The following is a 56,539-nucleotide window of genomic DNA, read 5'->3' on the forward strand; positions in this document are numbered from 1 at the left end:
CGATCTTCAACGCCCGTGCCGTGACCCTCTACCTCTGGCACGAGATCGCACTGATCCTGGCCGTCCCGCTGATCGACCAGTTCTGGAACGTGCCGGCCTTCGAGACGTATCTGCCGCTGGAGAGCCAGTGGTTCATGTTCGGCATCGGCTGGATCCTCATCGCCGTGTTCATCCTGCTCTGCGGCTGGGTGGAGGACGTGGCGGCGAAGAAGAAGCCGAGGCTCCTGCCCTGAGGGGCGTTGCGAGAGCCGCCCTCGCGGCGGCGTTCCGACCGGCGTACGGGCCGGGTGCTGGAGAGAGACGCGGACTGTCACGACGGGTTGGGTGTCTGACCTGTACGTTTCCTGTCTGCGCGCCCCTGCGACACTCAACTTCGCCGCGTATTTGCCGGAAGGGGTCGTTCCGCACGTCCAACGCCCGAGGCGAGAGCAGTATGCCAAGAGGGCTGCAACACCCCGCGGATGGGTGTTGCAGCCCTCTGGACCGGACACCCCGGACACTGTCCCTTTAGGGCTGTCCGATGCATTCACCCAGGTCAGGGCGGCAAGCGGACAGTCAGATACATGGACGCTGCTCTGGAGGCCGATGGTTGTGTCGATGGCTACTGAACGGGGGTAGGCCAGCCATGTGGCCCGCAGGTGATCGAATTTGGGTTACGCCTGTCGGGGAACCACATGCCAGGCATCGGTCCAGTCCTTCTGGCGGCACTCCAAGACCCTCTCTCGCTCCCGAGCCCGCGCAACTGCCCGCATATACGGCTTGTGCGCTGTCATTCCGAGTGTTACCGCTGCACCTATGAGAGCGGCAGCGATCATTAGCAGGGGCAGGGCGTACAGCGCAATCCATGTCGCCATAGCAGCTAGCCCGACCGCGAGTAGGTAGAGCAAACCCGATGTCGCTTTCAGCAGCGCATCAACCCGCCGCTCAGCGTAATGGCGGTCTAGTTCTGCCTGAGGTGGTGGCGGCATGTTGTTGGTGGGCAGCGTAGGGTCGGCCATGTGCGGTTCTCCTTAGCGTGACCGCACGAGAGGGCTTCGGGCGACGGAACCTTGGCAGTGACTGCGCTCGAAGCCCTTCGTGCTGCTGGCCCCCGGAGAGCTCTTGTTGTCCGACACGGGCACCGCAGTTGGCGGTAAGCGGTCGGCCATGTGAGCGATGAGCTCCAGGAGGCATCTTCAAGTCATCAGCCTGAGGTGACCCCAGTTCTCTCGATGTCAGCAAATGGCTGACGCCGGTCAGGCACCCTGCTGCTATGAGCCCATCAACCTACGAAGAGCGGATGCGGAACCTGCTCGTATACCGGTCTTCGGCCGCACTGTCCCTTGCCGACGCGCTCAGAAACCTTGCTGACCCTCTGTCAGAAACTGCGAGCGACCCGAAGTTCTGGCCAGGCATTCGCACAACGGTCAATGATCTGGAAGCGTCGAACTGTGCAGTGTTCAGACAGGGGGGCATGTCCTGGGACGCTCTCGCAAGCTTCTACAGCGTGTCGAAGCAGTCGCTGCATCGTCGGCTCTCCGCTAGAGCTGATGTAGCGGTAGTGAACGCTCAGAGATTTGCAGAGATCTACGAGTCGGATCTGCGGCTCGGGGCAAGGCTTCTTGCGCGCCCTGCCCCGACAGCCGAAGACATGTTGGATGCCGCTGGATTTCTAGCTCCAGTATGGGATCGTCGGCGCCATACACCCCTTTGGTGGTGGGATGACAGCGACTATGAATAGATCTCAATCGATGACGTAGCCCCGGGTGTTGCAGCCCTCTGGATCGGACACACCAGGCACTGTCCCTTTGTGGGTGTCCGGTCCATCCATGCAGTTCTGAGCCCTAACCAGACAGTCGCCCACGTGGGACACAGTGTGGTGCCCTCGCTGCGCGGTGTGCTGTGCCGTGGTTACCGTCTTGCTGCACGCTTACGTGTCCGTCAGCAAATCCTGAAACTGAGGGCAGTCGATCGCGTGCCACTCCGGCACGAGAATCTCATCAGCGTTCGTGACGACCTCCGCCCAGATCTCGTACGGCGTGCCGAGAGGGCTGCGGCACTCGGGGGCAGCTCTCTGGACCGGACGCATCCCAGATCTTGGACGCTCCGTGATTTTGCCTCTAGGGCGGCAGTGGTCGCTATTCGGCATGCGCGGATGACGCCGATATTCCTTCTGACTTCGGGTTGCTGGCCGGTACGCTCACCGGATATGACCAGTGCGCCGCGCCCACGCTTCTCCGTCCGTGCGGGCCTCGTCGACCGTGTCGACGAAGGCCCCTTCGCGGATGTGCCTCCCCACCTTGCCTCACCCCTGCAGGAGTGGGTGCGGGAAACGCTGTCCCCCCGCGGATACCCGGATGAGGAGGCCGCACGGGTGCTATGCCTGCGTTTGCGCCTCACGGTGACAGCCAACCGAACCTACAGTCATACCGAGGCGCTTACATCGGTGCGGGGGGCGGCTCTCCTCGATGTGGTAGACGCGTTGCTGGCCTACCACGCGCAGAAGTGGCCAGCCAATGGTTCCAAGAGGGACTACACCATGGCGGTGACCCTGAGCCAGATCCTCGATGAAGGTGGTTCTGCGTACAGGATTAGCGAAGACCTCGATGGTCTGGAAGAACGTGTAACCGCTGCGGTCCGTGATGCCGTCCGTCAGACACTTGTCGACGCAGCGGCCAGGACCTCCGCTGGATCTGCCGCCGACCACCTTGCGAGCGCATGGAGTGCTGCGTACGGCCGGCTCCCGGATCCGGAGCGGGCGTACGGCGAGGCGATCAAGGCGGTCGAGTCTGCCGCGCACGTCGTCATCGAGCCGAACAACACGAAGGCGACGCTGGGGACCATGCTCGGAGTCCTGCGTAACGCTCCTGCGAAGTTCACCACCGCGCTCTTTACCCCGGCAGGGAAGGACCCGATCAGCCTGGTGGAAGCGATGATGCGGGCCTTGTGGGAGGGGCAGACCTCACGGCATGGCGCACAGACCGGCACTGTGCCCGAGACTCTTGAGGCCGCGCGGGCCGGTGTTCACCTTGCCGCCACGCTCGTGCAGTGGTTCACATCCGGCGTGGTGACTCGCAAGCCGTGAGGCCATCGAGCAAGGCCGCGGCTGCTGGAATACCGGCGGGCGACCTCCATCAACTCGACTTCCCGGGTGTGTCTCACAGGACCTGGGCGAGAGCAGCATGCCGAGAAGGCTGCAACACCCAGCGCCTTTTGCTGCAGCCCAATGGACCGGACACACCGGACACTGGCTCTTTGAGGGTGTCCGGTCCGTTTACGCAGGCTAGGGCTTTAGTCGGACAGTCGGACACACCGCGAGGCCGTTCGACGCTTGCACGTGCATGCGCCACGCTGGTTGCCGTGGCGCTCGCAGGCTCACGCGGCGGGTGCTCAGGCATCGGTATCAGCGGGTAGTCTCGTCGTCCGCGGCTGGAACAGAGCCCATGGGATACCTATCGCGGATCAACTCCACAAGATCACGTTGCACTTGGCTTAAGGAGCGGAAAGCCTCAGTGGTTTCGGCCAGTGCTGCTAGCAACGTCTCCCGGTCGCGTGTCTTCGCGACTTCAGCACGGTTCTGCTCGACCCACTCCTTGCGTCGCAACACCGATTTCTCGAAAGACGAAAGCAGGTCAGGGCAGTAAATCTGCATCATGCTGCGCAGACTTCGCCGCTTGGCTTGCAGGCGTTTCTGACGGCGCCAGCGCTGAGTCAGTGGAGCAGGCTGCTCGAAGCGGTTGCGAAGTTCCTTAGTGATCTCCTCGACGTACCCGGATCGGCCGTGCGTGACACGCCACCCAGTAGTCATGTTCGACAAACTTGCAAGAACCCTTATTTCTTGCCGGTTTGGCTCGCCTTCCCTGAGGCGAGCCATCAAGTAGTCCATGGTATGGACAGTTGCGGTGCACCAATCATTTAAGATCGCGTGCAGCTCCATGAGCGCTTCGTGGAACGTGGGCCACTCGGGGTCTTTGGCACCTTGGTTCTTGAGCCCCTTTGCTACGGCGCTAGCGGTACGTGCGACGACGGTCGCTTCTGGACCTGGCAGCATGGCCCCCCCGGGGCTCTGTAGGTAGGGCAAGTGTGCCTAGCGCCTGTTCCGGGCGCCAGATGGTGACTACGTCTTTGCTTGGCTGCAATACTCGGTCAGCCTTGCCGGCCGCTACTTCCGTCCGTGGCGCCTTGCGGGCGGCGAGTCCGTCATGGTCCGACGGTGCCATGCCGACTGGTGGTCAGGAACTGCGCTTCCCGTGCAGGGGGAGGCGATCCTGCGGCTCGGATTCCTACTGGCTTCACGGGACCCGATCGGCCGTCGACGCGCGAGCGTAGCGAGCGCCAAGGGGCGTGCGGCCGCAGGCCGCTCCATTAGCCCTGGAGAGTGGCCGTTGGCGTCAAGCTGCGGAGGTCGCAGGTGATGCGTAGCAGACAGCATCTGTACGACCCCCGTCGCCGTAGGCGTGAGTCGTTAGCCCTAGCTTTTGCCAGCCAAGACGCTCGTATAGCCGGATGGCGGCCGTGTCCTTCGCCATGACGTCGAGGACGAGACGAGTCCCTTTCTGTTCGGCATATTCGGTGGCGGCGCGAACAAGTCGCTCGCCAATCGCACTTTTGCGTGCGCCACGGATCACGAAGAGCCTGGCCATTACGGCGGTTTTCTCCTCGATCCCCTGCCCATGCTTGAGCCAGAGTGACACCGCCTCTTCGCCATTTGAACGGCTAACGGCGACGTGTCCAACGACGCTCCCTTCAAGTTCCGCGATCCAGGCTTGAATTAGGCCTGGAGGCGTGAGCCATACCTCCGGGTGGTCCACCCCCTCTACGGGGTAACCATCTGTGGCGTGAACTTCCACAAGCGCTGCTGCCGCCTCGGGGATGTCGAGATCTCGGCGTGGGCGGATGATTGGAGCACTGGTGCTGAAGTTTTTCTGATTCATTTTCCCTCCTTATTCAACCGGTGCGTTGTAGTTCAGACCGTTCATGTCAGCGCGCATGACGAATCGCGTCACCTCGAACGGTTCACCCTCTCGGTCAAGGCTCGTGTGGAGGACATCAAGGACGGGAACGCCACGCGGCAGTTGGAGGTACTGAACCTCTTCCGGTGTAGGCATCCGCGCCGTTACCTCGTCATTGATCCGGACGACAGTGTGTCCTTTCTCTTCGAGGACACCATGGATTCCAAATTTGTGCGGAACCACTTCCTCAAGGAGTCCCGTTCCTTGTGCGAGGATCCATGGGATCCATGTCGTGACCCGATACACAGGGTCTTCGTCGGCCCAGAAGACATTTTCTCGCCGCAGTACCGACTTTGTCTTTTCCGAGATCTTTAGCCGCTCTGCCAACTCTTTGTCTGGCTTCGTGCGATCGATGCTAAGCACTTGAAAACGGCCGGTCTTCCCTTGCTTGGCGCATTCGAGGAGGAAGGGAGACAGTCCCGACTCGCGGTACTTGGGAGAGTACCTATCGCTACCGAGGCGCAGTAGAGGCTTATTTTCCCGGACGAATACGCCTCGCCCCCACTCGGACGTGACGATCCCCTGTTGCCCAAGCAGTTTCAGGGCTTCGTCGACGGTATTCCGTGCGACTCCGTACAGCTTGGCTAGGTCCCGCTGTGAAGGAAGTTTGCTGCCCTGTGGGTACTTGCCGCTCTCGATCCCATCACGCAGATCTGCCGCGATTCTCCGGCTCGCCGGTACTTCCCTGCCTTGTGGGTCATTTGTCATCGATCGTCCCCTTCGTGCCCTGTCTGGCACCCCCAGCTTACGACCTGGCTCAAGCCAGTTGCTGAACAGGGGTTGACGCCAACTGGCTTGCGCCAGTAGAACTGGCTCAAGCCAGTAACTGGTGCAAGCCAGTTGAGGCTTCCGGGCGGTCGTCGTCTCGCCAAAGGCCTGCGGCCACTCCGGCTTCCTGTCCCTCCGATTCAGGAGAGCAACTTGCGCACCTACATCGGCCACCAACAGGCCATCTCTGCCGAGGACTTCGCAGAACTGGCGCTCGGCACCCCGGTTGAGCTGTGGCTCGGGGTGGAAGGCGAGACGGACGAAGAGCGCGCGGCCCGCGAGGATGCGGCCCGCGACATCCTCGCCGCCCCCGAGTACTGCGACCTGCCCGACCTCGTGAGCCGGGTCGCCGCCGAGGCGATCGAGGCCTACGCGCCGGAGCTGTTCAACGTCATCAAGCTGCCGCGCCCCGCGCGGCGCCGCACCTCCCGGAAGGGGGCTGCGGCATGAGCACCGCAACCGAGACGATGCGGCCGCAGGTGCCGCCGCTGACCAAGCCGGAGCTGTGGCTGTTGGGCGCGGTCGCCGTGCTCGCCGCCGGGGTCGGCGGGCTGGGTCTGGCTTCCTCGTTCGAGGCGGTGTCGGACGCCGGTGCCCGCTGGGGGTTCGCTTCTCCGTGGATGCTGCCGGTCGGTATCGACGTGGCCATTCCGGTGTTCACCGCGGCGTTCCTGCTGCTGATCCGCACGGACATGCCGCTGGGCTGGGTGCGGTTCGTGCCATGGGCGTTGACCGGGGTGACGTGCTGGCTGAACATCGCGGCCGGGCACTCGCTGTCCGCCAAGCTGGCGCACGGCACGATGCCGCTGCTGTGGGTGGTTCTGTCGGAGGTGGCCGCGCACGTCTACGCCTCCCGGATCGGTGCCGTGACCGGGCGCCGGATGGAGAAGATCCGGCGCTCTCGCTGGCTGCTCGCCCCGCTGTCCACGTTCGCCCTGTGGCGGCGCATGACGTTGTGGGAGATCACCTCCTACTCGGATGCGCTTGGTAGGGAGCGGGAGCGGCAGTTGGCCCGCGCGGAGCTGCGCGAGCGGTTCGGTCGGCGGTGGCGTTCCAAGACGCCGCGCCCCGAGCGCGTGCTGTTGAAGCTGGGTGAGCTGGCTCCGGCCGGTGACGACCTGCCGCCGGTGCCGCGGCAGAACCCGAAGTCGGAGCCGAAGGCGGCCAAGCCTGCGCGCAGGCGCACCGCCAAGCCCAAGGCCAAGTCCGCCAAGGCGCCGCGGACTCCCGCAGCGCTGCTTGCCGAAGCCCGCGAGGTCACGGCTGGGTGGGCGGATGACGCGATCAACGCTGAAGCGATCCGCACCACGCTGCACTGCTCGGCCGCGAACTCCCGCGTCCTGCGTGACCTGCTGTTGAGTGAGCGCGCGGACGGCCGGCGCCTGCACCCCATCGACGGCGAGAGCGGCGAGGGAGCGGCGGCATGAGCACAGTTGCCACAGCCCTGCTGTCTGCGCTGCCCCTGATGGCTGGTTGGGCGGTCCATGTGTGGTGGCTGCGCGCTCGCCTGCACACGGCACGGCGTGACCCGCTCACCGGCTTACGCACCCGCGACGGGTTCACCCGCCGAGCCACCGCCCTCCTCAAGGACCCGCGCGCGGTCGTCGTGCTGGCCGACGTCGACAGGTTCAAGCAGATCAATGACATTCACGGGCACGCTGCCGGGGACGCGCTGTTGAAGGCGACGGCGGACCGGCTCGCCCGCCACGTCGGTGCCTCCGGCGTGGTGGGACGGCTCGGGGGCGATGAGTTCGCCGCCGTCGTCATCGACGACCACGGCACTGCCGGTGACCTGCTCGCGGTCCTGCACGGGGTACTCGCCCGGCCGGTCGACGGCCAGGACGCGGCCGTGCACACCACGGTCTCGCTCGGCTGGGTCCGCGCCGCGGACTTCCCCGCCGATGACCTGTCGGGTCTGTTGCGGCGGGCGGATGAGGCGATGTACGCGGCCAAGCAGGGTCGTGCAGGACTGCGACGCGCGGGACTGGGACGGCTGTTCGCGACCGTCACCGGCAGGCGTGCCGGCCGAATCGGCGCCCGCACCGCGGCGCCGGTTGTCGAGGTGGCGGCCTGATGTCTGCCGTCTACGGCAAGTGCTTCGACCCGACCGGTGCCCGCTACGGCGTGCCCACTTACCCGTGGCGTCTGGCCCCGGACGGTTACGCCACGCGTCGCCAACTCCGCGTCAAGGGGCTGCGGCCCGGTGGCCAGCCGATCGCCGCTCAGCTCATGCGGGTCAACCGGCGGCGCGGCAACGTCCGCGTTGCCTACCTCTACCGCGAGGACCTGGCCAAGCCGGTGCGGCCGATGACGTCGCGTAAGTGGGGTGCGCTCGCGCTGGCGATGCTCGCTCGCCGCACCTGCCCTAGCTGCCGGATCGATGTCGGCTACTGCATCCCCCGCTCGTACGGCATCTGCGGTCTGTGCATCGCCCTGGAAGAACAGCGCGCCGCCTGAGCAGGCAGAAGCCCCGGCAGCCATGCCGCGAGGGCGCCGGATCGAATCCGGCCCGGGGCACGCACGAACCGCACAACACGGGCCCGACCGTTCACCTCCTACAGCGTCGGCCGGGCCCGCCATCCCTCACACCAGAAGTGGAAGGAACCTCAGTGAAACACCCCGACGACGACAACGAACTGTTCAACCGGCTGGAAGCCGAGTTGGCCGACTCCACCGCCCCGTCCGGGGGCGAGGTGGTCGACCTCGGCAAGGCCCGCACCGCGCGCGACGGGTCGCCCGACTCGACTGCCGACCCGTCGGCCGACTCCCGGCCGTCGAAGTCGGCCGACCCGGAGCCGACCGAGTCGCCCGACGCACGGCCGACCCTGGTCGACAGTGCCGTGCCGACCGTGTCCGGCCCCGGCGTCATCGACCGCATCAAGAACAGCAAGCGACTGGATGTCTTCCCGGCGTGGCTGAAGTCGGCCGCGGAGTTCAAGGAAGCACTCGGCTGGCTCGCCGGGCACGCCTGGCACACCGTCGCCTTCCACGCGGTCCGCGTACCGGTCGTCTACCTGCCCAAGCTCATCTGGCGCGCACCGCGTGGCGCGCTCAACACCCTCGGCAGGGTCGGCCGTTGGGCCGTGGACGGCGAGGGCGAGGCACTGCGTCAGTACACGGCCACGAACGAGCAGGTGGATGAGTACCTGAAGCTGTCCCGGCAGCGCGACCGGCGGGTGCGGCTGCGGATGGTCCTCACCGTCATCGGCGCCGTGTTCGCCCTGGGGGTCGGCCTGTTCCTGGTCTACGGGGCGCAGCCGATGACCCAGCTCATCGCCGCCGTCGTGGCCGTGCTCGGCTTCGGCCTGGCCGGAGCGCCGGCCGATGCGCCGCTGGCCACCCGCGCGGTCATCAAGACCGAGGTGCAGAAGCTGACCAGCGACATCGTCATGAAGGCCATGGCCTCCATCGGCATCGGTCAGATCGCGTCCGCGGTCGCCAAGGGCCAGGACGGCATCAAGTTCGTCGCCCCCATCACTCGCGAAGGTCCCGGCTGGCGCGCGGACATCGACCTGCCGCTCGGGGTGACGGTCGCCGACGTGGCCGACCGCCGCGCCCGGCTTGCCTCCGGCCTGCGCCGCCCGCTGGGCTGCGTGTGGCCGGACGCAGACCCCAACGAGCACGAGGGACGGCTCATCCTGTGGGTGGGGGACCGGGACTTGTCCAAGACCGGCATCGTCAAGTGGCAGCTCGCCAATGCCCGCCGACACGACGTCTTCAAGCGGATCCCGTTCGGACTGGACCCGCGGGGGCGCGCTCAGTCGGTGCCGCTGATCCAGCACAACATCCTGATCGGCTCGCAGCCCGGACAGGGCAAGACCGCCTCCGTGCGGGTGCTGGCCTGCGGCGCGGCACTGGATCCGTCGGTGGAACTGTGGCTGCACGAGAACAAGGGCACCGGTGACCTGGACTCCCTCGAATGCGTCAGCCACCGGTTCGTCTCCGGCATCGACGACGACTCCATCAAGTACGCGGCCGACTCCCTCACGCTGCTGCGCGAGGAGGTCATGCGGCGCGCGGGCGTGATCAAGAAGCTGCCGCGGGACCTGTGCCCGGACAAGCGCATCACCCGCTCCATCGCCGACAAGCGCTCACTGAAGCTGTGGCCGCTGCTCGCCGTGTTCGACGAGTGCCAGAACCTGTTCGCCCACTCCAAATACGGCAAACAGGCAGGTGAGGACGCCGAGTTCATCATCAAGCTGGGCCGTGCCCTCGGGGTGATCCTGGTCCTGGCCACGCAGCGCCCGGACAAGGATTCGCTGCCGACCGGGATCAGCGGCAACGTCTCCATCCGCTTCTGCCTCCGCGTCGCCGGGCAGGTCGAGAACGACATGATCCTCGGCACGTCGGCGTACAAGAACGGCGTGCGCGCCACCGCCTTCCGCCCGGAGATCGACGCGGGCAACGGCTACCTCGGAGGCGCCAACCCGCTGCCGACCGTGGTGCGCACCGCCTACCTGGACGACCCGGCCACCAACGCCATCGCCCAGCGCGCTCATGCGCTGCGCAAGGCCGAGGGCACCCTGTCCGGGCACGCCCTCGGGGAAGAAGCCGAGTCCACGTCCGGGCCGTCGTACGACCTGCTCGCCGATGTCGCCGCAGTCGTTCCCGCCTCCGAGAAGCGGGTGTGGAACGAGCGGATCGCCGCCCGGCTCGCGGAACTGCGGCCGGAGGTCTACGGCGGCTGGAAGGGCGAGAACGTCACCTCCGCCCTGAAGCCGCACGGCATCAAGACCGTCGGCGTAGCCGGAACGACGGACGACGGAGAGCGCACCACGCGCCGCGGCATCGTCCGTGATGACCTCACGAAGGTGATTGCGGAGCGTGACGAAAATCGGGGCGCCGCCTAGCCCTGGAGACCCGCTACCGGTAGCGGGGGCACCTGCTACCGGTAGCACCCCCGCTAGCACCCCAAACAGCACCCCATCTGCGATCTAGCGGATAGCACCCCACCTGCGAAAACCCCGGAAACCCCGAGGAAGGGGCCCTGATGACCCCCATAGCCCTTGCTACCGCCTTCCTGCTCACCGTCACGCTGTGTTACGCAGCTGTGTGTGCGGGAAGCCCGTTCGGCACCTGCCGCAAGTGCAACGGCTTCGGCTTCGCCACCACCACCGACCGCAAGGGACGCCCCAAGCGCGGCAAGCGCTGCCGCCAATGCAAGGGCCGCGGCAAGCGCGTCCGCATCGGCCGCTGGCTCTTCAACCGCGCCCAGCGGATCTACCGCGAAGGCACCCGCTGACCCGAAAGGAGGTCACCGGCATGGCCGTGACCGTCTCCCTCGCCCTGCTCTTCGGCTTCGTGCTGTTCATGCTGCTGCGCTCCAAGACCCTCGGAGCGGGCTCCGCGTTCGTCGCCGTGATGTTCGGCTTCTACCTCGCCTCCACCGGCGCCGCCTCCACCGTCAACGAACTCATGAGCGCCGTGGTCACCGCGCTCCCGAACTTGTAGGAGCCAGCCGTGAACGAACAGATCGTGGCGCGCCACTGGCTCGCCCTCATCGCCCCCAAGGCCGCGCCCGCACTGGCCACGTCGACCGTGCTGATCGTGGCCCGGATCTGGAACGCCAACGGCGCCGAACACAGCGTCGGCAACGCCGTGTTGATGACCGCGCTGTCCCTCGCCGCTGCGGCGGCCGGCGCGTGCGCGAGCGTCGGCCGCGCCGGAGACCCCGTCATCGCCGGAACCGCGTTCGCCGCCTCCGGCGGGCTCGCCCTGGCGGGCGTGGCTGGATACGCCGACGGGCTCTCCCTGCCGCTGCTGCTCTGGGTGCTCGCCACCGCCGTCGCCTACGGGCTCGCCGCCCGGTACTGGCGCGACGACCGTCGCACGCGCGTGGCGTACGAGCGGCACGTGAGCGACCGACGGGAGGAACGCGCCCACATCGAGCGCGTCGAGACGATCCGCGGCACCACGCAGATCGAGGTGGCCCGCACCGGCGCCGCCTACGCCGAACAGCTCGCCGCCGCGCTCACCGCCCGCGCGATGCTGCCCGGCTTCGACCCCAAGACCCTGGAAACCGCAGGCCTTCCGGAGCTGCCGACGCGCAACCGCGACGCATGAACGGGGACGCGGTGCGGCTGCTGGTCTGGCGCGACGCACTGCACTTCGACCGCTTCGAAGATCTGCCCTGCGCCCTGTGCGGCAAGCCAACCCCGATGCGCTCCCACACGGACGAACCCGTCCACAAGGTGTGCGCAGAGCAGTGGAACCACACCCACTCCGGCGCGCTCCGGCACGTAGCCGGAACACGTGATCTTGGCACCCGCCGCTTCCACGACGACGTACCCACCGCGAGCAAGCAGACCGCAGTACGGCACCTGTCTCAGCGGCCCACACCCGAATCTCTGAACCTCCAACTCCCCATCACTGAGAGGAAGTCCGCATGAGCGCCATCCTGTGGCCCACCACCGCGCGCATCTCTATCGCGCTGGACACCGCCAACGGCACCGGCGAGCACGAGACCGCCATGCGCCTACTGAAGGTGGTTGAGGAGGCGGGCGAAGCCTCTGCCGCCTACATCGGCTTGACCGGCCAGAACCCCCGCAAGGGCATCACCCACACGCCGCGCGACGTGGCCGACGAACTGTGCGACGTCATCATCGCCGCCGCCGTCGCCCTGCACGCCTTCAGCGCCGCCCCGCCCGCCGTCCTGGACGCCAAGCTGCACGCCGCAGCACGGCGCCTGCACACCAACGACCTGCCCCGCTAACCCACACCGAAAGCGAGTGATCCCCATGTCCGTGGGAGAGACCCCCATCACCATCGTCGGCAACCTTGCCGGAGACCCTGAACTTCGCTACACCCCCAGCGGCGCCGCCATGGCGAAGTTCTCCGTCGCCGCCACCCCGCGCAGCTACGACAAGACCACCAATCAGTGGCAGGACGGCACCGCGATGTTCCTGCGCTGCACCGCATGGCGCGACCTCGCCAACCACGTTGCCGAGAGCCTGACCAAGGGCATGCGCGTGGTCGTCACCGGCCGTCTGCGGCAGCACAACTGGAAGACCGACCAGGGCGAGAACCGCTCGATGCTCGCCCTGGAAGTCGACGACATCGGTCCCTCGCTGCGCTTCGCCACCGCCAAGGTCGACCGCGTCCAGCGCAACGGCAGCGGTGCCGCCTCCGGCCCGGCCACCGACGCATGGAACACCGCGGCCCCGGCCGGAGCCGGGGCCGCTGGGGAGTCGCAGTACCGCGAAGAGCCGCCGTTCTAGATGCGCCCGGGGTGGGTGCCGTCTCGCCAAAGCCTGCACCCACCCCGGTTCTCCGTGTCCCTCCAAAGAAACAGGAGAGCTACCAGCATGACGCAACCGCACTCCTCCAACCAGCTGGCCTCAGCGCTTGACGCAGCGTCGCGGGACTGGCAGGTCTTCCCCCTCATCCCCTGCGACAAGCGTCCGGCCGTGCGTGACTGGGAGGCTCGCGCCACCGCCGACCGCGAGCGCATCACGCGCTGTTGGACGCGCGCCCCCTACAACGTCGCCACTGCCACCGGCCCTTCCGGCCTGGTCGTCGTCGACCTCGACACCCCCAAGGGCCCGGACGACACCCCGCCGGCCGAATGGGCCGAGCACGGCGTCACCGACGGAGCCGACGTGCTCGCCGTGCTCTGCGAGCGCCACGGCCAGCCCTTCCCCACCGACACGTACACGGTCCGTACGTGGAGCGGCGGCAGGCACCTCTACTTCGCTGCACCCGAGGGTGAGCCCTTGCGCAACACCGCCGGGGACAGCGCCCGCGGGCTGGGCTGGAAGGTCGACACCCGCGCGGCAGGAGGCTACGTCGTCGCCCCGGGCAGCATCGTCAACGGCCACCGGTACGCGACCGTCCATGACATGCCGGTGGCCCCTCTGCCGGACTGGCTGACGAACCTGCTGCGCCCGGCACCGCTGCCCCCGCAGCGCCCGGTCACGGTCCCGCTGACGATCCGCGACCGGCGAGGCAAGTTCCTGAACGCGGCAGTCAACGGCGAGTTGGCGCGCGTCACTGGCTCCGGCGAGCACCAGCACAACAACGCGCTCTACATCGCGTCCGTTGCCCTCGGTCAGCTGGTCGCCGGGGGAGAGCTGGACGCGTACGAGGTGACCGAGAAGCTTGCCGAGGCAGCGCTGAGCGTCGGCCAGGGCGAGCGCGAGGCACGGCGCACCATCGCCTCTGGCCTACGGGCCGGAGCCAACCGCCCCCGAAGGGTCGCGGCATGAGCACCAACCCCATCCCCCCGCTCCACCTGTACTCCGTGCCCAGCGACCCCCAACCGGCCGTGGAGGCGCCGCCGAAGCGGGAGCGCCCGCGCACCGCGTGGACCGCTGATCAGCTCATGGCCGCGGACTTTCCGGAGCCGAAGTGGGCGGTGCCCGGCATCCTCGCCGAGGGCGTCAGCCTGCTCGCCGGACCGCCTAAAGTCGGCAAGTCCTGGCTGTCCCTCGGACTTGCCCTTGCGGTCGCGTCCGGGGGCTACGCCTTCGACTCCCTGCCGGTCGACGGCGGCCCGGTGCTGTACCTCGCCTTGGAGGACACCCCGCGCCGCCTCCAGACCCGCATGGGCAAGATGCTCGGAGGACAGGCGGCCCCGGCCGGGCTGACCCTGGTCACCGAATGCCCGCCGTTTCCCCAGGGCGGCAGCGATGCCATCTCCGGATGGCTCGACCGTAACTCCGACGCCCGCATGGTCGTCGTCGACGTGTTCGCCAAGATGCGCGGTCCCGCTCCGCAAGGCGTGTCCGCGTACGACGCGGACTACGTGGCCGTCACCTATGCCAAGCGGATTGCTGATCACTACGGCATCGCCGTGGTGCTCGTCCACCACGTCCGCAAGATGGCTTCGGAGGACTTTCTGACGGAGGTCTCCGGCACCAATGGCATTGCCGGAGCCGCGGACGCCACGCTCGTACTGAAACGGGCGCGCGGCCAGGCGGACGGCATCCTGCACGTCACCGGACGTGACGTCGACGAAGCCGAGTACGCCCTGAAGTTCCAAGCCGCCTCCGGCGCCTGGCACATGCTCGATGGGCCGGTCACCGACCACACCATCGGCGACACCCGCGCGGCGATCCTCCGGCATGTCCGGGAGAACCCTGGCGTGCGTCCGCGGGACGTCGTTGCCTCACTGCCGGACGTCGACGCGGACACCGTCCGCCGCTACTGCTCTCGCATGGCTGAGGCGGGACAGCTCACCAAGGACGCCGCGGGCCGCTACTACCCGGACACCCCCCACCCGGAGGTGTCCCAGGTGTCCGACTGTCCGGTTACCTCCACTGACCTGCCCGAAGGGACCGGACACCCCGGAACCCCCAGTGTCCGACTGTCCGACGCCAACCCCGAGAGGACTGCGCAGTGACGACGGCCCTGCCGAGGTCGCGAGACGACAAGCTCACTCCCGCCGAGATCTGCAAGGACCTGAAGATCTCGCGCTCTACCTTCTACGACTGGCGCGCGAAGGGGCGCGCCCCGCGCTGCATCAAGCTGCCCAACGGTGACCTCCGCATCCGCCGCAGCGACTACGAACACTGGCTGGATGATCGGGAGGACTGCGCCTGATGGACACCACGTACAACGTCAAGATCTGGAACATCAGGGTCTATCGGGGCAAGCGCAAGACGACGTATCACGTGCGCTGGGCACTGGACGGCAGGGAATGGGGCGCACCCTTTGACACACGAGCGCTCGCCGATGCTTTCCGCTCTGGGCTGGTCAGTGCCACAAGTCGCGGCGAGGCATTCAGCCTCATCACGGGGCGCCCCGTCTCGCACCAATCGGGAGCGAGCGCGGTGAACTGGTACGGCTTCGCCGTCCAGTTCGTTGATGCGCAATGGCGGCAGACCGCGGCCAACAGCCGTAGGAACACCGCGAAGACTCTGACGGCGGTGACCGTCGCGTTGCTGCGAACGCCACCCACTGTCTCCAGGCCAGTTGACGTGCGCACCGCGTTGAGGGAGTTCGCGTTCAACACGATGCGTAGGGAGGAGGCTCCACCCGAGGTGGTCATCATCCTGAAGTGGGTGGAACGCAACACTCTGTCTATGGCTGCTTGGGAGGACCCGGGCAAGCTTGATGAAGTCCTGCGCGCCTTGGGCACCAAGCTGGACGGCACGCGGGCCGCTGCCAGTTCAGTCAAGCGCAACCGGCGAAACCTGAACGTGGCCATGGAGTACGCGGTGAAGCACCGGGTTCTGCGTGCGAACCCTCTACCGAAAGGTAGAGGGGCGGTGCCCAAGACGTCGTCTGCCGTAGACAAGCGCGCTCTCCTCAACCCAGCGCAGGCCGCCCACCTTCTGGGCTGGATCCGCCGGCGCCCTCGTGGCGGCAAGCGGCTGCACGCGTTCTTCGCCACGATGTACTACGCCGGTCCACGCCCAGAAGAAGTGGTGGCGATGCGCGTCGCAGACGTCCGTCTGCCCGACGAAGGCGCCACCGACCAATGGTGCGAGCTGTTGTTCCACACAGCGCAGCCGGAGGTCGGGAAAAACTGGACCGACGACGGGGCGATACACGAAGAGCGTGGTTTGAAGGGGCGCGCTGCGGATGACACTCGTGGCGTTCCCGGTCATCCCTCGCTGACGCGGATCCTCCGCGACCACATCGAAGCGGAGAGCCTTAAGCCGGGCGACATCCTGTTCCAGGGCGAGAAGGGGGACCTCCTCGCGAGCCGCGTCATCCGCCGAGCGTGGCGCAGTGCCCGTCAAGAGGTTCTCGCCCCGCACGAGTTCGAGTCTCCGACAGGAAAGCGCGTGTACGACCTGCGCCACACCCGTCTGACCAAGTGGCTCAACGACGGGATCCCGGCGGCACAGGTCGCCGAGTGGGCAGGCAACAGCGTGCCGATCCTCCTGGCCACCTACGCCCGCTGCGTGTCCGGCCAGCTCCCGGATCTCAAGAGGAGGATGGAGGCAGGGGAGGACCTCCCCGACCTGCCTGAGGCAGGCTGAGCGGCTCCGGGAAACTTCGCCACGTATTTGCCGTAGCCACCCGCAGGAACCCGGTGACAGCCGGACAGTGCCGGACCTTCCCTATGGTCTATGGGGGTGGGTCCGGCGCTTTTCTGCGTAGCCAGGAAACAGGCTCTGACCAGCGCAAAGGCTTGCCTCATGGGAGGGCTCTCAACGAGTGTTCTCGGTAGTGCCCGAAAGTGCGGCCGGGTGCTGGAGAGTCACCCGGCCCGTACTGCCACAATGGGGGTGTGACCCGCGCATCCCTGAACAAGCAGCCGCACGAAGTCGCCTCGATGTTCGACGACGTGGCGGAACGCTACGACCTGACGAACGACGTGCTGTCGCTCGGCCAGGACCGGGTGTGGCGCAAGGAGGTCGCGAAGGCGGTCGCCGCGCGGCCCGCGCAGAAGATCCTCGACCTGGCGGCGGGCACGGCCACGTCCTCGCTGCCGTTCGCGCGCACGGGTGCGTACGTCGTCCCCTGCGACTTCTCCCTCGGGATGCTCAGGGTCGGCAAGAAGAACCACCCCTGGCTGCCGCTCACCGCGGGCGACGCCACGAAGCTGCCGTTCAAGGACGACACGTTCGACGCGGTGACGATCTCCTTCGGCCTGCGGAACGTACAGGACACGGACACCGCGCTGCGCGAGCTGTACCGGGTGACCAAGCCCGGCGGACGCGTCGTGATCTGCGAGTTCTCGCACCCGACCTGGGCGCCGTTCCGCACGGTCTACACCGAGTACCTGATGCGCGCCCTCCCGCCGGTGGCCCGCGCGGTCTCCTCCAACCCCGACGCGTACGTCTACCTCGCCGAGTCCATCCGCGACTGGCCCGACCAGCCCGCCCTCGCCGACCGCCTCACCAAGGCAGGTTGGTCAAAGGTCGCCTGGCGCAACCTGACGGGCGGGGTAGTGGCCCTGCACAGGGGCTACAAGCAGACTCCGTAACCGGCTTGGTAGGGGCGCGAAGAGCTTTTAGGGCGCGGGGACGGCGCAATCTTTTGTCTTCCAGGGGCGCGAGAAGCTTTAGGGGCGCGGGGAACGGCGCAAACTTTGTCTTCCAGGGGCACGGAAAGCTTTTAGGGGCGCGGGGAACTGCGCGACCAGCCCCCACCGGCTCGCACATACCCACAACCTGAGGTCCCCTGCCCTCCTGGCGGAGCCGAATCGCTACCGCAGCACGGCAAACGGATCCCCCGGCTCATCAAGCTCCCGGTACAACCCCCCGGGCGGCGACCCACCCCGCCGAGGCTCCCGCACACCGGCCCCGCCCCCACCCTCACCCTCCCCGAAGTCGAACCACACAGTGACGACCGCACCCCGAGGCACCTCGGAACCGGGCAACGGATACTGCCGTACGACGTAATCGACAACGGTCAGATGGAAGTCGGGCCGATCCGGCGCGGCGAGCCGCACCCCTCGCGCCTCGGCCGTCTCGCGCGCGTCCACGGCCATCAGACCGACGAGCCGCGGCACGCGCACTTCGGGTGTCTTGCGTGGTATGCGCACAGACGTCACCCCCAGCGGTACCGGCAGAGTAAGCCCTGCCGAGCCGTGCCGGAAGGTGTCGGAAGCCCGGCCGAAAGCCCCCGGAATTCCCCGGAAACCCGGTGGGAACCCGGCGGGAGCCTGGCCGGAAACCGTCAGAGCGCCAACCGGTAGCAGTGCCCCAACTGGTCCGACGTCTCCGTCGTGAACGTCTCGGCCAGTTCCATCCCGAGGCGTCTGGTCACCGCGATCGAGCGTTCGTTGCGGGAGTTCACCATGGCCACCACGCTGGGTACGCCCGTCGCCCGCACCCGTTCCAGCGTGATCCGCGCGGCCGTCGTGACGTACCCCTTGCCCCAGTGCCTGCGCCCGAGTCGCCAGCCGATCTCGATCTCACCCTTCGGCCCCCAGTCGCGCGGCCACGGCTGGGCGCCGGTGAAGCCCATGACCTGCCCCTCCCCGTCGAGCATGGTCCACAGGCAGAAGCCGTACTCGGCGTCGTGCCGGCGCTGCCGGGCGGTCAGTTCCTCGTAGAAGGACAGCTCGGCCGGTTTTCCGCCGTGGAACTCCATCACGTCCGGGTCGTCGAAGACCCGGTGCCAGGCATACGCGTCCTCGTCGGTCGGGACGCGCAGGTGTACCACGGGGAGAGCTCGGTTCACGGGGCAGCCCTTCAGCCAGGTGATCAGTACCGCTGCATAGACTGCCCATGTCCCGTGCCCCTCAGCACGCGGATTTCGAGACTTCGCACTTCGAGACCTAGAGCCTTCGAGACTTGGGGAGAACCCGCCGTGACCGAGTCCCAGCCCCTCTCCGAACACACCGCCGATGTGATCGTCGTCGGGGCCGGGCCAGCCGGTTCCACCACCGCCTACTACTTGGCCAAGGCCGGACTGGACGTCCTGCTCCTCGAAAAGACCGCGTTCCCGCGGGAGAAGGTGTGCGGTGACGGGCTGACGCCGCGCGCCACCAAACAGCTCGTCTCCATGGGAATCGACATCTCGGAGGAGGCGGGCTGGCTCCGGAACAAGGGGCTCCGCATCATCGGCGGCGGCGTCCGCCTCCAGCTGGACTGGCCGGATCTCGCCGCCTACCCCGACTACGGACTCGTACGGAAGCGGGACGACTTCGACGAGCAGTTGGCCCGGCAGGCGCAGAAGGCGGGCGCGCGGCTGCACGAGCGCTGCAACGTCGGCGCTCCGATCATCGACGACCGCACGGGCCGGATCACCGGAGTGCACGCGAAGCTCGGCGACGCCGACTCCAAGGAGAAGCGCGAGGTCACCTTCCACGCGCCCCTCGTGGTCGCCGCCGACGGCAACTCGACCCGGCTGTCGCTCGCGATGGGCCTGCACCGCCGCGAGGACCGTCCGATGGGCGTCGCGGTCCGTACGTACTTCACGTCCCCGCGCCACGACGACGACTACCTGGAGTCGTGGCTGGAGCTCTGGGACAAGCGAGGCCCGGGCGAGGACCGGCTGCTGCCCGGCTACGGCTGGATCTTCGGCATGGGCGACGGTACGTCGAACGTCGGCCTGGGCGTCCTCAACACCACGTCCTCCTTCAAGGAACTGGACTGGCGCGAGGTCCTGAAGGCCTGGTGTGCCTCGATGCCCGAGGACTGGGGCTACACCCCGGAGAACATGACGATCCCGATCCGGGGCGCCGCTCTCCCGATGGCCTTCAACCGCCAGCCCCACTACACGAAGGGCCTGTTGCTCGTCGGCGACGCGGGCGGCATGGTGAACCCCTTCAACGGCGAGGGCATCGCGTACGCCATGGAGTCCGGGCAGATCGCCGCCGACGTCATCGTCCAGGCGCACGCCCGCGCGACCCCCGCCCAGCGCGAACTCGCCCTCCAGCGCTACCCGAAGGTCCTCAAGGACACCTACGGCGGCTACTACACGCTCGGCCGCGCCTTCGTGAAGCTCATCGGCAACCCGAAGGTCATGAAGATCGCCACGCAGCGGGGTCTCACGCACCCCATTCTGATGAAGTTCACGCTGAAGATGCTCGCCAACCTGACCGACCCGACGGGCGGCGACGCGATGGACCGCATCATCAACGGTCTCTCGAAGGTGGCCCCGAGGGCGTGACCCACCGGCCGGGTCGTACCGCCGCGCCCCGAAGGGGCGCGGGGAACCGCGCGATCAGCCACGACGGCGCCGCAGACGACAGCCGGCCTTCTTCGGCGCTTCCGGCGGGGCCGGCCGCCCGCTGGGGCCGACGAGGCCCCTGAGGCGCGCCTGAGGGCCGCTTCCCCTCCTCGGGGAAGCGGCCCTCACGTTGCGCGGCCGAGAGCCGGAGAGGCCCTGCCAGTGGCCTGGAGAGCCCGGCCGGAGGTCAGAGCACGCGTACCGCGCCGCTCGCCGGGTAGCCCGACAGGTCCTGGATGACGACACCCTTCGAGGGGTTCGCGGCGTCCAGGTACTGGCCGTTACCGATGTAGACACCCACGTGGTACGCCGAGCCCGCGCCACCCCAGTAGAGGATGTCGCCGACCTGGACGTTGGACAGCGAGACCGGGGTGCCGGCCACGGACTGGTCCTGGGAGACGCGCGGCAGGTCCACGCCGACCTGCTTGTACGCGGCCTGCACCAGGCTGGAGCAGTCCCATGCGTCCGGGCCGCTGGCGCCCATGACGTAGGCGTCACCGAGCTGCGCCTTGAGGAAGTTGATGACCGTGCCGACGCTGCCGCTCGCGGGGGCGGGGACGTCACTGTCGGCCGACGTCGAGGTGAGCGTGGTCCGCTCGGAGGACCGGGTGGCGCGCTCGGCGGCGGCCTTGCGGGCGTCCTCGGCCTTCTGCTTGGCCTCCGCCTTCTTCTTGGCGTCGGCGAGGTCCGCCTTGGCCTGCTTGGCGGCCTTGGCGGCGGCCGCGTCGCGCTCGGCCCGAAGCTGGTAGTCGGCCGCGGCCTGCTGGGTGACCTCCGCGGACTCCGCGACCTGGGCGGTCATGTCGGCCGTGAGGGTGGGCAGCTCGATGGTCTGGGTCACCGGCTCGGCAGCGTTCGCCGATCCGGCCGCACCGGCCACTGCCAGGGTGCTGAGGACGCCACCGGCAACTCCGGCGCGCATCGCGAGCGCCGAGCTGCTGCGAGGCCGGGGTTTCCGGTGGCTGCGTATGTGAGCGGTGTGGGACATAGGGACAACCGGTATCAGGGGCTCCTCCATACCTTCAAGAAACGTGTGGTGCGCCACAGTTGTTCAATGGGCCGCCCGAATCCCGGGCGTGGCGTTCCTTATTGACGCCGTAACGGGCATTGCGGACACTGCCCGCGAAGCCTGTGATCACGGCCTTTCCGCGTTACGTCCGAATTGCCCGCGACCTACCACTCGTTGGAGCGGTTGGCCAAGCCCGGTTGTTTCCCGGCTGTTACCAATGTGACGCAGGTCACGGAACGGCTGGTCCTGCGGCGGTGTCACGCGTGTGAGGCGGGGGAGCCGTGAAGGTCGGGCCGACGGACGCGTTCCGCTCGTGAACGGATGCACGCGCCCGGGTCGTCCACACCGGGCACCGCAACTCCCCCCGAAGTGTGAACGAGTTCCTCTATCAAGCACCGATGTCCAACGCCAATTTGCCTTGGATCTCGCGGCCTTGATAGTGCGTCGAAGCCTGGACCAGCGACGACGGGCGAAAATGTCACCTCTGGTGATCACTCGGACGCTTCTCGTACGAAGATCGGCACTGATCCGACTTCATGATCCTTCGCCGGGTGGTGGAGATCACAAAGACGTTGTCGTACCCCGTGTCGCAGATCACAGACCCGCAGGCATAAGATGCGGGGCAGTTGGGCTTGTGACCTGCTTCACATGTACACGATCTTCGTGGAGCCGCACGGAGCTCGTGGGCCTCATGAGGTTCATGGGGCACGCGGGGCAGGGAACAACGTCTGATGCAACCGCCAGCAGTCAATGCCGACTGAGAGGAGCGAGGAGCGGTGAACGCGTATGCGCCCATCCTCGTACTGGGAGCCCTCGGAGCAGGCTTTGCGATCTTCTCCGTGGTCATGGCCACGCTTATCGGTCCAAAGCGCTACAACCGGGCCAAGCTCGAAGCCTACGAGTGCGGTATCGAGCCGACCCCCACGCCGGCCGGCGGCGGGCGGTTCCCCATCAAGTACTACCTGACGGCGATGCTCTTCATCATTTTCGATATCGAGATCGTCTTCCTCTATCCCTGGGCCGTCACGTTCGACGCACTCGGGGTTTTCGGGCTCGTGGAGATGTTGCTCTTCGTGCTCACCGTCTTCGTCGCGTACGCGTACGTGTGGCGGCGAGGCGGCCTGGAATGGGACTGAAACCCGCATGGGACTGAACCCCGCAAGGGACTGAGCCCCGTATAGGGGACAGAGGAGCCACTGAGCATGGGACTCGAAGAAAAGCTGCCGAGCGGCTTCCTGCTGACCACCGTCGAGCAGGCCGCGGGATGGGTGCGCAAGTCGTCCGTCTTCCCCGCCACCTTCGGCCTCGCCTGCTGCGCCATCGAGATGATGACGACGGGCGCGGGCCGCTACGACCTGGCGCGCTTCGGCATGGAGGTCTTCCGCGGCTCGCCGCGCCAGGCCGACCTGATGATCGTCGCCGGACGCGTCAGCCAGAAGATGGCGCCGGTCCTGAGGCAGGTCTACGACCAGATGCCGAACCCCAAGTGGGTGATCTCCATGGGGGTTTGCGCCTCGTCGGGCGGCATGTTCAACAACTACGCGATCGTGCAGGGCGTCGACCACATCGTCCCTGTCGACATCTATCTGCCCGGCTGTCCGCCACGGCCCGAGATGCTGATGGACGCGATTCTCAAGCTCCACCAGAAGATCCAGTCCTCGAAGCTCGGCGTGAACGCCGAGGAGGCGGCCCGCGAGGCGGAGGAAGCGGCGCTCAAGGCGCTCCCCACCATCGAGATGAAGGGCCTGCTGCGGTGAGCGACGCGAACGGCAACGGGGTGAACCCCGAGAAGGACCTCGGCGCCTCCAACCTCCCGGGCCAGCGCGGCGAGGGCGGCGAGGAGATCCGTGTCCAGCGCGGCATGTTCGGCGCCGACAACGGCGGGGACACCTCCGGCTACGGCGGCCTGGTCCGCTCGATCCGGCTGCCCGGACCGGCCTCCCGCCCCTACGGCGGCTGGTTCGACGAGGTCGCCGACGAGCTCGAAGGAGCCCTGGAGGAACAGGGTCTCGTTCCCGAGAACGCGATCGAGAAGACGATCGTCGACCGCGACGAGATGACCTTCCACATCGACCGCGAGCACCTGCTCCAGGTCGCCCAGACCCTGCGCGACGACCCGGCCCTGCGCTTCGAACTCTGCACCGGCGTGAGCGGAGTCCACTACCCGCAGGACAAGGGCCGCGAGCTGCACGCCGTCTACCACCTGCGCTCGATCACCCACAACCGGCTGATCCGCCTGGAGGTCAGCGCCCCGGACAGCGAGCCGCGCATCCCGTCCCTGGTCTCGGTCTATCCGACCAACGACTGGCACGAGCGCGAGACGTACGACTTCTTCGGCATCGTCTTCGAGGGCCACCCGGCACTCACGCGGATCATGATGCCGGACGACTGGCAGGGCTTTCCGCAGCGCAAGGACTATCCCCTCGGCGGCATCCCCGTCGAGTACAAGGGCGCCCAGATCCCGGCTCCGGACCAGCGGAGGTCGTACTCATGAGCACGTCGCACGCATCTGCACGCGAGACGACCGAAGGCACCGTCTACACGGTCACCGGCGGCGACTGGGACGAGGTCGTCCAGACCGCGGCCAAGGCCGACGACGAGCGCATCGTCGTCAACATGGGCCCCCAGCACCCGTCCACGCACGGCGTGCTCCGGCTCATCCTGGAGATCGAGGGCGAGACGGTCACCGAGGCCCGCTGCGGCATCGGCTATCTGCACACCGGCATCGAGAAGAACCTCGAATTCCGTACGTGGACACAGGGCACGACCTTCGTGACGCGCATGGACTACCTGACGTCGTTCTTCAACGAGACCGCGTACTGCCTGGCCGTCGAGAAGCTCCTCGGCATCGAGGACCAGATCCCGGACCGCGCGACGATCATCCGGGTGCTCCTGATGGAGCTGAACCGGCTCTCCTCGCACCTGGTGTGCATCGCCACCGGCGGCATGGAACTCGGCGCCACCACGATCATGATCTACGGCTTCCGTGATCGTGAACTCATTCTCGACATCTACGAGCTGATCACCGGCCTGCGCATGAACCACGCGTACATCCGGCCCGGCGGCCTCGCCCAGGACCTGCCGCCCGGCGCGGTGGACCAGATCCGCGAGTTCGTGAAGAAGATGCAGAAGAACCTTCCCGAGTACGACAAGCTCGCCACCGGGAACCCCATCTTCAAGGCCCGTATGCAGGACATCGGCCATCTCGACCTGGCCGGCTGCATGGCACTCGGCGCCACGGGCCCGATCCTCCGCTCGGCCGGCCTGCCGCACGACCTGCGCAAGGCGCAGCCGTACTGCGGCTACGAGACGTACGACTTCGACGTCCCGACCACCGACACCTGCGACGCGTACGGGCGCTTCCTGATCCGTCTGGAGGAGATGCGCCAGTCGCTGCGGATCGTCGAGCAGTGCCTGGACCGGCTGCAGCCCGGTCCGGTCATGGTCACCGACAAGAAGATCGCCTGGCCCGCACAGCTCGCGCTCGGCCCCGACGGACTCGGCAACTCGCTCGACCACATCAAGAAGATCATGGGCACCTCCATGGAGGCCCTGATCCACCACTTCAAGCTGGTGACCGAGGGGTTCCGCGTGCCGCCGGGCCAGGCGTACGCGGCCGTCGAGTCGCCCAAGGGCGAACTCGGGGTGCACGCCGTGTCCGACGGAGGCACCCGCCCCTACCGGGTCCACTACCGGGACCCGTCCTTCACCAATCTGCAGGCCATGGCGGCGATGTGCGAGGGCGGCCAGGTCGCCGACGTCATCGTCGCCGTCGCGTCCATCGACCCCGTGATGGGAGGCGTCGACCGGTGACCACGACCCCCGAGGGCGTCAGCCTGGGCATGCCCCAACTGCCCGCGCCCGACTACCCGGACGACGTTCGAGCCAGGCTGGAGGCGGACGCGCGCGAGATCATCGCCCGCTACCCGGACTCCCGGTCCGCCCTCCTGCCGTTGCTGCATCTCGTGCAGTCGGAGGAGGGCCATGTCACGCGCACCGGGCAGCGGTTCTGCGCGGAGATGCTCGACCTGACCACGGCCGAGGTCACCGCCGTCGCGACCTTCTACTCCATGTACCGGCGCAAGCCGAGCGGTGACTACCAGGTGGGCGTCTGCACCAACACCCTGTGCGCGGTCATGGGCGGCGACGCGATCTTCGAGTCCCTCCAGGACCACCTCGGCGTCGGCAACGGCGAGACCACCGACGACGGCAAGGTCACCCTGGAGCACATCGAGTGCAACGCGGCCTGCGACTTCGCGCCGGTCGTGATGGTCAACTGGGAGTTCTTCGACAACCAGACCGTGGCGAGCGCGAAGCGTCTCGTCGACGACCTGCGCGCGGGAACACAGGTCGAGCCGACGCGCGGTGCCCCCCTGTGCACGTTCAAGGACACCGCCCGCATCCTGGCGGGCTTCCCCGACGAGCGCGAGGGCGCGGTCGAGGCGAGCGGCGGCGCGGGCCCCGCCTCGCTGATCGGTCTCCGGCTGGCCAAGGGGGAGACGGGCCCCGCGCGCGTGGTGCACCCGCGAGGGTCCGGCGCTCCCCAGGACGAGGCGCCGCACGGCACGTCGCCGGCCGAGCACCTCAGTTCGCACGACGCACCGCAGGACACGTCGGCCTCCGACCCGTCCCACCCGGCCGGGCCCACTGCCGAGGAGGGGGAGTGATGACCTTGTCCACTCAATACGGGGGCACCTCTCAGCCGGAGACCGGCGGAGAGACCAGCCCCGAGAAGCTGCTCTCACCGGTGCTGTCCGCCTTCTGGGACGAGGACAAGTCCTGGTCGCTGGACGTGTACCGGAGGCACGACGGGTACGAGGGCCTGCGCAAGGCGCTCGCGATGTCACCGGACGACCTCATCGCGTATGTGAAGGACTCCGGTCTGCGCGGCCGTGGCGGCGCGGGATTCCCCACCGGAATGAAGTGGCAGTTCATTCCCCAGGGTGATGGAAAGCCTCACTATCTAGTTGTCAACGCCGACGAATCGGAACCGGGCACCTGCAAGGACATCCCGCTTCTCTTCGCGAACCCGCACAGCCTCATTGAGGGCATTGTCATCGCCTGTTATGCGATCCGGTCGTCGCATGCCTTCATTTATCTGCGTGGTGAAGTCGTCCCCGTGCTCAGGCGGTTGCACGAGGCCGTACGCGAGGCCTATGCGGCGGGTTACCTGGGCGAGAACGTGCTGGGCAGTGGGCTCGATCTCCAGCTCACCGTGCACGCGGGCGCGGGCGCGTACATCTGCGGTGAGGAGACCGCGCTGCTCGACTCGCTCGAAGGCCGCCGTGGACAGCCGCGACTTCGTCCCCCTTTCCCCGCCGTCGCGGGCCTCTATGCCTGTCCGACTGTTGTGAACAACGTCGAGTCCATCGCGTCGGTTCCCGCGATTCTCCACAAGGGCAAGGAATGGTTCCGGTCGATGGGAAGCGAGAAGTCCCCGGGCTTCACGCTCTACTCCCTGAGCGGCCATGTCACCAATCCCGGCCAGTACGAGGCCCCGCTCGGCATCACACTCCGTCAGCTCCTCGACATGAGCGGCGGCATCCGGCAGGGACACCGCCTCAAGTTCTGGACGCCGGGCGGCTCCTCGACCCCGATGTTCACCGACGAGCACCTCGACGTCCCTCTCGACTACGAAGGAGTGGGCGCCGCGGGTTCCATGCTCGGCACAAAAGCACTCCAGTGCTTCGACGAGACGACCTGTGTCGTCCGGGCCGTCACCCGGTGGACCGAGTTCTACGCCCACGAGTCCTGCGGCAAGTGCACCCCCTGCCGCGAAGGGACGTACTGGCTCGTGCAGTTGCTGCGCGACATCGAGGCCGGCAAGGGCGTCATGTCCGACCTCGACAAGCTGAACGACATCGCCGACAACATCAACGGCAAGTCCTTCTGCGCCCTCGGCGACGGCGCCGCCTCGCCGATCTTCTCCTCGCTCAAGTACTTCCGCGCGGAGTACGAGGAGCACATCAACGGCCGGGGCTGCCCCTTCGACCCCGCCAAGTCGACGGCCTGGGCCGACAAGGAAAAGCACACGGAGGTGAACGCATGACGGTAACCACGAGCGCTCCCTCCGGAGGCGGGGAGGCTGCGGTTCCGCCGGAGGATCTCGTCGCGCTGACCATCGACGGCGTCGAGATCAGCGTGCCCAAGGGCACCCTGGTCATCCGCGCGGCCGAACAGCTCGGCATCGAGATCCCCCGCTTCTGCGACCATCCGCTCCTCGACCCGGCCGGTGCCTGCCGTCAGTGCATCGTCGAGGTCGAGGGCCAGCGCAAGCCCATGGCGTCCTGCACGATCACCTGCACCGACGGGATGGTCGTCAAGACCCATCTCACCTCTCCTGTCGCCGAGAAGGCCCAGAAGGGTGTGATGGAGCTCCTGCTCATCAACCACCCGCTGGACTGCCCGGTCTGCGACAAGGGCGGCGAGTGCCCCCTGCAGAACCAGGCCATGTCGCACGGCCACTCCGAGTCCCGCTTCGAGGGCAAGAAGCGCACGTACGAGAAGCCCGTCCCGATCTCCACCCAGGTGCTGCTCGACCGCGAACGCTGCGTGCTGTGCGCCCGCTGCACCCGGTTCTCCAACCAGATCGCGGGCGACCCGATGATCGAGCTGATCGAGCGGGGCGCGCTCCAGCAGGTCGGCACCGGCGAGGGCGACCCCTTCGAGTCGTACTTCTCCGGGAACACCATCCAGATCTGCCCGGTCGGCGCGCTGACCTCGGCGGCGTATCGCTTCCGCTCCCGGCCGTTCGACCTCGTCTCGTCGCACTCGGTGTGCGAGCACTGCTCCGGCGGCTGCGCGACCCGCACCGACCACCGGCGCGGCAAGGTCATGCGGCGCCTCGCCTCCCCGGACCCCCAGGTCAACGAGGAGTGGCTCTGCGACAAGGGGCGGTTCGGCTTCCGGTACGCCCAGCAGCGGGACCGGCTCCAGACCCCCCTGGTGCGCGGCGAGTCCGGTGAGCTGGAGCCCGCTTCCTGGCCGGAGGCCCTGGAGGCCGCCGCCCAGGGGCTCCTTGCCGCCCGCTCCCGGGCCGCCGTTCTCACCGGCGGCCGGCTGACCGTCGAGGACGCCTACGCCTACAGCAAGTTCGCGCGCGTGGCCCTCGACACCAACGACATCGACTTCCGCGCGCGCGTGCACAGCGGCGAGGAGGCCGACTTCCTGGCCTCCCGGGTCGCCGGACGCGGACGTGACCTCGACGGTACGGGCGTCACGTACACCGCACTGGAGAAGGCACCCGCCGTCCTGCTCGCCGGATTCGAGTCCGAGGAGGAGGCGCCCGGTGTCTTCCTGAGGCTGCGCAAGGCCTGGCGGGGACACGGGCAGAAGACCTTCTCGCTGGCCACACACGCGACCCGCGGCCTGGAGAAGGCGGGCGGCACACTGCTGCCGGCCGCCCCCGGCACCGAGACCGAGTGGCTGGACGCGCTCGCCTCCGGGTCCGGCCTGGAGGTCGACGGAGCGAAGGCCGCCGAGGCACTGCGCACCGAGGGCGCCGTGATCGTCGTCGGCGAGCGGCTGGCCGCCGTGGCGGGCGGGCTCACCGCCGCCGTACGGGCCTCCACCGCGACCGGCGCCCAGCTGGTGTGGATCCCGCGCCGGGCCGGGGAGCGCGGCGCGATCGAGGCGGGGGCACTGCCCTCGCTGCTGCCCGGCGGACGCCCGGCCACCGACCCGCGCGCGCGGGACGAGGTCACCCTCGCCTGGGGCATCGCGGCACTGCCGCACCGCCACGGCCGTGACACCGGACAGATCGTCGAGGCCGCCGCCACCGGTGAGCTCTCCGCGCTCGTCGTCGCGGGTGTGGAGGTCGCCGACCTTCCCGATCCGGCACGCGCGCGTGAAGCACTTTCCGCGGTGGGCTTCCTGGTGTCGCTGGAACTGCGCCCCAGTGAGGTCACCGAGCAGGCGGACGTCGTCTTCCCCGTGGCCGCGGTCGCCGAGAAGGCGGGCACCTTCCTCAACTGGGAGGGCCGCGCACGCCTCTTCGAGTCCGCGCTCAAGCCCGAGCAGCTGACCCGCCGGGTGTCGCCCACCGACGGGCGCGTGCTGCAGATGCTGGCCGACGCCATGGACGTACACCTGGGACTGCCCGACCTGCGCACCGCGCGCGTGGAGCTGGACAGGCTCGGCACCTGGGACGGGGCGCGCGCCACCGAACCCCTGGAGACCGCGGCCGTTCTGCCGAGGCCCGCCGCCGGGGAGGCCGTGCTCGCCGGACACCGGCTGCTGCTCGACCAGGGCCGTCTGCAGGAGGGCGACACGGCGCTCGCCGGGACACGGCATGCCGCACACGCGCGCGTGTCGGCCGCCACGGCCGCCGAGGCGGGTGTCAAGAACGGCGACCTGCTCGCCGTGACCGGCCCCTCCGGAGTGGTCGAACTCCCGCTGCAGATCACCGAGATGCCCGACCGTGTGGTCTGGCTCCCGCTGAACTCCGCCGGGGGAGGCGTCGCCTCGGACACGGGCGCGCTGCCCGGCGCACTCGTCCGCATCGGCCCGGCGACGCTCGCCGCCGAGACCCCCAAGGAGGTGGAGGCATGACCGGAAACCTCGCCGCGCCCGTGTACCTGGCCGCGGAGGACCTCTCCATGTTCGGCCGCGACCCCTGGTGGCTCGTCGTCATCAAGGCGGTCTTCTGCTTCGCCTTCCTGATGATCACCGTGCTGTTCTCCATCGTGTGGGAGCGCAAGGTCGTCGCCTGGATGCAGCTGCGCATCGGCCCCAACCGGCACGGCCCCTGGGGCATGCTCCAGTCGCTCGCCGACGGCATCAAACTGATGCTCAAGGAAGACCTGATCGTCAAGCGCGCCGACAAGGTCGTCTACATCCTCGCGCCGATCGTGGCCGCGATCCCGGCCTTCATGGCGATCGCGGTGATCCCCTTCGGACCGGCCGGCAACGAGATCTCGATCCTCGGCCACCGCACCACGATGCAGCTCACCGACCTGCCGATCGCGATGCTCTACATCCTCGCGGTCGCCTCGGTCGGCATCTACGGCATCGTGCTCGCGGGCTGGTCCTCCGGGTCGACGTATCCGCTCCTCGGCGGTCTGCGCTCCTGCGCGCAGATGATCTCGTACGAGATCGCCATGGGCGCCGCGTTCGCGTCGGTGTTCCTGTACTCCGGCTCGATGTCGACCTCGGAGATCGTCGCCCAGCAGCAGGACCGCTGGTACATCATCCTGCTGCCGGTGTCGTTCCTGATCTACATCGTGACGATGGTCGGCGAGACCAACCGCGCCCCCTTCGACATGCCGGAGTCCGAGGGCGACCTGGTCGGCGGCTTCAACACCGAGTACTCGTCCATCAAGTTCGCGCTGTTCATGCTCGCCGAGTACGTGAACATGGTGACCGTCTCGGCGGTCTCCGTGACGCTCTTCCTGGGCGGCTGGCGGGCCCCCTGGCCGGTCAGCACCTTCTGGGAGGGCGCGAACCACGGCTGGTGGCCGATGCTCTGGTTCGTCATCAAGGTGCAACTGCTGTTGTTCTTCTTCATCTGGCTGCGCGGCACGCTGCCCCGCGTCCGCTACGACCAGCTGATGAAGCTCGGCTGGAAGGTCCTCATCCCGGTCTCCGTGGTCTGGCTGATGTGCGTCGCGACCGTACGGACCCTGCGCAACGAGAACTACGACTTCGCCGACATCGCCCTGTACGTGGCGGGCGCGGTCCTTGTCCTGCTGTTGCTCTCCTTCATCGCCGACATGTACCGCGACCGGAAGGACGCCCAGGAGACGCCGGACGAACCCGTCGCCTTCGACCCGATGGCGGGCGGATTCCCCGTACCGCCGCTGCCCGGACAGGAGCTGCCGCCGGTGCCCCGGCGACGCCCGCGCCGGGAGCGGGAGTTGATTGTCAGTGGTGGCGTGAATACTGACAGTGACGGAATCGATGGACCTCGTGACGGAAAGGAGGCGTCCGATGGCTGATGAGCAGAAGGAGACCAAACCCGGTTTCCAGAACCCCGTCGCAGGCTTCGGCGTGACCTTCAAGGCCATGTTCAAGAAGCGGCTGACCGAGCAGTATCCGGAGCAGCAGAAGACCACCGCCCCGCGGTTCCACGGCCGGCACCAGCTCAACCGCCATCCGGACGGTCTGGAGAAGTGCGTCGGCTGCGAGCTGTGCGCCTGGGCGTGTCCCGCGGACGCCATCTATGTGGAGGGCGCGGACAACACCGAGGAGGAGCGCTACTCCCCGGGCGAGCGGTACGGCCGCGTCTACCAGATCAACTACGCCCGCTGCATCCTGTGCGGCCTGTGCATCGAGGCGTGCCCCACGCGCGCGCTGACGATGACCAACGAGTTCGAGCTGGCCGACTCCAGCCGCGCCAACCTCATCTACACCAAGGAGCAGCTGCTCGCCGGTCTCGAGGAGGGCATGGTCGAGTCACCGCACTCGATCTTCCCGGGCATGGACGAGGGCGACTACTACCGGGGCCTGGTCACGGAGGCCGCGCCCGGCACGGTTCCCCAGGTGGCGGTCTCCAAGGGAGAGAAGCCCGAGGAAGAGGGGGCGGACGCATGAGCGCGCAACTCGCCGCCCACGCCAACTCCCTCGCGGCCTACTCGACGTCCACGGGCGAGGCCTTCCAGTTCTGGATCCTCGGCACCGTCGCCGTGATCGGCGCCCTGTGCACCGTCTTCATGAAGAAGGCCGTGCACAGCGCGCTCTGCCTCGCCGGGACCATGATCGTCCTGGCGGTGTTCTACCTCGCCAACGGCGCGTACTTCCTGGGCATCGTCCAGGTCGTCGTCTACACCGGCGCGATCATGATGCTGTTCCTCTTCGTGGTCATGCTCGTCGGTGTCACCGCGGCCGACTCCCTGAAGGAGACCATCAAGGGGCAGCGCTGGCTGGCCCTCCTGTGCGGCCTCGGCTTCGGCATCCTGCTCTGCGCGGGCATCGGGAACGCCTCGCTGTCGGAGTTCAACGGTCTGACCCAGGCCAACTCCGGTGGCAACGTGGAGGGTCTGGCGGCCCTCATCTTCACGAAGTACGTGTTCGCCTTCGAGATCACCGGCGCCCTGCTCATCACGGCCGCCGTCGGCGCCATGGTGCTCACCCACCGCGAGCGCACCGAGCGTGCCAAGACCCAGCGCGAGCTGGCCGGGGAGCGCGTGCGGGCGAACAAGCAGCTCCCGCCGCTGCCGGCCCCCGGCGTCTACGCCCGGCACAACGCGGTGGACATCGCCGGCCTCCTGCCGGACGGCACCCCGTCCGAGCTCACCGTCATCAAGACACTGCGTGACCGCGGCCAGATCCGCGATGTGTCGGACGAGGCGATCAAGGACCTCAAGGCGCTGGAGCAGCGCTCCGAGGAGCGGCTCGGCCGCGAAGAGCGGGAAGAGGAGGCCGCGAAGTGAACCCCGTCAACTACCTCTACCTCGCCGCCCTGTTGTTCACGATCGGCGCCACCGGCGTCCTGATCAGGCGCAACGCGATCGTGGTGTTCATGTGCATCGAGCTGATGCTCAACGCCTGCAACCTCGCGTTCGTCGCCTTCTCCCGGATGCACGGCAATCTCGACGGCCAGATCATCGCCTTCTTCACGATGGTCGTCGCCGCCGCGGAGGTCGTGGTCGGGCTCGCGATCATCGTGTCGCTGTTCCGTTCCCGCCACTCGGCCTCGGTCGACGACGCCAGCCTGATGAAGCTGTAAGGGGTCGCTGAATCGTGGAGAACCTGATTGCGCTGCTTGTGGCGGCGCCTCTGCTCGGAGCGGCCGTACTGCTGTGCGGCGGCCGGCGGCTGGACGCCGTCGGCCACTGGATCGGTACGGCCCTCTCGTCCGTCTCCTTCGTGATCGGCGCGATCCTCTTCGCCGACATGCTGGGCAAGGACGCGGAACACCGGGCCATCGGCCAGCACCTGTTCAGCTGGATCCCCGTCGAGGGCTTCCAGGCGGACGTGGCCTTCCAGCTCGACCAGCTGTCGATGACGTTCGTGCTGCTGATCACGGGCGTCGGCTCGCTGATCCACGTGTACTCCATCGGGTACATGAAGCACGACGAGCGGCGCCGCCGCTTCTTCGGCTATCTGAACCTGTTCCTCGCGGCGATGCTGCTGCTCGTCCTCGCGGACAACTACCTGCTGCTGTACGTCGGCTGGGAGGGCGTCGGCCTCGCCTCGTACCTCCTGATCGGTTTCTGGCAGCACAAGCCCAGCGCCGCCACCGCCGCGAAGAAGGCCTTCCTGGTCAACCGCGTCGGCGATATGGGCCTGTCGATCGCGATCATGCTGATGTTCACCACCTTCGGGACCTTCGCCTTCGGGCCGGTCCTGGAGGCCACGGGTGAGACCGGCGAGGGCAAGCTGACAGCCATCGCTCTGATGCTGCTGCTCGCCGCCTGCGGCAAGTCCGCCCAGGTACCGCTGCAGTCCTGGCTCGGGGACGCGATGGAGGGCCCGACCCCGGTCTCGGCCCTCATCCACGCCGCGACCATGGTGACCGCGGGCGTGTACCTGATCGTCCGCTCCGCCGACATCTTCAACGCCGCGCCGGACGCCCAGCTCGTGACCACCGTGGTCGGAGCGGTCACGCTCCTCTTCGGTGCGATCGTCGGTTGCGCCAAGGACGACATCAAGAAGGCGCTCGCCGGTTCGACCATGTCGCAGATCGGCTACATGATCCTCGCGGCGGGCCTCGGCCCCATCGGCTACGTCTTCGCGATCATGCACCTGGTGACGCACGGCTTCTTCAAGGCCGGGCTCTTCCTCGGCGCCGGTTCGGTCATGCACGGCATGAACGACGAGGTCGACATGAGGAAGTACGGCGGCCTCAGGAAGTACATGCCGGTCACCTTCGTGACGTTCGGCCTCGGCTATCTGGCCATCATCGGCTTCCCGGGCCTGTCCGGCTTCTTCTCCAAGGACAAGATCATCGAGGCGGCCTTCGCCAAGGGCGGTACCGAGGGCTGGATCCTCGGCAGCGTGGCCCTGCTCGGCGCGGCCATCACCGCGTACTACATGACGCGCGTGATGCTGATGACCTTCTTCGGAGAGAAGCGCTGGCAGCCGGACGAGAACGGCCACGAGCCGCACCCGCACGAGTCCCCCAGATCCATGACGATCCCGATGATCGTGCTGGCTTTCGGATCGGTCTTCGCGGGCGCGTTCTTCGGCATCGGCGACCGCTTCATGCACTGGCTGGAGCCCGTCACCGAGCACGCGCACGGCCACCCGCCGATCAGCGCGACGACGGTCACGCTCTCCACCATGGTCGTGCTCGTCATCGGCGCGGGTCTCGCCTACGTCCAGTACGGGCGCCGTCCCGTCCCGGTGGTCGCCCCGCGCGGCTCCCTGCTCACCCGGGCCGCCCGGCGCGACCTCCTCCAGGACGACTTCAACCACGTCGTCCTCGTACGCGGCGGAGAGCACCTCACGCGCTCCCTGGTGTACGTCGACCACACCCTGGTCGACGGGGTCGTCAACGGCACGGCGGCCTCGATGGGCGGCCTCTCCGGACGGCTCCGCAAGCTGCAGAACGGCTATGCACGGTCGTACGCGGTCTCCATGTTCGGCGGTGCTGCGATCCTCATCGCCGCGACCCTGCTGATGAGGGCGGTCTGATACCGATGTCCTTTCCTCTGCTGACAGCGACGGCGGTGCTCCCGGCAGTCGGGGCCATCGCCACGGCAGCCGTGCCGGCCGCGCGCCGCACCGCCGCCAAGTGGCTGGCGCTGCTCGTCTCGCTCGCCACCCTGGTACTCGCCCTGGTCGTCCTGATCCGCTTCGACCCGGACGGCGACCGTTACCAGCTCACCGAATCGCACGCCTGGATCGCGGACTTCGGAGTGCGGTACGAACTGGGCGTGGACGGCATCGCGGTGGCGCTCATCGCGCTGACCGCCCTGTTGATCCCGTTCGTGATCCTCGCGGGCTGGCACGACGCCGACCCGCTGGAGACCAGCAGCAGCCGCTGGCGTCCGACCCAGGGCTTCTTCGCCCTGATCCTCGGCGTCGAGGCGATGGTGATCATCTCCTTCGAGGCCACCGACGTCTTCCTCTTCTACATCTTCTTCGAAGCCATGCTCATCCCGATGTACTTCCTCATCGGCGGCTTCGGAGACCGTGCCCACGCGGGCTCGGACGAGCACGCGGCGGCCCAGCGCTCGTACGCCGCGGTGAAGTTCCTCCTCTACAACCTGGTCGGCGGCCTGATCATGCTGGCCGCCGTGATCGGTCTCTACGTGGTGGCGGGAAACTTCTCGCTCCAGGAGATCGCCGAGGCCCGGGCCAACGGCACGCTGGACATGGCGACCAACACCGAGCGATGGCTCTTCCTGGGCTTCTTCTTCGCCTTCGCGGTGAAGGCGCCCCTGTGGCCGCTGCACACCTGGCTGCCCAACGCGATGGGGGAGGCCACCGCCCCGGTCGCCGTCCTGATCACGGCGGTGGTCGACAAGGTCGGCACCTTCGCGATGCTGCGCTTCTGCCTCCAGCTCTTCCCGGAGGCCTCGAAGTGGGCGACGCCGGTCATCCTCGTACTCGCCCTGATCAGCATCATCTACGGGGCGCTGCTCGCGGTCGGCCAGCGCGACATCAAGCGGCTGGTGGCGTACGCGTCGATCTCCCACTTCGGGTTCATCATCATGGGCATCTTCGCCATGACGAGCCAGGGCCAGTCGGGCGCGACGCTCTACATGGTCAACCACGGAATCTCGACCGCCGCGCTGATGCTGGTGGCCGGCTTCCTGATCTCGCGGCGCGGCTCGCGTCTGATCGCCGACTACGGAGGGGTGCAGAAGGTCGCGCCGGTGCTCGCCGGCACCTTCCTGATCGGCAGCCTCGCGACGCTGTCCCTGCCGGGGCTCGCGCCGTTCGTGAGTGAGTTCCTGGTCCTGGTCGGCACGTTCACGCGCTACCCGGTGATCGGGATCATCGCCACCTTCGGCATCGTCCTCGCCGCGCTCTACACGCTCGTGCTCTACCAGCGGACGATGACCGGCCCGGTGAAGCCCGAGGTTTCCGCGATGCCCGACCTCCGGGTGCGGGAGCTCGCGGTGGTCGCCCCGCTGATCGCTCTGTTGATCTTCCTCGGCGTCTACCCGAAGCCCCTCACCGACATCGTCAACCCGGCGGTCAAACAGACCATGTCCGACGTACAGAAGACAGACCCCAAGCCCGAGGTGGAGGCGGCCCCGTGAGCGCTACAGCCGTCCACAGCCTGTGGACAATGGCGGCCGACCCGATCGACAAGATCGACGCGCCGAAGATCGAATACGGGCAATTGTCGCCCACCCTGATCGTCATCGGTGCGGCGATCATCGGGATCCTGGTCGAGGCCTTCGTGCCCCGGAAGTCCCGCTACTACGTCCAGTTGTTCGTGTCCGTCGTCGCCCTCGCCGCCGCGTTCGCCGCGGTCGTCGGGCTCGCGGCGAGCGGATACGGCACCACCAAGGCCGGTATCGCCGCGATGGGCGCCATCGCGGTCGACGGGCCCTCACTGTTCCTGCAGGGCACGATCCTGCTGGCCGGTGTGCTCGGCGTGTTCACGTTCGCCGAGCGTCGGCTGGACCCGGTTGCGCACGGAAACCGCGTCGACTCCTTCGCCGCGCAGGCCGCGTCCGTGCCGGGCAGCGACAGCGAGAAGGCCGCGGTCAAGGCCGGGTTCGCCACCACCGAGGTGTTCCCGCTGCTGCTCTTCGCGATCGGCGGCATGCTCGTCTTCCCGTCGGCGAACGACCTGCTGACGCTGTTCATCGCCCTGGAGGTCTTCTCGCTGCCGCTCTACCTCCTGTGCGCCGTGGCCCGCCGCAAGCGGATCATGTCGCAGGAGGCCGCGGTCAAGTACTTCCTGCTCGGCGCCTTCGCCTCCGCGTTCACCCTCTTCGGCATCGCCCTGCTCTACGGCTACGCCGGTTCGGTGTCGTACGCGACGATCGCGCGGGTCGTCGACGGCACCATCGGGACGGTGAACCCGGCACTCGCCGACACCATGGGCAACGACGCGCTGCTGCTCATCGGCGCCGCGATGGTCGTGATGGGCCTGCTCTTCAAGGTCGGCGCCGTGCCGTTCCACATGTGGACCCCGGACGTCTACCAGGGCGCGCCGACCCCGGTCACCGGCTTCATGGCCGCCGCGACCAAGGTGGCCGCCTTCGGCGCGCTGCTGCGGCTGCTGTACGTCGTGCTGCCGGGCCTGCGCTGGGACTGGCGGCCGGTGATGATGGGCGTCGCGGTCGTCACCATGCTGGGCGGCGCGATCGTCGCGATCACCCAGACCGACATCAAGCGGCTCCTCGCGTACTCGTCGATCGCGCACGCGGGATTCATCCTCGCGGGTGTCATCGCGACCACGCCGGACGGTGTCTCGTCGGTGCTCTTCTACCTGGGCGCGTACTCGTTCGTGACGATCGGCGCGTTCGCGGTGGTCACCCTGGTACGGGACGCGGGCGGCGAGGCCACGCACCTGTCCAAGTGGGCCGGCCTCGGACGCAGGTCACCGCTGGTGGCCGCCGTGTTCGCGGTCTTCCTGCTGGCCTTCGCGGGCATCCCGCTGACCTCCGGCTTCGCCGGGAAGTTCGCCGTGTTCAAGGCGGCGGCGGAGGGCGGCGCGGGCGCGCTGGTCGTGGTCGGTGTGATCTCGTCGGCCATCGCGGCGTTCTTCTACATCCGCGTGATCGTGCTGATGTTCTTCAGCGAGCCGCGTCCGGAGGGACCGACGGTCGCCGTGCCGTCGCCGCTCACGATGACGGCGATCGGGGTGGGCGTGGCGGTCACGCTGGTACTGGGTGTGGCGCCGCAGTACTTCCTCGACCTGGCCGGTCAGGCGGGCGTCTTCGTCCGCTGACCTCGTGCTCTTCGGGCCCCGGTTCCTTTGGGAGCCGGGGCCCGAAGTGTTTTCGGGGGCGTGGTGGAGGTGTTTTTGGGCGCCTCGGCGGGCGCGTTGCGCAGATACTCCGTCGCAGCCTGTGGATAACTCTGAGGCTGTCGGTGCGGACCCCTATCGTGGAGGCAGCGGTCGAGGCACGACGTACGGGGGACGGGACTATGGGCGGGACGGGTGTGATGACAGAGGTGGCGGAGAGCGAAGCGCTCGGCACGCTCCACCGGGTCTTCGGTTACGAGACCTTCCGAGGCGAGCAGGAAGCCGTCATCGAGCATGTGGTGAGCGGCGGGGACGCGGTCGTCCTCATGCCCACGGGCGGCGGAAAGTCGCTCTGCTACCAGATTCCGGCCCTGGTCAGACCGGGCACGGGCGTGGTGGTCTCACCCCTCATCGCGCTGATGCAGGACCAGGTGGACGCGCTGCGGGCGCTCGGCGTGCGCGCCGGGTTCATGAACTCCACGCAGGACTTCGACGAGCGACGCACCGTCGAGGCCGAGTTCCTCGCGGGCGAGCTCGACCTGATCTACCTCGCGCCCGAGCGGCTGCGCCTGGAGTCCACGCTCGACCTCCTCAAGCGCGGAAAGATCTCCGTCTTCGCGATCGACGAGGCGCACTGCGTGTCCCAGTGGGGCCACGACTTCCGCCCCGACTACCTCTCGCTCTCGCTGCTGGGCGAGCGCTGGCCCGACGTACCGCGGATCGCGCTGACCGCGACGGCCACGGACGCCACGCACAAGGAGATCACCCAGCGCCTGGGCATGCCGGACGCCCGGCACTTCGTGGCGAGCTTCGACCGGCCCAACATCCAGTACCGGATCGTGCCGAAGGCCGACCCGAAGAAGCAGCTCCTGTCCTTCCTCAAGGAGGAGCACGCGGGCGACGCGGGCATCGTCTACTGCCTGTCGCGCAACTCGGTGGAGAAGACGGCCGAGTTCCTCGCCCGCAACGGCATCGAGGCGGTGCCGTACCACGCGGGTCTGGACTCCGGCACGCGCGCCGCCCACCAGTCGCGGTTCCTGCGCGAGGACGGGCTGGTGGTGTGCGCGACCATCGCCTTCGGCATGGGCATCGACAAGCCGGACGTCCGGTTCGTCGCCCACCTCGACCTGCCGAAGTCGGTCGAGGGCTACTACCAGGAGACGGGCCGCGCGGGCCGCGACGGACTGCCGTCCACGGCGTGGATGGCCTACGGCCTGAACGACGTCATACAACAGCGCAAGATGATCCAGTCGAGCGAGGGCGACGAGGCGTTCCGGCGCCGGGCGGCCTCGCATCTCGACGCGATGCTCGCGCTGTGCGAGACGGCCCAGTGCCGGCGCGGCCAGCTGCTCGCCTACTTCGGCCAGGACCCGGAGGCACCGGCCTGTGGGAACTGCGACACGTGTCTCGTCCCGCCCGAGACCTGGGACGGCACGGTCGCGGCCCAGAAGGTGCTGTCCACCGTGGTGCGGCTGCAGCGTGAGCGGGGACAGAAGTTCGGGGCGCTCCAGATCGTCGACATCCTGCTCGGGCGCAGGAGCGCCAAGGTCATCCAGTTCGACCACGACCAGCTGTCCGTGTTCGGCATCGGCGAGGAACTGGCCGAGGGCGAATGGCGGGGTGTCGTCCGGCAGTTGCTGGCCCAGGGGCTCCTCGCGGTCGAGGGGGAGTACGGCACGCTGGTGCTGACCGACGCGAGCGGGACCGTGCTGCGGCGCGAGCGGGAGGTGCCGCTGCGCAAGGAGCCGCCGAAGCCGGTGGCCTCCCGTTCCTCGTCCTCCTCGTCCGGCTCCGGTCGCAGCGAGCGCAAGGCCAAGGCGGCGGCCGCGGCGGCCGAGCTCTCGCCCGATCTGCTCCCCGCCTTCGAGGCCCTGCGCGCCTGGCGTGCCGGTCAGGCCAAGGAGCAGGGCGTCCCGGCGTACGTCATCTTCCACGACGCCACGCTGCGGGAGATCGCCACGGTGTGGCCCGGCTCCGTCGCGGAGCTGGGCGGGATCAGCGGGATCGGCGAGAAGAAGCTGGTGACTTACGGGGAGGGTGTGATCGGGGTGCTTGCTTCCTTGGAGCGGCCTTCCGGATCGGGCTCCGACTCCGGATCGGGCTCCGGTTCCGGATCGGGCTCCGGCTTGGGCTCTGGCGCTGGGCGAGCGGGGGATTCGGGGAGCGGTGAGAGGGCGGTTCCGGCGCCTCGGAGCGACGGCGACCCCGGGTTGTACTGGCCCGAGATGGAAGCCGAGCCGGAGCCGGAGGACTGGATATAGGTGCGGGTCGGTGGGGGCTGGTCGCGCAGTTCCCCGCGCCGAAGAGCTGGGCTGCGCCCCAGCTCTTCAGCCTGGGCACCGCGTGCGTGTCACAGAGCGCGTGACGCGTACGCCCTGACGTCGGCGTCGGAGTCGGTCGCGGCCGTGGAGAGGGCCTCGCGGGCTGCGGCGACGGCCGTCGCGGTGGAGGCGAGCGAAGCGTCCCCACCTGCTCCGCCGTCCCCGCCTGTTCCGCCGTCCCGGCCTGTCCCGCTTTCCGAGAATTCGCCCTGCTCGCCGAACTCCGTTGGCTGCGTATGGCGGACGAGTGCCAGGACGGCGGCCTTGCGGACGTCCGCGTTCGGGTCGGCCAGCGCCTTGGCGAGGGCCGGCACGGCCACCTCGGCGTCGGCCGCGGACAGTGCGGTGGCGGCGCCGGACCTGACCTGCCAAGCGGGATCCGCCTGAGCGCGGACGGCGCGTTCGGCCAGCGGCGCCGGGCACCCCGTGCCGGCCAGCGACGCGAAGGCGGCGCCGCGGACCAGGGCGTCGGTGTCCTCGGTGAGACGGTCCAGGGCGGCGAGCACGGCGTCGGCGGCCGTGGCGCCCGGCGCCGGAGCGGTGCCCTCGACCGTCTCACCGCCCGCTGCGCCCCTCGCGCCCGCGGCGACAGCCATGTTCCGGCGGTCGGCGTCCGTGCCCACCGTCGCCAGTGCCTTGGCCACGGTCACCCGGACCTCGCGGGAGGTGTCGTCCGCCGCCCGAACCAGTTCGTCGGCCGCGTCGACGGAGACCAGTGCCCGGACCGCTTCGATACGGACGGAGATTTCAGGATCGCCCAGTGAGCGGGCGAAGAGGCCGGCGTCGCCCAGCCGCAGGGCACGCAGAACGTCGAGGGCGGCGCCGCGGACGACGGGGTCGGGCTGTGCGAGGGCGTGGGTGAGCGGGTCGCGCAGAGCCGGTTCCGGCGTGAGCGTCTCGACGAGTTCGCGCAACGAGGCCGCCGCGGCGGCGCGAACGGCAGCGTCGGTGTCGGCGAGTGCGGCGGCCAGCGCCGGACCGGTTCCGGTGGGCGTGGTCTCGGTGAGCACGCTGACGGCCGCTCGCCGGACGGAGGGCTCGGGGTCGGTCAAGTAGGGCTGGACGGAGGCGAGTTCGGGCTCCTCCTCGGCGAGGGCGAGGAGTTCGAGCAGCCGGGGCGAGGCGTTCTCGCGGGCGCTGTCGCCGTTGGTGACCTCGCTGTCGGCGTGGTCGCTGTTGTCGTCGGGACCGGGGCTCCCGGCCATGGCGGTGGACGGCCGCGCGGCCACGGGAGCCGCGTCCCGGGCGCCGGCCGTGGCCACGCCCTCCGGATGGACCTCGCCGAGGTGCCGGGAGGGGCCGCCGGTCGGGTCGAAGCCGTCGACGGGGACGGCGTAGGGAGCCACGGGACGAGCCGTGAACTCCATCGAACCAGAGGGGGACTTGTGCAGGTCGAGGTGGTGGAACCAGGAGACGTCGTCGCGCGCGGGATGGTCCGTGCGGTCGTGGTAGAGGCCCCAGCGGGACTCCGTGCGGGCCAGCGAGGCGCGGGCAGCCATCTCCGCGCAGTCGCGGATGAAGGTGACCTCGGCGCACCGCATCAGCTCGTGCGGAGTGCGCCCGCCCATCTCGGAGATGTCGGTGCGCATCCGTTCGAAGGACTCGACGGCGAGCGACAGCCGGGCACCGGACTTGGGGGGCGCCACGTAGTCGTTCACGAACCGCCGGAGTTTGTACTCGACCTGGGGCTGGGGCGGCCCTTCCGGGTTGCGCAGCGGGCGGTAGATCAACTCGTGCGCCTCGCGCAGCTGGTTGTCCGGCAACTCGCCCTCGTGGGTGCGGTACTGGGCCGCGTCCGCCCCCGCGAGGTCACCGAAGACGAACGCGCCGATCATGTAGTTGTGCGGGACGCAGGCCAGGTCCCCGGCGGCGTACAGCCGCGGCACGGTCGTACGGGCGTGGTCGTCGACCCGTACGCCGGAGGCCGAGTGGCCGCCGCACAGGCCGATCTCGGAGATGTGCATCTCGACGTCGTGGGTGCGGTAGTCGTGACCGCGACCGGCGTGGAAGGTGCCGCGGGTGGGCCGCTCGGTGGAGTGCAGGATCGACTCCAGGGCGGAGATCGACTCCTCGGGCAGATGGCTCAGTTTGAGGTACACCGGGCCCCGGTCGCTCGCCACCTCCGCGGCGAACTCCGCCATCATCTGGCCCGACCAGTAGTCGGAGTCGACGAAGCGTTCGCCGTGCCGGTTGACCTGGTAACCGCCGAAGGGGTTGGCGACATAGGCGCAGGCGGGGCCGTTGTAGTCCTTGATCAGCGGGTTGATCTGGAAGCACTCGATGCCGGTGAGCTCGGCGCCCGCGTGGTAGGCCATGGCATAGCCGTCACCGGCGTTGGTGGGGTTCTCGTAGGTCCCGTAGAGGTAGCCGGAGGCGGGCAGGCCGAGGCGGCCGCAGGCGCCGGTCGCGAGGATCACACTGCCCGCGCGGACCGTCACGAACTGGCCCGTGCGGGTGTTGAAGCCGGCCGCCCCGATGGCGCGCCCGTCCTCGGGGGACGTCAGCACGCGCACCGGCATCACCCGGTTCTCGATGCGGATCCGCTCCCGCATCTCGCGCCGCCGCAGCTGGCGGTAGAGGACCTTCTTGACGTCCTTGCCCTCGGGCATCGGCAGCACGTACGAGCCGGACCGGTGGACCTGGCGGACGGCGTACTCGCCGTGCTCGTCCTTCTCGAACTTCACGCCGTACGACTCCAGGCGCTGGACCATGGCGAAGCCGCGGGTGGCGGTCTGGCGGACGGTGGACTGGTCGACGATGCCGTCGTTGGCGCGGGTGATCTCGGCGACGTAGTCGTCGGGTTCGGCCCGGCCGGGGATGACCGCGTTGTTGACGCCGTCCATGCCCATGGCGAGCGCGCCGGAGTGCCGGACGTGCGCCTTCTCCAGCAGCAGCACGTCGGCCCCCCGCTCGGCGGCGGTCAGCGCCGCCATGGTGCCGGCCGTGCCGCCGCCGATGACGAGGACGTCGCAGGAGAGCTCCTCGGCGTCACCGAGGGCGGGGATCGCCAGGAGGGTGTCGCCGGGTTCGCGGGTGTCCGGGCTTTCCGGGGTGTCCACCAGGGTGCCTTTCACGTGCTCAGGGAGGTGAGGACTTCGCGGCGCAGAGCCACGCGTGCGGGGTCGTCGTGCGCCGTACGGTCGCGTGGCCGTGGCACCTCGCGCACCGCGGTGAGCCGGCCGGACCCGAGGAGCGCCACGCGGTCGCCGAGGAACAGTGCCTCGTCCACGTCGTGGGTGACGAAGACGACGGTCGCTCCCGTGCCGTGCAGCACCTCCACCAGCAGGTCCTGCATGCCGGCCCGGGTCTGGGCGTCCAGGGCACCGAAGGGTTCGTCCATCAGGACGGCGCGCGGGCGCGGGGCGAGCGCGCGGGCCAACTGCGCGCGCTGGCGCTGGCCACCGGAGACGCGGTGCGGCAACTGCCGTGACCGGTCGGCGAGTCCGACCCGGTCGAGCCAGGACTCGGCCTGCCTCCCTCGTTCGCCGCGCGGCAGCCCCTGGATGGCCAGGGGCAGTTCGACGTTGGCGCGCAGGGTGCGCCAGGGGAGCAGGGCGTCCTCCTGGAAGACCAGGGCGCGGTCCGCCGCCGGTCCTTCGATCCGCCGGCCGTCCTGCTCCACCGCTCCGGCCAGGACGGGCAGCAGCCCGGAAAGCGTGCGCAGCAGCGTCGACTTGCCGCAGCCCGAGGGGCCGACGACGGTGAGGATCTCGCCCGGGGCGACATCCAGGTCGACGTCGGTCAGAGCGGAGGCGTCCGGTCGGCCGAGCGTGGCGGCGCGGAGGGTGAGCCGGGTGCCGCGTACGGGCGCGGGTGCCCGCACCGCCTCCTTCGTCTCGGCGGACGTTCGGGTCTCAGACGAGGTGCTCATCGCGCGCCTCCTCGGTGCGGACGGCGGTGGGGGCGTGACCGGCGTGCGAAGGGCGCTTCGGTGTCCTGGTGCGCGCCGCGGGGACGTACGACGTGCGCGGGAGCCAGCGGGTCAGTCGGCGGCCGAGGAGTTCCACGGCCGTAGAGGTGAGCCAGCCCAGCACGCCGATCGTGACCATGCCGACGAAGACGCCGGGGTAGTCGACGACCGTGTAGTCCTGCCAGGTGCGGTAGCCGACGCCGTACTGGCCGGAGATCATCTCGGCGGAGATGACACAGATCCACGAGACGCCGATGCCGACGGAGAGGCCGCCGAAGATGCCGGGCAGGGCGCCCGGCAGGACGACCGAGCCGAGGATCCGCCACCGGCCGCCGCCCATGGTGCGTACGGCCTCCTCCCAGGCGGGGGTCAGCGCGCGGACCGCGTGCCGGGTGGAGACCAGGACCGGGAAGTAGGCGGCCGTGAAGGTGATGAAGACGATGCCCTGTTCGTTGGAGGGGAAGAGGAGGATCGCGACGGGGACCAGGGCGATCGCCGGGATCGGGCGGACGACCTCCAGCAGCGGGCCGAGCAGGTCCTCGGCGAGGCGGGAGCGGGCCACGAGCACGCCTGTGGCCACGCCCAGGACGGCCGCGAGCAGGAAGCCGGACAGGATCCGGGTGAGGCTGTCGGTGAGGTCGGTCCAGTAGTCGGGGCCGCTCACCCGGTCGGCGAAGGCGTGCGCCACGTCGGCGACCGTCGGGAACTGCGAGAAGCGCAGCCACAGATCGACGTTCAGGCTGGTCAGCAGCTGCCACAGACCGAGGGCGGCCGCCAGTGAGACCGCCCTCAGCACGTACCGGGTCACGACGCCCGCTCCAGTGCGCCGGCGTACGTGATGACGCGGGCGTCGGCGTGTCCGGCGACGTACGCCTTCGCGGTCCCCGGGGCGACGAAGGGCAGCAGCTCGTCACCGTCGGCCAGCCAGACCGCCTTGTCGGCGAACCACAGGGTGCCGGTGGTGGCGTCGGGGACGTAGGCGGCGCGGATCCCGTCCTTGTGCTTCGCGACGTAACCCAGCAGCTCGGCGGGCGACTTGAAGGTACGGGTCTCGGCGGCGCCCTTGGGCCACACCTCGCTCGCGGCCGGTGCGGGCGCCGAGGCCAGGCGCTCGGCGTAGTCCGGGCCGAGGGCCTTCCTGACGTACTGGTCGTCGACGAAGGAGTCCACGTCCACGTCACCGGTCAGCTTCGCCGCCTTCAGGATCGAGACGTCCTCCTTCAGGGCGGAGACGAGCTTCGGCTTGATCGCCGGGTCGAAGGTGGCGATGCCGTGCGCGCCGTTGTAGAGGTACACGACCTCGGCGGGCAGCCCGGTCGCCTTCGCGACCTTCTCCGCCGCGGCCACCGGGTGGTCGTGGAGGTAGTCCGTCGCCTCGGCCTGGGCCTTGAGGAACGCCTCCAGTACGGCGGGGCGTTTCTTCGCGAAGTCCTCGCGGGCGGTGACCCCGTGGAAGGTCGGCAGGTTCAGTTCGGCGCCGTCGTACAGGGCCTTCGCCTTGCCCTGGAAGGCGAGCAGGCCCGGCCAGGCGACGAACTGCGAGAGCGCGTCCGTGCTGCCCGCCGAGAGTGCCGAAGCACCCACCGCGGGCTGCTGGTTGAGCTTCTCGATGCCTTTGTCCGGGTTGATCCCGGCGCGCTGCAGGGCCCGTACGAGCGTGCCGTCGGCCGCCGAGCCGATACTCGTCGAGACCTTCTTGCCGCGCAGGTCGTCGAGGGAGTCGAGCTTCGAATCCGGCGCCGTGACGACGGTGTTGAGGCCGCCGCGCAGGTTGTAGCCGGTGACGGAGACGAGGTGGGTGGGGCGGCCCAGCTGCTTGCCGCGGGCCGCGTTGATCAGCAGCGGGAAGTCGCCCATCGAACCGATGTCGATCTTCCCGGCGGTCATCTGCGCGGTGATGGGGGCGCCGGTCGCGTAGTCCTGCCAGTTCACCTTGTAGGTGTGGCCGTCGTGGAGGGCGTTCAGCTGCTGCTCGAAGGAACCGAGGGAGCGCAGGAGAGTGCCCGCGGTGACGGTGTTGATGGTCTTGGACTGGTAGCCCACGGTGACCGTCACCGTGTTGCCGCTACCGGCCTCCGCGCTGCCGCCGCAGCCGGACAGGGGAAGCAGCAGGGCGACCGCGGACAGGGCAACTGCCGTGCGTTTCATGGGGATTCTGGCCTCTCACCGGAGCAGATAGGGCATGTTGACCGTCACGGCTCCGGTGGGGCAGCGGGCCGCGCACGGGCCGCAGTACCAGCACTCGTCGACGTGCATATAGGCCTTGCCGTTGCTCTCGTCGATGGCGAGGGAGTCCAGCGGGCACATGTCCACACAGAGAGTGCAGCCGTCGATGCACTTCGACTCGTCGATGGTCACGGGCACGTCGGCCCGCTGGGGCGCCAAGGGCATGGCTGTCTCCAGGGAGGTCCCGCAGATACGGGAAAGGGGGCGGGGAGGTCAGAGCGAGCGGCGCAGCAGACCGCTCATCGTGATGCGGTCGCCGCGGAAGCGGATGAACTCCAGGTCGACGGGCCGGCCGTCGGCGAGGTGGGTGAGGCGCTCCAGCATCAGGACGGCCGAGCCGCGCGGGGCCTGCAGAACCGTCGCGGAGTGCGCGTCGGCGTTGACGGCCTCCAGGGTGATCTCGGCGTGCCCGAGCGGCTGTCCGGTGATGCCTTCCAGAAGGCGGAAGACGTCGGTGTTCTCCAGGTCGGCGCCGAGCAGGGCGGTGCCGAGGTCGAGTGGGATGTAGGTGAGGTCGAGGGAGAGCGGGAGGCCGTTGAGCCGTCGCAGCCGCTCGATGTAGAGGACGTCGGCGCCGACGGGCACCCGCAGCCGTTCGGCGACCGGGGCCGGTGCGGCGACCGGGCCCGCGGTGCGGACCTCGTTGCTGACCCGGCCGTGTTCGCGCAGGGTCTCCGCGAGTCCCATCAGCCGGTCGAGCCCGTGCGGGTACTTCTCGGCGACGACGACCGTGCCGACACCGGGCTGCCGTTCCACCAGACCCTCGGCCCGCAGCAGGTCGAGGGCCTGGCGCACGGTGTTGCGCGAGGCCCGGTAGTCGGCGCCGATGGCCGCCTCGTGCGGCAGCGTGCCGTGCGGGAAACCGCCCGCCAGCACCTGGTGGCGCAGCAGGTCGGCGAGTTGCCTGGCCCGGTCCGCGCGCAGCCGCCGCCGACGGGCGGCGACGGTGGTCGCGCCCTGGCCGGCATGGTCACGGATGCGTTCGCTGGGCATGCGACGGACCATACCGACGGGGTACGGAATCTGGTGTTGCCGGAGTGTTGCGCCACCAGCGACTCCACCGGCCGACCGGATGACCTGCGGCTTCTCCGGGGACGCGACAAGATCTGCCACTACGGACACCCCGTAAAGAGACCGCCTCGGCAGGCGCCCCTTCAGGGGCGCGGGGAACTGCGCGCCAAGCCCCCACCGCCCCGCAGATCCGAACGACTCCGCGTCAGCGAACACCAACGCGCCCCACTGGAAGGGCGGCCCCGGCCAGGCAAGGACCGCCCCGGCCAGGCACGGCCCGCCCCGGCCAAGTACGGGCAAGCCCGCCTACGCGCCCGCCGCGTTGCCGGACGCGCCCGCGGGGCAGACGGCTACGCGCCCGCCACGACCCGCCCGCTCACCTCGCCAAGACCCACCCGCGTGCCATGCGGCCCAGGAGCCCACGCGGTCAGCGTCACCGTGTCCCCGTCCTCCAGGAACGTCCGCTTGCCGTCCGGCAGTTCGAGGGTGTCGCGCCCGTTCCAGGTCAGCTCCAGAAGGGAGCCCCGCTCGTTGTCCGAGGCCCCGCTCACGGTGCCCGACCCGTACAGATCACCCGTGCGCAGCGACGCGCCGTTCACCGTCATGTGGGCCAGCTGCTGGGCGGCCGTCCAGTACATGGTCGAGAAGGGCGGCTCGGAGACGACGTGGCCGTTGATCGCGACGGAGATACGCAGGTCGTAGCCGCCGGGGTCCTCCGAGGCGTCGGAGGCGTCGTCCAGATACGGCAGCAGCGGATGCGTACGGGTCGGGGGCGCGACCCGGGCGTCGTCCAGGGCGTCGAGCGGGGTGATCCAGGCCGACACCGAGGTGGCGAAGGACTTGCCGAGGAACGGGCCGAGGGGGACGTACTCCCAGGCCTGGAGGTCGCGAGCGGACCAGTCGTTGAGGAGGCAGAGCCCGAAGACGTGGTCGCGGAAGCCGCTCAGCGGCACGGCCGTGCCCATCGCGGAGGGCGTGCCGACCACGAAGCCGACCTCCGCCTCGATGTCCAGCCGGACGGACGGCCCGAAGACAGGCGCCGGGTCGGCCGGGGCCTTGCGCTGGCCCGAGGGGCGTACGACCTCGGTCCCGGAGACCACGACGGTGCCCGACCTGCCGTGGTAACCGATCGGCAGGTGCTTCCAGTTGGGGGTGAGGGAGTCCTCGGCGTCGGGGCGGAAGATCTGGCCGACGTTACGGGCGTGGTTCTCGGAGGCGTAGAAGTCGACGTAGTCGGCGACCTCGAAGGGGAGGTGGAGTGTCACCTCGGAGAGCGGGTGCAGCAGGGGCGCGATCGTCTCGCGGTGCGCCGGCACGGTCACCCACGCCGTGATCGCGCGCCGCACGTCCGACCACGCCGTGCGGCCGGCCGCGAGCAGTGGGTTCAGCGAGGGACGGGCGAGCAGCGCGGCGTACGGGGAGCCGAGTTCCACGGCGGCGGCCCCCGCGTCCAGCACGTGGTCGCCCAGCCGAACGCCCACGCTCCGCCGGCCGGAGTCGCTGTTGGACTTGCCGTCGGACCCGCTGTCGGATCCGGTGCCGGGCCCGCCAAGGGAGAACACGCCGTACGGAAGATTGTGCGGGCCGAAGGGATCGCCCTCGGGGACATCGAAGGGGGGCATGGGGTGCTGCCTCGCTTTCCGTGTGGGTGGGGCACACGTTACGGGGGAGTTGCCCTTCTTGGGCAGTGTCTAAAGGGTTCGCAATGTCCGTTCTAAAGGGTGCGCAAGAGTTCGCAATGTCCGATTGGGGCCCGGGTCGGAGTGGTTGATTCCGGCTTAGCGTCCATTCGGGGGACACGGGCGAGTTGGGTCCGCGTCCGTAGGGGGGACACGTGGGGGGACCCGTGGCCAGAAGCTCCGCAGGCATGCCTTCCGGCGTGCCTTTCGACCTGGACCGGGAAGTGCCGGGCCTGATCGTGAAGTTCGGCGACTACCCGCTGCACCACGGCGGAGTGGGCGCGATCCGCAGCCTCGGGCGCCTGGGCGTACCGATGTACGCGATCACGGAGGACCGGTACACGCCCGCCGCCGCCTCGCGGCATCTGCGGCAGGCGTTCGTCTGGCCGACCACGGGCACGGAGCGGCCGGAGCGGCTCGTCGAGGGGCTGCTGCGCGTCGGGCGCCGGATCGGCCGGCCCACCGTGCTGATCCCGACCGACGAGGAGGCCGCGGTGCTGATCGCCGAGCACCAGGCGGAACTCGCGGACCGCTTCCTGTTTCCCGGAGTGGACGCCGGCCTTCCGCGCCGCCTCGCCAGCAAGCAGGGTCTGCACGAACTCTGCCTGGAGCACGGCATACCCAGCCCGGAGTCCGCCTGCCCGGAGTCGTACGAGGAGATCGAGGACTTCGCGGCGAAGGCGGCCTTCCCGCTCGTGGCCAAGAACTGCGAGGCCTTCGTGCGCCGCTCGCGCCCGGCCGTGAGCGGGACGACCCGGATCGCGACCCGCGACGGGCTGCTCGCGCTCGCGCGCGGCTGGGGCGAGCACCCCGGGGTGATCCTCCAGGAGTATCTGCCCAGGGAGGACGCCGAGGACTGGATCGTGCACGCCTACTTCGACGCCGACTCGACGCCGCTCGCCATGTTCACCGGCGTCAAGGTCCGCTCCTGGCCGCCGCACGCGGGGATGACGGCGAACGCGTACGTGGTCGACAATCCGGAACTCGCGGACATCGCGGCGCGTTTCATCAAACAGATCGGCTTCAGCGGCGTCGTCGACCTCGACCTGCGCTTCGACCGGCGCGACGGCCGCTACAAACTGCTCGACTTCAACCCGCGGATGGGCGCGCAGTTCCGGCTCTTCGAGAGCGAGTCGGGCATCGACGTCGTCCGTGCCATGCATCTGGACCTGACCGGCCGCACCGTTCCGGAGGGGGAACAGCTCGCGGGCCGGCGGTACATCGTGGAGAACATCGACCTGCCCGCCCTGCTCGCGTACCGCCGCAGCGGCTACACGACACCGCACGCCCCCGCCCACGCGAGCGGCACGGAGCTGGCGTGGCTGGCGGCGGACGATCTGCGGCCGTTCTTCACCATGCTCGCGCGCTTCGTACGGCCCGGAGTGAAGCACATGTACCAGCTGTGGCGGACCAACCGCCGGAGTGCCCGCGCGACCGCGGGTTGAGGGGCCTGTCCGACCAAGAACGAGCAGTACGCGAGCAGTACGTACGGCGAAGCAGCGTCCTGGGGAGGGGACTTCGTGATGGAGCCGGTGGCAGTGATCGGTGCCGGGCCCTTCGGCCTGTCCACCGCCGCGCATCTGCGAGCGCGCGGCATTCCGGTACGGGTGTTCGGTGAGCCCATGGTGAGCTGGCGCGCTCACATGCCTGAGGGGATGCTTCTGAAGTCGACCCCGGCCGCCTCGAACATCGACGCCCCGCAGCGCGGGCACAACCTCGTCGACTACTGCGACGCGGCCGGCATCCGCCGACTCGTCACGGACGAGGACATCGTCCCGGTCGAGACGTTCGTCGCGTACGGGGAGTGGTTCCGGCAGAAGCTCGTGCCGGACCTGGAGCGGGTGCGGGTCGTCTCGGTCGACCGGCGCGGCCATCAGGGGGACACCGGGCGGATCGGTCAACGGGGTGGCCCAGGGGGCGGTCGGCGCGGCCCGGCGGGCTTCGAACTCAAGCTGGACTCCGGGGAGTTGTTCACCGCTCGGGCGGTCGTCGTCGCGACAGGGCTGTCCGGGCTGGCATATCTGCCGCCCGAGCTGGCCGCGGCCGCGCCCGACGGACCGACCCCCACGGGGCCCGTCTCGCACAGTTCGCAGCTCCACGACCTGTCCCGGTTCTCCGGCAAGGAGCTGATCGTCGTGGGGGCGGGCCAGTCCGCCCTGGAGACGGCGGCGCTCGCGGCTGAGGCGGGCGCGCAGGTGCGCGTGGTGGCGCGCGGCAAGGGATCGGTCGCCTTCGGCGCGCCCCCCTGGACGCAGCCGAGGCTGCGCCCCGGGTCGCCCTTCGGACGGGCCTGGTCGCTGTGGGCACTCAGCTACTACCCCCACCCGTACCGCCATCTGCCGCCGCAGGCCCGGCACTTCCTCGTCCGCCGGGTGCTCGGCCCGCTCGGCGCCTGGTGGCTGCGGGAGCGGTTCGAGGGGACGGTGCGGGTGAGCGAGGTGTCGCGGATCGTCCGCTCCGGATCGGAGGGTGGCCATCCGGCCCTCGCCGTCCGGACCCTCGACGGACGCGTCGAGGAACTCTCCGCGGACCACGTCGTCGCCGCGACCGGATACCGCGTCGATCTCGCGGCGATGGACTTCCTCGGGCACGAACTGCGTACGGAGCTGGCGGTGAGCCGGGGGACACCGAAGCTGGGCGCCGGGTTCAGGTCCTCCGTACCCGGGCTGTACTTCACGGGGCTGCCGGCGGCGGCTTCGTACGGGCCCGTGATGCGGTTCGTGTGCGGCACGGAGTTCGCCTCACCGAGGCTGGTCCGGCATCTGGTGGGGGCGCGCGGCTGAACGGAACCTCCGCTTCGTGCGCGTACGCATCGACGCGTCGTTGAAGCCGCCGAGCGGCCGCGAAGGCCGTGCGCGAGCCGTGTCCACGGGGCGAGGCCGGGCACGGGGAGGCGGGGCCGAGAGCGGGCGAGGGGCCGGTTGACCGGGGGCTCGGGAGCAGGGCGGCCATGGTCAACTGCTCCTCGGCGCCTGCGATTTGCCTCCGGGCGGCCGACGGATGGTGCCGACGGGCACCCCTGTGCCTGACGAGATACCGGACGACGTCCGGTTCCCGTCGAGTCGTTGGGGCGTTCGATCCGTATTCTCTGATCATGGCCGCACCGATTGCATATTCACTCATCGCCACTGACCTGGACGGGACGTTGTTGCGAGGCGACGACACCCTGTCGGACCGGTCACGCGCCGCGCTGGCGATGGCAATCGGGAGAGGTGCCAGGCACCTCGTGGTGACGGGGCGCCCGGCACCACGCGTACGCCCCCTGCTGGACGAACTGGGCAGCCAGGGACTGGCGGTGTGCGGTCAGGGGGCGCAGCTGTACGACGCCGGCGCCGAGCGCATGGTCTGGTCGGTCACCCTCGACCGCGAGCTGGCCGAGACGGCGCTCGGCAAGATCGAGGCGGAGGTCGGGGACGTGTACGCCGCGGTCGACCAGGACGGGGTCGACGGACTCACGCTCATCGAGCCGGGGTACGAGATGCCGCACCCGACACTCCCAGCGGTCCGCGTCCTGCGTCGCGACGACCTGTGGACGGAACCCATCAGCAAGGTGCTGCTGCGCCATCCCCTGCTGTCCGACGACGAGTTGGCGTCCGCGGCCCGCGGAGCGGTCGGTTCCCTCGCCACGGTCACGATGTCAGGACCCGGCACAGTCGAACTCCAGCCATGTGGCGTGACCAAGGCGACGGGGCTCGCCCTGGCGGCCGAACATCTCGGCCTCACCCCCGCCACAACGATCGCCTTCGGTGACATGCCCAACGACATCCCGATGTTCGACTGGGCGGCCCACGGCGTCGCGATGGCCAACGCGCACCCCGAACTCCGGGCGGTGGCCGACGAGGTGACCCTGTCGAACGAGGACGACGGGATCGCGGTGGTACTGGAACGGCTCTTCGGCCCGCGGCCCTAGCTCCGCGTCGCCGAGAAGGCGCGGCACCGGGCGGGCCCGCGGAGAGGTGGGTTCCCCTCGTCGCGGGCCCGCCCGGTACAGGTTCGCGGTACCGGCCCGCCCGGTACCGGCGGCCTGTTCGCCGTCGGCCCGCTCAGTAGGCCCCGAAGACGTTGTCGATCGAGCCGTACCTCGCGGCGGCGTAGTTGCACGCCGCCGTGATGTTGGCGACCGGGTCGAAGGGGTCCATCGAGGTGCCGGCCACGTGGTACGCGTTGAAGGTCGGGTCGATGGTCTGGAGGAGCCCCTTCGACGGCGTACCGGCCGCGGCGTTGGAGTCCCAGTTGTTCATGGCCTGCGGGTTGCCCGACGACTCGCGCATGACATTGCGGTAGATGCCGTCGTACGACCCCGGGATGCCCTGCTGGGCCATGATGTCCAGCGACTCCTTGATCCAGCCGTCGAGGTCGTTCGTGTACGTCTTCGCGGCGGCGGGGGTGACGGCGGACGCGGTGGTCGCCTTGGTCGCCGTGGCCTTCTTCGCCGAGGTCTGGGCGTTCTTCGTGCCGACCGTCAGCTTGAGGCCCGGGCGGATGACCGCCGGGTCGTTGCCGATGACCGCGCGGTTGGCCTTGTACAGGTTCTGCCAGCCGCCGCTCGTGGAGTGCTTCTTGGCGATCTTGGTCAGGGTGTCGCCCGCGACCACCTTGTACGTGACGAGCGAGACCTGCGGGACCGCGGACGGTGCGGCCTGGGCGGTCTGCGTCGGCTGTGCGGCGTGGGCGCCGGTGGCCCCCACGAGGGGGAGCGCGAGCGCGGCTCCGCCGGTTCCCGCGGCGACGATGCCACGCGTGAGGGTGTTCATTCTGGGGCGGCGGTGCTTGCCTCGTGCGGCCATGGCGCGTTTCCTCTCCGACGCCTGCGAGGTGAGCTGTCGGGTTCGGGCGGGAGCTGCCCGGCCGCATGCTGCACGCGGCTTCACCCCGAGCCGTTCCGGAATCCGGACCGGCGGCCTACCTGGGTCCCCCGCTCCTGCCGTACGCGAGTGAATGGGTGGTTGGGATCTCCGGGCGGCGGCAGGATTAGGCGGTCCATCCGGAGTGACGTGAACGTATGCGAGAGCACATGCCGTGAACAAGCCCAGAATTCACATCGCGATGTCATTTGCCTGTTCGGGACGGATGGGAATTCTTGATCCATTCGGAAGGCGAAGTTCAACTTGCTTTGAGCAAAGGTGAATCGACCGGCCGGGCAAAGTGACCGTCCGGGACGGACGTGACTCAATTCACTGGCACAGGTGGGGAATTAAGTGCTTCATGTGCTTAATGTGGGCAAGTCGGGCGGAGTCTGGATGTCCGCCCAGTCGACATAAGGGACTACTTGTCCAGATATGTTCTCGCCGCTCTTCGGGATTCCGGAGAGTTCAGTCCTCCGGGTTCCAGAGGGTCAGCACCTCACGCAGTTTCTGCCGATGGCTGTCGATCCAGTTCCCGGGAAGATCGACGGGGACGCACACGGTGGCCATGGAAATCGTGTCGTCCTCCACGATCACCTCTGGGCAATCCCGTTCTCCCGTGAGCCGAATGGAAATCGACGGGCCTCGCTCCACCGTCATCCAGGAGATGTCCTCGCCGCGATGCAATGCGGCGTCCAGGGCGTTCCCCCAGGTCTCAAGTCGGCGGCGCCACAGAGAGAGTTCGAGGCGGCCGCTGACGAAAGGCGTCTCAACGACGATCTCGGCAGCGAGGCCCGCCACCATCCGCGGGTGCCGGCCGAGGACCGTGATCCTGACGGAATTGCCCTCCTCGTCGGCGAGGAGCGCGAGGTCCGTCGGGCCGGTGCGGTGGTCGGCCGGGAGGTCGGCGTCGCAGAGGGCACAGACGAAGTGGGCGTCCTGTACGGAGTTCCACCCGGCGCAGGACGGACAGCGGCGGTAGGTGATCGGGTGGGTGTAGCCACCGGTTCCGGCGTCTGTGCGGTCGATGCCCACGCGGGTGAGGGCCGCCGCGAGCGACCGCCACGACTCGGGGTCGGGGCAGTAGCCGGTGGACTGGTTGCTCGCGTACGTGATCTCCCAGCCGGAGGCGGCCCGAGCGAAGCCCAACTCCCCGGCGGCGCGCACCGGTTTCCCGTCCGCGCAGGCCACGTGTTCGGAGCGGCGTGGAGCCAGGCGCAGGGTCATGGAGGCGTCGACGACGAAGGTGAACGGCTCGGCGAGCTCGTCGGCGGGGCGGACGGACAGGAAGGCGTCGAGGTCGGCCGGGGTCCGGATCCGGGCGCCGCCCCCGCCAGGCCGGACGGCCTCCCTTATGTCATCGGGCCCCACATAAGCGTATGCGGTCATGGGGTCCCTGCACACGCGATTGAGGTCGTGTGGCCCATGTACGCGTTCGCCGTCATGCGGGGAGCGTACGAGTTCACCCCGCGGTCCGCGGAATCCTTTTCTCCCAGGTGCGGTGGAACACCACCTCGTCACCGTCCTTGCAGATCACCTCGTTCGAGGTGATGAAGTCCGCCTCGTCGCAGGTGGTTTCGGAGTGTGCCTCGACGCTCGCGTCCCACGGCAGGTCCGGCCGGTGCAGCCGGACGAACCAGTCCGAGCGGGCGCGGGCGGACAGCGGGTCCGACTCGACGATCGTGTACGTGTCCAGGGCCTCCTCGGTGAATTCGAGGCCGTCGGGATACACCCGGGTGCCTCCGTACCGCGGGTCCACCTCCAGGCGCCACTCACCCTTGGCGACATCGCGGACGACAAGGCGCTCGGGGCGCGGCTCGTCCAGGGTCGCGGGGAAGTTGACCCCCATGGGCTCCGCCTGCTCCGGCTCCTCGAAGGAGATGGACGGGTCCGACTCCTGTGCGCGGAGCGGGAGTTCCAGCACGCTCCCCGAAGGGGTGAGGGTGAAGCCCGCCTCCGAACCCGGCTGGGGCCAGATCCACGGCCAGTACGCGGAGGAGACGGCGAGACGCACACGATGGCCGGGAGGGAAGGCGTGGCCGATGGCGTTCAGGTCGAGAACCACGTCCTCCGTAGAGCCCGGTTTCCAGGGAACCACCTGGTCACGGCCATGCCGGGCTGACAGGTTCAGAACGCCCCGGGTGACGAGGGTCGAGGAGCCGTCCGGGGCCACGTCGCAGATTCGGGCCACTACTTGTCCACACGTCGCCTCCGTGGTGAGCCTCAACCGCACCCGCGGGCGGCCCAGCACCCAGATCTCCTCCGGGACCGCGAAGTCGAAGCACGCCGACCTCCCGTCCTCGTCCCGCTGGTCGGGCGGCAGGTCCGCGTCGTTGCCGAAGGGGAAGAAACGGCCGGCGTCGACCCCCGTGTGCTGGGGGGACCGCACC

Annotated in this window: 53 protein-coding genes and 1 riboswitch (2 of these 54 only partly in view); of the genes, 37 read left to right on the top strand and 16 right to left on the bottom strand. The window is 68.9% G+C overall.

From position 1 onward, the window contains the following. Positions 1–233, top strand: the final stretch of a protein-coding gene (locus JEQ17_RS27095) for an acyltransferase family protein (RefSeq protein WP_200397632.1). 1,069 nt of this gene lie to the left of the window's left edge; only the last 233 of its 1,302 coding nucleotides appear in the window; its start codon lies beyond the left edge, outside the window; the stop codon is at positions 231–233. Between the two features lie 1,955 nt (positions 234–2,188). Next, positions 2,189–3,064 carry a hypothetical protein gene (locus tag JEQ17_RS27100; RefSeq protein WP_200397633.1) on the top strand — a complete coding sequence of 292 codons (876 nt, stop codon included), beginning with the start codon at positions 2,189–2,191 and terminating at the stop codon, positions 3,062–3,064. A gap of 318 nt (positions 3,065–3,382) precedes the next feature. On the opposite strand, the gene JEQ17_RS27105 is transcribed toward JEQ17_RS27100, so the two are convergent. The 3 genes from JEQ17_RS27105 to JEQ17_RS27115 all read right to left on the bottom strand — a co-directional run bounded on the left by JEQ17_RS27105 (position 3,383) and on the right by JEQ17_RS27115 (position 5,699). Next, positions 3,383–3,865 (bottom strand): hypothetical protein, encoded by a 483-nt coding sequence (locus JEQ17_RS27105; protein WP_200397634.1) that lies wholly within the window; start codon positions 3,863–3,865, stop codon positions 3,383–3,385. A gap of 505 nt (positions 3,866–4,370) precedes the next feature. Continuing rightward, positions 4,371–4,913 carry a GNAT family N-acetyltransferase gene (locus tag JEQ17_RS27110; RefSeq protein ID WP_200397635.1) on the bottom strand — a complete coding sequence of 181 codons (543 nt, stop codon included), beginning with the start codon at positions 4,911–4,913 and terminating at the stop codon, positions 4,371–4,373. 9 nt (positions 4,914–4,922) lie between these two features. Then, complete coding sequence (locus JEQ17_RS27115) at positions 4,923–5,699, bottom strand: GntR family transcriptional regulator (RefSeq protein WP_200397636.1); 777 nt, start codon at positions 5,697–5,699, stop codon at positions 4,923–4,925. Between the two features lie 213 nt (positions 5,700–5,912). Here JEQ17_RS27115 and JEQ17_RS27120 point away from each other — a divergent pair, with 213 nt between their 5' ends. From JEQ17_RS27120 to JEQ17_RS27195, 16 genes are all read left to right on the top strand, one after another. Then, positions 5,913–6,209 carry a hypothetical protein gene (locus JEQ17_RS27120; protein WP_200397637.1) on the top strand — a complete coding sequence of 99 codons (297 nt, stop codon included), beginning with the start codon at positions 5,913–5,915 and terminating at the stop codon, positions 6,207–6,209. Further along, the gene (locus JEQ17_RS27125; RefSeq protein ID WP_200397638.1) at positions 6,206–7,186 is read left to right on the top strand and encodes a DUF2637 domain-containing protein; all 981 of its coding nucleotides are present in this window, start codon (positions 6,206–6,208) and stop codon (positions 7,184–7,186) included. The genes JEQ17_RS27120 and JEQ17_RS27125 overlap by 4 nt, the downstream gene beginning before the upstream one ends. Next, the gene (locus tag JEQ17_RS27130) at positions 7,183–7,833 is read left to right on the top strand and encodes a GGDEF domain-containing protein (protein ID WP_200397639.1); all 651 of its coding nucleotides are present in this window, start codon (positions 7,183–7,185) and stop codon (positions 7,831–7,833) included. Before JEQ17_RS27125 ends, JEQ17_RS27130 begins: the two co-directional genes overlap by 4 nt. After that, positions 7,833–8,216: an RRQRL motif-containing zinc-binding protein gene (locus tag JEQ17_RS27135; RefSeq protein WP_200397640.1), complete on the top strand. Its 384-nt coding sequence runs from the start codon at positions 7,833–7,835 to the stop codon at positions 8,214–8,216. Before JEQ17_RS27130 ends, JEQ17_RS27135 begins: the two co-directional genes overlap by 1 nt. A 152-nt stretch (positions 8,217–8,368) precedes the next feature. Next, on the top strand, positions 8,369–10,609 hold the full coding sequence (locus tag JEQ17_RS27140; RefSeq protein ID WP_200397641.1) for a P-loop NTPase family protein: 2,241 nt from the start codon (positions 8,369–8,371) through the stop codon (positions 10,607–10,609). Positions 10,610–10,749: 140 nt separating this feature from the next. Next, positions 10,750–11,001, top strand: a complete 252-nt coding sequence (locus JEQ17_RS27145) for a hypothetical protein (RefSeq protein ID WP_200397642.1) — start codon at positions 10,750–10,752, stop codon at positions 10,999–11,001. A 20-nt stretch (positions 11,002–11,021) separates the two neighbouring features. Next, positions 11,022–11,210 (top strand): hypothetical protein, encoded by a 189-nt coding sequence (locus JEQ17_RS27150; RefSeq protein WP_200397643.1) that lies wholly within the window; start codon positions 11,022–11,024, stop codon positions 11,208–11,210. 9 nt (positions 11,211–11,219) lie between these two features. After that, entirely contained in the window at positions 11,220–11,822 is a 603-nt protein-coding gene (locus JEQ17_RS27155) for a hypothetical protein (protein ID WP_200397644.1), read from the top strand. Further along, complete coding sequence (locus tag JEQ17_RS27160) at positions 11,819–12,148, top strand: hypothetical protein (RefSeq protein WP_200402119.1); 330 nt, start codon at positions 11,819–11,821, stop codon at positions 12,146–12,148. Before JEQ17_RS27155 ends, JEQ17_RS27160 begins: the two co-directional genes overlap by 4 nt. Continuing rightward, positions 12,145–12,471: a MazG-like family protein gene (locus JEQ17_RS50175; RefSeq protein WP_234048386.1), complete on the top strand. Its 327-nt coding sequence runs from the start codon at positions 12,145–12,147 to the stop codon at positions 12,469–12,471. The genes JEQ17_RS27160 and JEQ17_RS50175 overlap by 4 nt, the downstream gene beginning before the upstream one ends. Before the next feature lie 25 nt (positions 12,472–12,496). Further along, positions 12,497–12,976: a single-stranded DNA-binding protein gene (locus JEQ17_RS27170; protein WP_200397645.1), complete on the top strand. Its 480-nt coding sequence runs from the start codon at positions 12,497–12,499 to the stop codon at positions 12,974–12,976. 87 nt (positions 12,977–13,063) lie between these two features. Next, the gene (locus JEQ17_RS27175) at positions 13,064–13,963 is read left to right on the top strand and encodes a bifunctional DNA primase/polymerase (protein ID WP_200397646.1); all 900 of its coding nucleotides are present in this window, start codon (positions 13,064–13,066) and stop codon (positions 13,961–13,963) included. Beyond that, on the top strand, positions 13,960–15,099 hold the full coding sequence (locus JEQ17_RS27180; protein WP_200397647.1) for an AAA family ATPase: 1,140 nt from the start codon (positions 13,960–13,962) through the stop codon (positions 15,097–15,099). The genes JEQ17_RS27175 and JEQ17_RS27180 overlap by 4 nt, the downstream gene beginning before the upstream one ends. After that, the gene (locus JEQ17_RS27185) at positions 15,096–15,299 is read left to right on the top strand and encodes a helix-turn-helix transcriptional regulator (protein WP_200397648.1); all 204 of its coding nucleotides are present in this window, start codon (positions 15,096–15,098) and stop codon (positions 15,297–15,299) included. Before JEQ17_RS27180 ends, JEQ17_RS27185 begins: the two co-directional genes overlap by 4 nt. After that, on the top strand, positions 15,299–16,687 hold the full coding sequence (locus JEQ17_RS27190; RefSeq protein ID WP_200397649.1) for a tyrosine-type recombinase/integrase: 1,389 nt from the start codon (positions 15,299–15,301) through the stop codon (positions 16,685–16,687). The genes JEQ17_RS27185 and JEQ17_RS27190 overlap by 1 nt, the downstream gene beginning before the upstream one ends. A 251-nt stretch (positions 16,688–16,938) precedes the next feature. Beyond that, entirely contained in the window at positions 16,939–17,637 is a 699-nt protein-coding gene (locus JEQ17_RS27195; protein WP_200397650.1) for a demethylmenaquinone methyltransferase, read from the top strand. Positions 17,638–17,859: 222 nt separating this feature from the next. On the opposite strand, the gene JEQ17_RS27200 is transcribed toward JEQ17_RS27195, so the two are convergent. Both JEQ17_RS27200 and JEQ17_RS27205 read right to left on the bottom strand, forming a co-directional pair. Then, positions 17,860–18,207 carry a PASTA domain-containing protein gene (locus JEQ17_RS27200; protein ID WP_383381125.1) on the bottom strand — a complete coding sequence of 116 codons (348 nt, stop codon included), beginning with the start codon at positions 18,205–18,207 and terminating at the stop codon, positions 17,860–17,862. Positions 18,208–18,332: 125 nt separating this feature from the next. Then, positions 18,333–18,839, bottom strand: coding sequence for a GNAT family N-acetyltransferase (locus tag JEQ17_RS27205; protein ID WP_200397652.1), 507 nt, complete (start codon positions 18,837–18,839; stop codon positions 18,333–18,335). A 129-nt stretch (positions 18,840–18,968) separates the two neighbouring features. Between JEQ17_RS27205 and JEQ17_RS27210 the strand changes: the two genes are divergently transcribed. Beyond that, a complete protein-coding gene (locus tag JEQ17_RS27210; RefSeq protein ID WP_200397653.1) occupies positions 18,969–20,273 on the top strand; it encodes a geranylgeranyl reductase family protein in 1,305 nt (434 codons plus the stop codon). A 247-nt stretch (positions 20,274–20,520) separates the two neighbouring features. On the opposite strand, the gene JEQ17_RS27215 is transcribed toward JEQ17_RS27210, so the two are convergent. Continuing rightward, positions 20,521–21,351, bottom strand: a complete 831-nt coding sequence (locus JEQ17_RS27215) for a C40 family peptidase (protein ID WP_200397654.1) — start codon at positions 21,349–21,351, stop codon at positions 20,521–20,523. A gap of 767 nt (positions 21,352–22,118) precedes the next feature. Between JEQ17_RS27215 and JEQ17_RS27220 the strand changes: the two genes are divergently transcribed. From JEQ17_RS27220 to recQ, 15 genes are all read left to right on the top strand, one after another. Further along, positions 22,119–22,478 carry an NADH-quinone oxidoreductase subunit A gene (locus JEQ17_RS27220; RefSeq protein WP_033319564.1) on the top strand — a complete coding sequence of 120 codons (360 nt, stop codon included), beginning with the start codon at positions 22,119–22,121 and terminating at the stop codon, positions 22,476–22,478. Positions 22,479–22,544: 66 nt separating this feature from the next. Further along, positions 22,545–23,099: a NuoB/complex I 20 kDa subunit family protein gene (locus JEQ17_RS27225; RefSeq protein WP_018528252.1), complete on the top strand. Its 555-nt coding sequence runs from the start codon at positions 22,545–22,547 to the stop codon at positions 23,097–23,099. Beyond that, positions 23,096–23,836 carry an NADH-quinone oxidoreductase subunit C gene (locus JEQ17_RS27230; protein ID WP_200397655.1) on the top strand — a complete coding sequence of 247 codons (741 nt, stop codon included), beginning with the start codon at positions 23,096–23,098 and terminating at the stop codon, positions 23,834–23,836. The genes JEQ17_RS27225 and JEQ17_RS27230 overlap by 4 nt, the downstream gene beginning before the upstream one ends. After that, positions 23,833–25,155, top strand: coding sequence for an NADH-quinone oxidoreductase subunit D (locus JEQ17_RS27235; RefSeq protein ID WP_200397656.1), 1,323 nt, complete (start codon positions 23,833–23,835; stop codon positions 25,153–25,155). The genes JEQ17_RS27230 and JEQ17_RS27235 overlap by 4 nt, the downstream gene beginning before the upstream one ends. Positions 25,156–25,184: 29 nt before the next feature. After that, positions 25,185–26,009, top strand: a complete 825-nt coding sequence (nuoE, locus tag JEQ17_RS27240) for an NADH-quinone oxidoreductase subunit NuoE (RefSeq protein WP_200401746.1) — start codon at positions 25,185–25,187, stop codon at positions 26,007–26,009. Continuing rightward, positions 26,009–27,391, top strand: coding sequence for an NADH-quinone oxidoreductase subunit NuoF (nuoF, locus tag JEQ17_RS27245; RefSeq protein ID WP_200397657.1), 1,383 nt, complete (start codon positions 26,009–26,011; stop codon positions 27,389–27,391). The genes nuoE and nuoF overlap by 1 nt, the downstream gene beginning before the upstream one ends. Then, positions 27,388–29,892, top strand: coding sequence for an NADH-quinone oxidoreductase subunit G (locus tag JEQ17_RS27250; protein ID WP_200397658.1), 2,505 nt, complete (start codon positions 27,388–27,390; stop codon positions 29,890–29,892). Before nuoF ends, JEQ17_RS27250 begins: the two co-directional genes overlap by 4 nt. Then, positions 29,889–31,277 (top strand): NADH-quinone oxidoreductase subunit NuoH, encoded by a 1,389-nt coding sequence (gene nuoH / locus JEQ17_RS27255; protein WP_200397659.1) that lies wholly within the window; start codon positions 29,889–29,891, stop codon positions 31,275–31,277. Before JEQ17_RS27250 ends, nuoH begins: the two co-directional genes overlap by 4 nt. Next, the gene (nuoI, locus tag JEQ17_RS27260; RefSeq protein WP_200397660.1) at positions 31,270–31,872 is read left to right on the top strand and encodes an NADH-quinone oxidoreductase subunit NuoI; all 603 of its coding nucleotides are present in this window, start codon (positions 31,270–31,272) and stop codon (positions 31,870–31,872) included. The genes nuoH and nuoI overlap by 8 nt, the downstream gene beginning before the upstream one ends. After that, the gene (locus JEQ17_RS27265) at positions 31,869–32,711 is read left to right on the top strand and encodes an NADH-quinone oxidoreductase subunit J (RefSeq protein ID WP_200397661.1); all 843 of its coding nucleotides are present in this window, start codon (positions 31,869–31,871) and stop codon (positions 32,709–32,711) included. Before nuoI ends, JEQ17_RS27265 begins: the two co-directional genes overlap by 4 nt. Beyond that, positions 32,708–33,007 (top strand): NADH-quinone oxidoreductase subunit NuoK, encoded by a 300-nt coding sequence (nuoK, locus tag JEQ17_RS27270; protein WP_003974374.1) that lies wholly within the window; start codon positions 32,708–32,710, stop codon positions 33,005–33,007. The genes JEQ17_RS27265 and nuoK overlap by 4 nt, the downstream gene beginning before the upstream one ends. 14 nt (positions 33,008–33,021) lie before the next feature. Then, positions 33,022–34,917, top strand: coding sequence for an NADH-quinone oxidoreductase subunit L (nuoL, locus tag JEQ17_RS27275; protein WP_200397662.1), 1,896 nt, complete (start codon positions 33,022–33,024; stop codon positions 34,915–34,917). 5 nt (positions 34,918–34,922) lie between these two features. Further along, entirely contained in the window at positions 34,923–36,494 is a 1,572-nt protein-coding gene (locus JEQ17_RS27280; protein WP_200397663.1) for an NADH-quinone oxidoreductase subunit M, read from the top strand. After that, complete coding sequence (gene nuoN, locus JEQ17_RS27285; protein ID WP_200397664.1) at positions 36,491–38,140, top strand: NADH-quinone oxidoreductase subunit NuoN; 1,650 nt, start codon at positions 36,491–36,493, stop codon at positions 38,138–38,140. Before JEQ17_RS27280 ends, nuoN begins: the two co-directional genes overlap by 4 nt. 200 nt (positions 38,141–38,340) lie before the next feature. Beyond that, positions 38,341–40,419 (top strand): DNA helicase RecQ, encoded by a 2,079-nt coding sequence (recQ, locus tag JEQ17_RS27290; RefSeq protein ID WP_200401747.1) that lies wholly within the window; start codon positions 38,341–38,343, stop codon positions 40,417–40,419. An 89-nt stretch (positions 40,420–40,508) separates the two neighbouring features. On the opposite strand, the gene JEQ17_RS27295 is transcribed toward recQ, so the two are convergent. The 7 genes from JEQ17_RS27295 to fahA form a co-directional block, all read right to left on the bottom strand. Then, positions 40,509–43,490, bottom strand: a complete 2,982-nt coding sequence (locus tag JEQ17_RS27295; RefSeq protein WP_200401748.1) for a fumarate reductase/succinate dehydrogenase flavoprotein subunit — start codon at positions 43,488–43,490, stop codon at positions 40,509–40,511. 59 nt (positions 43,491–43,549) lie between these two features. Beyond that, positions 43,550–44,350: an ABC transporter ATP-binding protein gene (locus JEQ17_RS27300; RefSeq protein ID WP_200397665.1), complete on the bottom strand. Its 801-nt coding sequence runs from the start codon at positions 44,348–44,350 to the stop codon at positions 43,550–43,552. Further along, the gene (locus JEQ17_RS27305) at positions 44,334–45,197 is read right to left on the bottom strand and encodes an ABC transporter permease (protein ID WP_200397666.1); all 864 of its coding nucleotides are present in this window, start codon (positions 45,195–45,197) and stop codon (positions 44,334–44,336) included. The genes JEQ17_RS27300 and JEQ17_RS27305 overlap by 17 nt, the downstream gene beginning before the upstream one ends. After that, positions 45,194–46,537 carry an ABC transporter substrate-binding protein gene (locus JEQ17_RS27310; protein WP_200397667.1) on the bottom strand — a complete coding sequence of 448 codons (1,344 nt, stop codon included), beginning with the start codon at positions 46,535–46,537 and terminating at the stop codon, positions 45,194–45,196. The genes JEQ17_RS27305 and JEQ17_RS27310 overlap by 4 nt, the downstream gene beginning before the upstream one ends. A 15-nt stretch (positions 46,538–46,552) precedes the next feature. Continuing rightward, positions 46,553–46,780 (bottom strand): 4Fe-4S dicluster domain-containing protein, encoded by a 228-nt coding sequence (locus tag JEQ17_RS27315; RefSeq protein ID WP_010986276.1) that lies wholly within the window; start codon positions 46,778–46,780, stop codon positions 46,553–46,555. A 48-nt stretch (positions 46,781–46,828) separates the two neighbouring features. Beyond that, on the bottom strand, positions 46,829–47,608 hold the full coding sequence (locus JEQ17_RS27320) for a GntR family transcriptional regulator (RefSeq protein ID WP_200397668.1): 780 nt from the start codon (positions 47,606–47,608) through the stop codon (positions 46,829–46,831). Positions 47,609–47,976: 368 nt separating this feature from the next. After that, the gene (fahA, locus tag JEQ17_RS27325; RefSeq protein WP_200397669.1) at positions 47,977–49,248 is read right to left on the bottom strand and encodes a fumarylacetoacetase; all 1,272 of its coding nucleotides are present in this window, start codon (positions 49,246–49,248) and stop codon (positions 47,977–47,979) included. 245 nt (positions 49,249–49,493) lie between these two features. On the opposite strand from fahA, the gene JEQ17_RS27330 reads away from it, so the two are divergent. The 3 genes from JEQ17_RS27330 (at position 49,494) to JEQ17_RS27340 (ending at position 53,215) form a co-directional block, all read left to right on the top strand. After that, positions 49,494–50,750, top strand: a complete 1,257-nt coding sequence (locus JEQ17_RS27330) for a carboxylate--amine ligase (protein WP_200397670.1) — start codon at positions 49,494–49,496, stop codon at positions 50,748–50,750. Positions 50,751–50,825: 75 nt separating this feature from the next. Then, positions 50,826–52,088, top strand: a complete 1,263-nt coding sequence (locus JEQ17_RS27335) for an FAD-dependent oxidoreductase (protein WP_200397671.1) — start codon at positions 50,826–50,828, stop codon at positions 52,086–52,088. Between the two features lie 311 nt (positions 52,089–52,399). Beyond that, positions 52,400–53,215 (top strand): HAD family hydrolase, encoded by an 816-nt coding sequence (locus JEQ17_RS27340; RefSeq protein WP_200397672.1) that lies wholly within the window; start codon positions 52,400–52,402, stop codon positions 53,213–53,215. Between the two features lie 133 nt (positions 53,216–53,348). On the opposite strand, the gene JEQ17_RS27345 is transcribed toward JEQ17_RS27340, so the two are convergent. The 3 genes from JEQ17_RS27345 to JEQ17_RS27355 all read right to left on the bottom strand — a co-directional run. Next, entirely contained in the window at positions 53,349–54,092 is a 744-nt protein-coding gene (locus JEQ17_RS27345) for a transglycosylase SLT domain-containing protein (protein ID WP_200397673.1), read from the bottom strand. Positions 54,093–54,095: 3 nt separating this feature from the next. Next, positions 54,096–54,260, bottom strand: a riboswitch (cyclic di-AMP (ydaO/yuaA leader). Positions 54,261–54,617: 357 nt separating this feature from the next. Then, the gene (locus tag JEQ17_RS50730) at positions 54,618–55,538 is read right to left on the bottom strand and encodes a DUF5959 family protein (protein ID WP_325176288.1); all 921 of its coding nucleotides are present in this window, start codon (positions 55,536–55,538) and stop codon (positions 54,618–54,620) included. Positions 55,539–55,611: 73 nt separating this feature from the next. Then, positions 55,612–56,539, bottom strand: the end of a protein-coding gene (locus JEQ17_RS27355; protein ID WP_200397674.1) for a CocE/NonD family hydrolase. The gene runs 1,067 nt beyond the window's last position; only the last 928 of its 1,995 coding nucleotides appear in the window; the start codon falls outside the window, past its right edge; the stop codon is at positions 55,612–55,614.

This window comes from Streptomyces liliifuscus (genome assembly GCF_016598615.1).
GTDB classification, from domain to species: Bacteria; Actinomycetota; Actinomycetes; order Streptomycetales; family Streptomycetaceae; genus Streptomyces; species Streptomyces liliifuscus.

Bases quoted from the DNA above. Each gene is read 5' to 3' on its own strand.
- JEQ17_RS50175 (WP_234048386.1), top strand. From the start codon at position 12,145: ATGAGCGCCATCCTGTGGCCCACCACCGCGCGCATCTCTATCGCGCTG.
- JEQ17_RS27215 (WP_200397654.1), bottom strand. From the start codon at position 21,351: ATGGAGGAGCCCCTGATACCGGTTGTCCCTATGTCCCACACCGCTCAC.
- JEQ17_RS27345 (WP_200397673.1), bottom strand. From the start codon at position 54,092: ATGGCCGCACGAGGCAAGCACCGCCGCCCCAGAATGAACACCCTCACG.
- JEQ17_RS27320 (WP_200397668.1), bottom strand. From the start codon at position 47,608: ATGCCCAGCGAACGCATCCGTGACCATGCCGGCCAGGGCGCGACCACC.
- JEQ17_RS27330 (WP_200397670.1), top strand. From the start codon at position 49,494: ATGCCTTCCGGCGTGCCTTTCGACCTGGACCGGGAAGTGCCGGGCCTG.
- JEQ17_RS27315 (WP_010986276.1), bottom strand. From the start codon at position 46,780: ATGCCCTTGGCGCCCCAGCGGGCCGACGTGCCCGTGACCATCGACGAG.
- JEQ17_RS27145 (WP_200397642.1), top strand. From the start codon at position 10,750: ATGACCCCCATAGCCCTTGCTACCGCCTTCCTGCTCACCGTCACGCTG.
- JEQ17_RS27170 (WP_200397645.1), top strand. From the start codon at position 12,497: ATGTCCGTGGGAGAGACCCCCATCACCATCGTCGGCAACCTTGCCGGA.
- JEQ17_RS27160 (WP_200402119.1), top strand. From the start codon at position 11,819: ATGAACGGGGACGCGGTGCGGCTGCTGGTCTGGCGCGACGCACTGCAC.
- JEQ17_RS27115 (WP_200397636.1), bottom strand. From the start codon at position 5,699: ATGACAAATGACCCACAAGGCAGGGAAGTACCGGCGAGCCGGAGAATC.
- JEQ17_RS27150 (WP_200397643.1), top strand. From the start codon at position 11,022: ATGGCCGTGACCGTCTCCCTCGCCCTGCTCTTCGGCTTCGTGCTGTTC.
- JEQ17_RS27135 (WP_200397640.1), top strand. From the start codon at position 7,833: ATGTCTGCCGTCTACGGCAAGTGCTTCGACCCGACCGGTGCCCGCTAC.
- recQ (WP_200401747.1), top strand. From the start codon at position 38,341: ATGGGCGGGACGGGTGTGATGACAGAGGTGGCGGAGAGCGAAGCGCTC.
- nuoH (WP_200397659.1), top strand. From the start codon at position 29,889: ATGACCGGAAACCTCGCCGCGCCCGTGTACCTGGCCGCGGAGGACCTC.
- JEQ17_RS27250 (WP_200397658.1), top strand. From the start codon at position 27,388: ATGACGGTAACCACGAGCGCTCCCTCCGGAGGCGGGGAGGCTGCGGTT.
- nuoF (WP_200397657.1), top strand. From the start codon at position 26,009: ATGACCTTGTCCACTCAATACGGGGGCACCTCTCAGCCGGAGACCGGC.
- nuoI (WP_200397660.1), top strand. From the start codon at position 31,270: ATGGCTGATGAGCAGAAGGAGACCAAACCCGGTTTCCAGAACCCCGTC.
- JEQ17_RS27310 (WP_200397667.1), bottom strand. From the start codon at position 46,537: ATGAAACGCACGGCAGTTGCCCTGTCCGCGGTCGCCCTGCTGCTTCCC.
- JEQ17_RS27175 (WP_200397646.1), top strand. From the start codon at position 13,064: ATGACGCAACCGCACTCCTCCAACCAGCTGGCCTCAGCGCTTGACGCA.
- JEQ17_RS27105 (WP_200397634.1), bottom strand. From the start codon at position 3,865: ATGGACTACTTGATGGCTCGCCTCAGGGAAGGCGAGCCAAACCGGCAA.
- JEQ17_RS27110 (WP_200397635.1), bottom strand. From the start codon at position 4,913: ATGAATCAGAAAAACTTCAGCACCAGTGCTCCAATCATCCGCCCACGC.
- fahA (WP_200397669.1), bottom strand. From the start codon at position 49,248: ATGCCCCCCTTCGATGTCCCCGAGGGCGATCCCTTCGGCCCGCACAAT.
- JEQ17_RS27280 (WP_200397663.1), top strand. From the start codon at position 34,923: ATGTCCTTTCCTCTGCTGACAGCGACGGCGGTGCTCCCGGCAGTCGGG.
- JEQ17_RS27190 (WP_200397649.1), top strand. From the start codon at position 15,299: ATGGACACCACGTACAACGTCAAGATCTGGAACATCAGGGTCTATCGG.
- JEQ17_RS27235 (WP_200397656.1), top strand. From the start codon at position 23,833: ATGAGCACGTCGCACGCATCTGCACGCGAGACGACCGAAGGCACCGTC.
- JEQ17_RS27340 (WP_200397672.1), top strand. From the start codon at position 52,400: ATGGCCGCACCGATTGCATATTCACTCATCGCCACTGACCTGGACGGG.
- JEQ17_RS27130 (WP_200397639.1), top strand. From the start codon at position 7,183: ATGAGCACAGTTGCCACAGCCCTGCTGTCTGCGCTGCCCCTGATGGCT.
- nuoE (WP_200401746.1), top strand. From the start codon at position 25,185: ATGCCCCAACTGCCCGCGCCCGACTACCCGGACGACGTTCGAGCCAGG.
- JEQ17_RS27180 (WP_200397647.1), top strand. From the start codon at position 13,960: ATGAGCACCAACCCCATCCCCCCGCTCCACCTGTACTCCGTGCCCAGC.
- JEQ17_RS27100 (WP_200397633.1), top strand. From the start codon at position 2,189: ATGACCAGTGCGCCGCGCCCACGCTTCTCCGTCCGTGCGGGCCTCGTC.
- JEQ17_RS27125 (WP_200397638.1), top strand. From the start codon at position 6,206: ATGAGCACCGCAACCGAGACGATGCGGCCGCAGGTGCCGCCGCTGACC.
- JEQ17_RS50730 (WP_325176288.1), bottom strand. From the start codon at position 55,538: ATGACCGCATACGCTTATGTGGGGCCCGATGACATAAGGGAGGCCGTC.
- JEQ17_RS27265 (WP_200397661.1), top strand. From the start codon at position 31,869: ATGAGCGCGCAACTCGCCGCCCACGCCAACTCCCTCGCGGCCTACTCG.
- JEQ17_RS27300 (WP_200397665.1), bottom strand. From the start codon at position 44,350: ATGAGCACCTCGTCTGAGACCCGAACGTCCGCCGAGACGAAGGAGGCG.
- JEQ17_RS27225 (WP_018528252.1), top strand. From the start codon at position 22,545: ATGGGACTCGAAGAAAAGCTGCCGAGCGGCTTCCTGCTGACCACCGTC.